Annotated in this window: 55 protein-coding genes, 1 tRNA gene and 1 pseudogene (1 of these 57 cut by a window edge); 33 read left to right on the forward strand and 24 right to left on the reverse strand. The window is 55.2% G+C overall.

Annotated elements, in window-relative coordinates; all coding sequences use genetic code 11:
- Nucleotides 1-263: 263 nt before the first annotated feature.
- The gene (locus ABLV08_RS13295; RefSeq protein WP_015365516.1) at nt 264-2,447 is read left to right on the forward strand and encodes an EAL domain-containing protein; all 2,184 of its coding nucleotides are present in this window, start codon (nt 264-266) and stop codon (nt 2,445-2,447) included.
- Between the two features lie 55 nt (nt 2,448-2,502).
- Here the strand turns inward: ABLV08_RS13295 and nupC are convergent, their stop codons facing one another.
- A complete protein-coding gene (nupC, locus tag ABLV08_RS13300; protein ID WP_013878156.1) occupies nt 2,503-3,705 on the reverse strand; it encodes a nucleoside permease NupC in 1,203 nt (400 codons plus the stop codon).
- A gap of 345 nt (nt 3,706-4,050) precedes the next feature.
- Here nupC and ABLV08_RS13305 point away from each other — a divergent pair, with 345 nt between their 5' ends.
- On the forward strand, nt 4,051-5,286 hold the full coding sequence (locus ABLV08_RS13305) for an Nramp family divalent metal transporter (protein WP_020078211.1): 1,236 nt from the start codon (nt 4,051-4,053) through the stop codon (nt 5,284-5,286).
- A gap of 39 nt (nt 5,287-5,325) precedes the next feature.
- Here the strand turns inward: ABLV08_RS13305 and ABLV08_RS13310 are convergent, their stop codons facing one another.
- A complete protein-coding gene (locus ABLV08_RS13310) occupies nt 5,326-5,682 on the reverse strand; it encodes a DUF2502 domain-containing protein (RefSeq protein WP_013878154.1) in 357 nt (118 codons plus the stop codon).
- A 127-nt stretch (nt 5,683-5,809) separates the two neighbouring features.
- Entirely contained in the window at nt 5,810-6,802 is a 993-nt protein-coding gene (mgrA, locus tag ABLV08_RS13315) for an L-glyceraldehyde 3-phosphate reductase (protein ID WP_047054494.1), read from the reverse strand.
- Nucleotides 6,803-6,978: 176 nt separating this feature from the next.
- Between mgrA and ABLV08_RS13320 the strand changes: the two genes are divergently transcribed.
- On the forward strand, nt 6,979-8,640 hold the full coding sequence (locus ABLV08_RS13320; protein WP_047054492.1) for a thiamine pyrophosphate-binding protein: 1,662 nt from the start codon (nt 6,979-6,981) through the stop codon (nt 8,638-8,640).
- Here ABLV08_RS13320 and ABLV08_RS13325 read toward each other — a convergent pair.
- On the reverse strand, nt 8,637-9,872 hold the full coding sequence (locus ABLV08_RS13325; protein WP_013878151.1) for an ion channel protein: 1,236 nt from the start codon (nt 9,870-9,872) through the stop codon (nt 8,637-8,639). The genes ABLV08_RS13320 and ABLV08_RS13325 overlap by 4 nt on opposite strands.
- A gap of 264 nt (nt 9,873-10,136) precedes the next feature.
- Here ABLV08_RS13325 and glk point away from each other — a divergent pair, with 264 nt between their 5' ends.
- On the forward strand, nt 10,137-11,102 hold the full coding sequence (glk, locus tag ABLV08_RS13330) for a glucokinase (RefSeq protein ID WP_020078214.1): 966 nt from the start codon (nt 10,137-10,139) through the stop codon (nt 11,100-11,102).
- Between the two features lie 43 nt (nt 11,103-11,145).
- Here the strand turns inward: glk and ABLV08_RS13335 are convergent, their stop codons facing one another.
- On the reverse strand, nt 11,146-11,889 hold the full coding sequence (locus ABLV08_RS13335; RefSeq protein ID WP_013878149.1) for a LytTR family DNA-binding domain-containing protein: 744 nt from the start codon (nt 11,887-11,889) through the stop codon (nt 11,146-11,148).
- Nucleotides 11,890-11,900: 11 nt separating this feature from the next.
- Complete coding sequence (locus tag ABLV08_RS13340; protein WP_013878148.1) at nt 11,901-13,598, reverse strand: sensor histidine kinase; 1,698 nt, start codon at nt 13,596-13,598, stop codon at nt 11,901-11,903.
- Between the two features lie 381 nt (nt 13,599-13,979).
- Between ABLV08_RS13340 and alaC the strand changes: the two genes are divergently transcribed.
- A complete protein-coding gene (alaC, locus tag ABLV08_RS13345) occupies nt 13,980-15,218 on the forward strand; it encodes an alanine transaminase (RefSeq protein ID WP_013878147.1) in 1,239 nt (412 codons plus the stop codon).
- 44 nt (nt 15,219-15,262) lie between these two features.
- Here alaC and ypdK read toward each other — a convergent pair whose 3' ends face one another.
- From ypdK to ABLV08_RS13385, 8 genes are all read right to left on the reverse strand, one after another.
- Nucleotides 15,263-15,334 (reverse strand): membrane protein YpdK, encoded by a 72-nt coding sequence (gene ypdK / locus ABLV08_RS13350; RefSeq protein ID WP_077777854.1) that lies wholly within the window; start codon nt 15,332-15,334, stop codon nt 15,263-15,265.
- 366 nt (nt 15,335-15,700) lie between these two features.
- Nucleotides 15,701-16,897: a cyanate transporter gene (locus tag ABLV08_RS13355; protein ID WP_013878146.1), complete on the reverse strand. Its 1,197-nt coding sequence runs from the start codon at nt 16,895-16,897 to the stop codon at nt 15,701-15,703.
- The gene (locus ABLV08_RS13360) at nt 16,897-17,352 is read right to left on the reverse strand and encodes a nucleoside deaminase (RefSeq protein WP_013878145.1); all 456 of its coding nucleotides are present in this window, start codon (nt 17,350-17,352) and stop codon (nt 16,897-16,899) included. Before ABLV08_RS13360 ends, ABLV08_RS13355 begins: the two co-directional genes overlap by 1 nt.
- 158 nt (nt 17,353-17,510) lie before the next feature.
- The gene (locus ABLV08_RS13365) at nt 17,511-18,314 is read right to left on the reverse strand and encodes a MipA/OmpV family protein (RefSeq protein WP_348855943.1); all 804 of its coding nucleotides are present in this window, start codon (nt 18,312-18,314) and stop codon (nt 17,511-17,513) included.
- A gap of 222 nt (nt 18,315-18,536) precedes the next feature.
- Nucleotides 18,537-19,400: a hypothetical protein gene (locus tag ABLV08_RS13370; RefSeq protein ID WP_032708834.1), complete on the reverse strand. Its 864-nt coding sequence runs from the start codon at nt 19,398-19,400 to the stop codon at nt 18,537-18,539.
- Nucleotides 19,401-19,749: 349 nt separating this feature from the next.
- Nucleotides 19,750-20,241, reverse strand: coding sequence for a WbuC family cupin fold metalloprotein (locus tag ABLV08_RS13375; RefSeq protein WP_032712109.1), 492 nt, complete (start codon nt 20,239-20,241; stop codon nt 19,750-19,752).
- Nucleotides 20,242-20,408: 167 nt separating this feature from the next.
- Nucleotides 20,409-20,483: transfer RNA gene (locus ABLV08_RS13380), tRNA-Arg, on the reverse strand.
- Nucleotides 20,484-20,557: 74 nt separating this feature from the next.
- Nucleotides 20,558-21,469 carry a formate/nitrite transporter family protein gene (locus ABLV08_RS13385; protein ID WP_015365532.1) on the reverse strand — a complete coding sequence of 304 codons (912 nt, stop codon included), beginning with the start codon at nt 21,467-21,469 and terminating at the stop codon, nt 20,558-20,560.
- A gap of 247 nt (nt 21,470-21,716) precedes the next feature.
- On the opposite strand from ABLV08_RS13385, the gene mlaA reads away from it, so the two are divergent.
- Nucleotides 21,717-22,478, forward strand: a complete 762-nt coding sequence (mlaA, locus tag ABLV08_RS13390) for a phospholipid-binding lipoprotein MlaA (RefSeq protein ID WP_348855945.1) — start codon at nt 21,717-21,719, stop codon at nt 22,476-22,478.
- A gap of 66 nt (nt 22,479-22,544) precedes the next feature.
- Here the strand turns inward: mlaA and fadL are convergent, their stop codons facing one another.
- Nucleotides 22,545-23,867: a long-chain fatty acid transporter FadL gene (fadL, locus tag ABLV08_RS13395; RefSeq protein WP_047057592.1), complete on the reverse strand. Its 1,323-nt coding sequence runs from the start codon at nt 23,865-23,867 to the stop codon at nt 22,545-22,547.
- 371 nt (nt 23,868-24,238) lie between these two features.
- Here fadL and ABLV08_RS13400 point away from each other — a divergent pair, with 371 nt between their 5' ends.
- The 4 genes from ABLV08_RS13400 to sixA all read left to right on the forward strand — a co-directional run bounded on the left by ABLV08_RS13400 (nt 24,239) and on the right by sixA (nt 28,833).
- Complete coding sequence (locus tag ABLV08_RS13400; protein ID WP_015706185.1) at nt 24,239-24,523, forward strand: YfcZ/YiiS family protein; 285 nt, start codon at nt 24,239-24,241, stop codon at nt 24,521-24,523.
- Between the two features lie 159 nt (nt 24,524-24,682).
- Complete coding sequence (gene fadI / locus ABLV08_RS13405) at nt 24,683-25,993, forward strand: acetyl-CoA C-acyltransferase FadI (protein WP_348855946.1); 1,311 nt, start codon at nt 24,683-24,685, stop codon at nt 25,991-25,993.
- Nucleotides 25,993-28,137, forward strand: a complete 2,145-nt coding sequence (fadJ, locus tag ABLV08_RS13410; RefSeq protein WP_348855947.1) for a fatty acid oxidation complex subunit alpha FadJ — start codon at nt 25,993-25,995, stop codon at nt 28,135-28,137. The genes fadI and fadJ overlap by 1 nt, the downstream gene beginning before the upstream one ends.
- A 210-nt stretch (nt 28,138-28,347) precedes the next feature.
- Entirely contained in the window at nt 28,348-28,833 is a 486-nt protein-coding gene (gene sixA / locus ABLV08_RS13415; protein ID WP_015365538.1) for a phosphohistidine phosphatase SixA, read from the forward strand.
- A gap of 25 nt (nt 28,834-28,858) precedes the next feature.
- On the opposite strand, the gene smrB is transcribed toward sixA, so the two are convergent.
- Nucleotides 28,859-29,410: an endonuclease SmrB gene (gene smrB / locus ABLV08_RS13420; protein WP_015365539.1), complete on the reverse strand. Its 552-nt coding sequence runs from the start codon at nt 29,408-29,410 to the stop codon at nt 28,859-28,861.
- Between the two features lie 166 nt (nt 29,411-29,576).
- Here smrB and prmB point away from each other — a divergent pair, with 166 nt between their 5' ends.
- Genes prmB through ABLV08_RS13450 form a run of 6 tightly spaced genes read left to right on the forward strand, consistent with a single transcriptional unit; the run spans nt 29,577 to nt 34,134 of the window.
- Nucleotides 29,577-30,509 carry a 50S ribosomal protein L3 N(5)-glutamine methyltransferase gene (gene prmB, locus ABLV08_RS13425; protein WP_032706267.1) on the forward strand — a complete coding sequence of 311 codons (933 nt, stop codon included), beginning with the start codon at nt 29,577-29,579 and terminating at the stop codon, nt 30,507-30,509.
- 40 nt (nt 30,510-30,549) lie between these two features.
- Nucleotides 30,550-31,635, forward strand: a complete 1,086-nt coding sequence (aroC, locus tag ABLV08_RS13430) for a chorismate synthase (protein ID WP_015365541.1) — start codon at nt 30,550-30,552, stop codon at nt 31,633-31,635.
- 3 nt (nt 31,636-31,638) lie between these two features.
- Nucleotides 31,639-32,463 carry a penicillin-insensitive murein endopeptidase gene (gene mepA / locus ABLV08_RS13435; RefSeq protein ID WP_047057595.1) on the forward strand — a complete coding sequence of 275 codons (825 nt, stop codon included), beginning with the start codon at nt 31,639-31,641 and terminating at the stop codon, nt 32,461-32,463.
- The gene (locus ABLV08_RS13440; protein WP_015365543.1) at nt 32,463-33,272 is read left to right on the forward strand and encodes a sulfite exporter TauE/SafE family protein; all 810 of its coding nucleotides are present in this window, start codon (nt 32,463-32,465) and stop codon (nt 33,270-33,272) included. Before mepA ends, ABLV08_RS13440 begins: the two co-directional genes overlap by 1 nt.
- Entirely contained in the window at nt 33,272-33,820 is a 549-nt protein-coding gene (locus ABLV08_RS13445; protein WP_042893869.1) for an elongation factor P hydroxylase, read from the forward strand. The genes ABLV08_RS13440 and ABLV08_RS13445 overlap by 1 nt, the downstream gene beginning before the upstream one ends.
- Nucleotides 33,821-33,852: 32 nt before the next feature.
- On the forward strand, nt 33,853-34,134 hold the full coding sequence (locus ABLV08_RS13450) for a YfcL family protein (RefSeq protein WP_015365545.1): 282 nt from the start codon (nt 33,853-33,855) through the stop codon (nt 34,132-34,134).
- Between the two features lie 110 nt (nt 34,135-34,244).
- Here the strand turns inward: ABLV08_RS13450 and mnmC are convergent, their stop codons facing one another.
- On the reverse strand, nt 34,245-36,233 hold the full coding sequence (gene mnmC / locus ABLV08_RS13455; RefSeq protein WP_348855948.1) for a bifunctional tRNA (5-methylaminomethyl-2-thiouridine)(34)-methyltransferase MnmD/FAD-dependent 5-carboxymethylaminomethyl-2-thiouridine(34) oxidoreductase MnmC: 1,989 nt from the start codon (nt 36,231-36,233) through the stop codon (nt 34,245-34,247).
- A 158-nt stretch (nt 36,234-36,391) separates the two neighbouring features.
- On the opposite strand from mnmC, the gene fabB reads away from it, so the two are divergent.
- Together fabB and ABLV08_RS13465 are read left to right on the forward strand one after the other, a co-directional pair.
- On the forward strand, nt 36,392-37,612 hold the full coding sequence (gene fabB / locus ABLV08_RS13460; RefSeq protein WP_015706178.1) for a beta-ketoacyl-ACP synthase I: 1,221 nt from the start codon (nt 36,392-36,394) through the stop codon (nt 37,610-37,612).
- A gap of 138 nt (nt 37,613-37,750) precedes the next feature.
- Nucleotides 37,751-38,926 (forward strand): MFS transporter, encoded by a 1,176-nt coding sequence (locus ABLV08_RS13465; protein ID WP_032715048.1) that lies wholly within the window; start codon nt 37,751-37,753, stop codon nt 38,924-38,926.
- Between the two features lie 42 nt (nt 38,927-38,968).
- Here the strand turns inward: ABLV08_RS13465 and flk are convergent, their stop codons facing one another.
- Nucleotides 38,969-39,952 (reverse strand): flagella biosynthesis regulator Flk, encoded by a 984-nt coding sequence (gene flk, locus ABLV08_RS13470; RefSeq protein WP_063410962.1) that lies wholly within the window; start codon nt 39,950-39,952, stop codon nt 38,969-38,971.
- A 109-nt stretch (nt 39,953-40,061) separates the two neighbouring features.
- Between flk and pdxB the strand changes: the two genes are divergently transcribed.
- The 10 genes from pdxB to ABLV08_RS13520 all read left to right on the forward strand — a co-directional run bounded on the left by pdxB (nt 40,062) and on the right by ABLV08_RS13520 (nt 49,882).
- Nucleotides 40,062-41,198, forward strand: coding sequence for a 4-phosphoerythronate dehydrogenase PdxB (pdxB, locus tag ABLV08_RS13475; protein WP_015365550.1), 1,137 nt, complete (start codon nt 40,062-40,064; stop codon nt 41,196-41,198).
- Nucleotides 41,199-41,260: 62 nt separating this feature from the next.
- Nucleotides 41,261-42,274: an aspartate-semialdehyde dehydrogenase gene (locus tag ABLV08_RS13480; protein WP_015365551.1), complete on the forward strand. Its 1,014-nt coding sequence runs from the start codon at nt 41,261-41,263 to the stop codon at nt 42,272-42,274.
- Nucleotides 42,274-43,086 (forward strand): tRNA pseudouridine(38-40) synthase TruA, encoded by an 813-nt coding sequence (gene truA / locus ABLV08_RS13485; RefSeq protein WP_015706174.1) that lies wholly within the window; start codon nt 42,274-42,276, stop codon nt 43,084-43,086. Before ABLV08_RS13480 ends, truA begins: the two co-directional genes overlap by 1 nt.
- Before the next feature lie 51 nt (nt 43,087-43,137).
- Complete coding sequence (locus ABLV08_RS13490) at nt 43,138-43,797, forward strand: DedA family protein (RefSeq protein ID WP_015365553.1); 660 nt, start codon at nt 43,138-43,140, stop codon at nt 43,795-43,797.
- 199 nt (nt 43,798-43,996) lie between these two features.
- Nucleotides 43,997-44,911: an acetyl-CoA carboxylase, carboxyltransferase subunit beta gene (gene accD / locus ABLV08_RS13495; protein WP_015365554.1), complete on the forward strand. Its 915-nt coding sequence runs from the start codon at nt 43,997-43,999 to the stop codon at nt 44,909-44,911.
- 63 nt (nt 44,912-44,974) lie between these two features.
- On the forward strand, nt 44,975-46,243 hold the full coding sequence (gene folC / locus ABLV08_RS13500) for a bifunctional tetrahydrofolate synthase/dihydrofolate synthase (RefSeq protein ID WP_015365555.1): 1,269 nt from the start codon (nt 44,975-44,977) through the stop codon (nt 46,241-46,243).
- Nucleotides 46,233-46,925, forward strand: a complete 693-nt coding sequence (gene dedD / locus ABLV08_RS13505; RefSeq protein WP_015365556.1) for a cell division protein DedD — start codon at nt 46,233-46,235, stop codon at nt 46,923-46,925. The genes folC and dedD overlap by 11 nt, the downstream gene beginning before the upstream one ends.
- A 218-nt stretch (nt 46,926-47,143) precedes the next feature.
- On the forward strand, nt 47,144-47,632 hold the full coding sequence (gene cvpA, locus ABLV08_RS13510) for a colicin V production protein (protein ID WP_015706172.1): 489 nt from the start codon (nt 47,144-47,146) through the stop codon (nt 47,630-47,632).
- A 33-nt stretch (nt 47,633-47,665) separates the two neighbouring features.
- On the forward strand, nt 47,666-49,183 hold the full coding sequence (gene purF, locus ABLV08_RS13515; RefSeq protein ID WP_015365559.1) for an amidophosphoribosyltransferase: 1,518 nt from the start codon (nt 47,666-47,668) through the stop codon (nt 49,181-49,183).
- A 126-nt stretch (nt 49,184-49,309) separates the two neighbouring features.
- Complete coding sequence (locus tag ABLV08_RS13520; RefSeq protein ID WP_020078233.1) at nt 49,310-49,882, forward strand: UbiX family flavin prenyltransferase; 573 nt, start codon at nt 49,310-49,312, stop codon at nt 49,880-49,882.
- Nucleotides 49,883-49,992: 110 nt separating this feature from the next.
- Here ABLV08_RS13520 and ABLV08_RS13525 read toward each other — a convergent pair whose 3' ends face one another.
- Nucleotides 49,993-50,121, reverse strand: a complete 129-nt coding sequence (locus ABLV08_RS13525) for a hypothetical protein (protein ID WP_161798742.1) — start codon at nt 50,119-50,121, stop codon at nt 49,993-49,995.
- Between the two features lie 49 nt (nt 50,122-50,170).
- On the opposite strand from ABLV08_RS13525, the gene argT reads away from it, so the two are divergent.
- The 5 genes from argT (at nt 50,171) to hisP (ending at nt 54,250) form a co-directional block, all read left to right on the forward strand.
- Entirely contained in the window at nt 50,171-50,953 is a 783-nt protein-coding gene (gene argT / locus ABLV08_RS13530) for a lysine/arginine/ornithine ABC transporter substrate-binding protein ArgT (RefSeq protein ID WP_015365561.1), read from the forward strand.
- A gap of 267 nt (nt 50,954-51,220) precedes the next feature.
- Entirely contained in the window at nt 51,221-52,003 is a 783-nt protein-coding gene (gene hisJ, locus ABLV08_RS13535) for a histidine ABC transporter substrate-binding protein HisJ (RefSeq protein WP_015365563.1), read from the forward strand.
- A 66-nt stretch (nt 52,004-52,069) separates the two neighbouring features.
- Nucleotides 52,070-52,756 (forward strand): histidine ABC transporter permease HisQ, encoded by a 687-nt coding sequence (locus ABLV08_RS13540; RefSeq protein WP_015365564.1) that lies wholly within the window; start codon nt 52,070-52,072, stop codon nt 52,754-52,756.
- Nucleotides 52,753-53,469, forward strand: a complete 717-nt coding sequence (locus ABLV08_RS13545; protein ID WP_015365565.1) for an ABC transporter permease — start codon at nt 52,753-52,755, stop codon at nt 53,467-53,469. The genes ABLV08_RS13540 and ABLV08_RS13545 overlap by 4 nt, the downstream gene beginning before the upstream one ends.
- 7 nt (nt 53,470-53,476) lie before the next feature.
- Nucleotides 53,477-54,250, forward strand: coding sequence for a histidine ABC transporter ATP-binding protein HisP (gene hisP / locus ABLV08_RS13550; RefSeq protein ID WP_015365566.1), 774 nt, complete (start codon nt 53,477-53,479; stop codon nt 54,248-54,250).
- 38 nt (nt 54,251-54,288) lie between these two features.
- Here the strand turns inward: hisP and ABLV08_RS13555 are convergent, their stop codons facing one another.
- The 5 genes and pseudogenes from ABLV08_RS13555 to folX all read right to left on the reverse strand — a co-directional run.
- Entirely contained in the window at nt 54,289-54,786 is a 498-nt protein-coding gene (locus tag ABLV08_RS13555) for a GNAT family N-acetyltransferase (protein ID WP_032715040.1), read from the reverse strand.
- Nucleotides 54,787-54,861: 75 nt separating this feature from the next.
- Nucleotides 54,862-55,416 (reverse strand): hypothetical protein, encoded by a 555-nt coding sequence (locus tag ABLV08_RS13560; protein ID WP_015365568.1) that lies wholly within the window; start codon nt 55,414-55,416, stop codon nt 54,862-54,864.
- A 9-nt stretch (nt 55,417-55,425) separates the two neighbouring features.
- Nucleotides 55,426-55,674 (reverse strand): annotated as a pseudogene (locus ABLV08_RS13565) (DNA-binding protein); the annotation flags it as partial.
- A 213-nt stretch (nt 55,675-55,887) separates the two neighbouring features.
- Nucleotides 55,888-56,781 carry a TIGR01777 family oxidoreductase gene (locus tag ABLV08_RS13570; RefSeq protein WP_048229157.1) on the reverse strand — a complete coding sequence of 298 codons (894 nt, stop codon included), beginning with the start codon at nt 56,779-56,781 and terminating at the stop codon, nt 55,888-55,890.
- A gap of 21 nt (nt 56,782-56,802) precedes the next feature.
- Nucleotides 56,803-56,932 carry the end of a dihydroneopterin triphosphate 2'-epimerase gene (gene folX / locus ABLV08_RS13575; protein ID WP_015365570.1) on the reverse strand. The gene runs 233 nt beyond the window's last position, so the window shows 130 of its 363 coding nt (coding positions 234-363); the start codon falls outside the window, past its right edge; its stop codon occupies nt 56,803-56,805.

The following is a 56,932-nucleotide window of genomic DNA, read 5'->3' on the forward strand; positions in this document are numbered from 1 at the left end:
GCGCTTGCATGGCATGCAAGAGGTCAGCGGTTCGATCCCGCTTAGCTCCACCAAAATTCGAACCCTCGCTACGGCGGGGGTTTTTGCTTTTTGCGCCGTTAATGTAAATGACGTTAAGCTTACGTCAGCGTGTATCGAGCAAATAAAAACCAACGTAATTTAGGAATTTTTCTCGATTTATTTTCTTGCCTGCCATTATTAACCAACATACTATTTTCTGATTGCTTATAATTTTTTAGCCGCAGAGGTGTTGATTAACAATAATGACTGACATATTTAACATCAAAGTTAAAAAAACTCTGCTGGCGTTAATTGTTTGTTTGATTTTTATTCCGCTATCTCGATTAATTTCTCCGCAAACCCTTATCGACGGAAAACAAATTTATCTGGCATGGCTGCCATTAAGCGTAATGTACGCAACCATTTGTATTTTTGGCCGTTACGCCGTTGCCCCCTTGATTGTTGCGTTTGCAATTACTAATACATTTGTAATAGATCTAACTTATACACAGGCCGCTATCCTGTTATTTTGTCAGTTATTTTCCGTCTTTTTCACCTTCGCTATCATGCGCTCGTTGTCGGGGAAAAAATGGCGTAGCGGAAGGCCTGCCAAGCGCCATATCGGTCGCCGTATCTTCTGGGGCGGCTTCTTTGCCCCCATTCTGCTTAAGCTGACGATGTATCTGGCGGGGCGCTTCTTCGCCTTCCCGCTTGCCGTCTCCAGCTACTTCAGTACCGCGTCGATCATCTATTCCGTTATTGATATCCAGGCGTTGATATGCGCCGCCTTAATCTTTACTACCGCTTTCTATTACCCGATGAGAATGATGGTTTGCCCACGTTACCGGCGGGTGTTTTGGTTGCGTCATTGCCAACCGTGGCTGGTGAAAAAAAGAAGAGCCTTTACCATATATTGGTTTATGGCATTAATCACAATCATGCTGGTGCTTTGCGCGCCTTTTGATTCAGATTTAATTGCTGGATATCTGGTGCCGATTATTTTTATTCTCTACTTCATCGGTATCGGCCGGCTGGGGCATGAATTAATTCGCATTACCTGGGCTATTTCGGCATTCTTTTTAGTGGCCTATAACAAAAATTTTCTCCAGGGCGTTCAATCGGGGTACTCCTTGTCATTTGTCCTGTCGGTGTTAATTTCATTCACGATTTGTTTGTTTTACATGACGGATATTTATTCGCGTAGCGAGAGAATTAAACAGCGCTGGCGCGATCGGGCTGAAGAAGATCCGTTAACCGGGTTACCCAATCTGCGGGCGCTGGAAGGGCATTTGCGCCAATCGCCTCGGGTTGTTATTAGCAGCCTGCGTATCGAAAACCTGGACTTCCTTAGCCGTCACTACGGCATGATGATGCGTGTAGAGTGCAAACGGCAAATAGCCCGCCGTCTGCAGCCGCTCCTGGATCACCACGATAAAATTTATCAGCTCCCGGGTAGCGAGTTATTGCTGGTGATAGAGGGGCCGGAACCGGCGGCACGGTTAAACCACATCGTCTCGATGCTTAACCACGCTAAATTTAACTGGCATAACCAGGATCTGGATTTAGAGTTTGGCGCGGCGTGGGGTAGTTACAGCGGCATTGAGACCGAATTACACCCCATGCTTGGCCAGCTTAGCTGGTTATCGGAGCAGGCTGGCGCCGTGCAGCGGGTGCTGGCGTTAGATATCGCGCAGGAAGAGGTTTCCGATCAAACGACCGAACAGGTACGGATGCTGACGAAAATAAAACAAGCGCTGAACGAGCGTAGCCTCCTGCTGTATGCGCAGCCGATTCAGAACGCAGAAGGGGAGGGCTATTACGAAATCCTCACCCGTATGCGTTGCGGCGAGACGATTATCACGCCGGATCGTTTTATTCCGCTTATTGCGCAGTTCAACCTCAGCCAGCGTTTCGATATGCTGGTTCTGGAAACGCTGTTCAGCCAGATCGATCACCATCCTGGCCGACGCTTCTCCGTCAATTTGCTGCCGTATACGCTGATGCAAAAGGATAGCGCCGCTCAGATTATCGCATTGTTTAAGCGTTATCGCGTATCGCCTGCGTATATTACGATTGAGATAACCGAGGAGCAGGCGTTCTCGAATGCGGATACCAGCATGCATAATATTCAGCTGCTGAGTGAGTTCGGTTGCGCTATCGCCATTGATGACTTCGGTACCGGTTACGCGAACTATGAGCGTCTGAAGAGCCTGCAGGCGGATATCGTAAAAATTGACGGCTGCTTCGTGCACGAAATCGAGAGCGACCAGCTTGATGCGATTATCGTCAAATCCATAATCGAAATCGCGCGGGCGAAACAGCTTACGGTAGTCGCAGAGTACGTCGAGACAGAGGCGCAAAAGGCGATGCTGTTGGCGCTGGGCGTCGATTATTTACAGGGTTACCTGATTGGCAAACCGCAGCCGTTAAGCGAATTAAAGGCGTAAAAAAGCCGGGCGATAACGCTGCCCGGCTTGTTATGCTATTAACGTCAGTTTGGGATTACAGCACCAGCGCAGCGATGGAAGCTGACAACACGCTGACCAGCGTGGAACCGTAAACCAGTTTCAGGCCAAAGCGGGAAACCACGTTACCCTGCTCTTCATTCAGGCCTTTAATTGCCCCGGCGATGATACCGATAGAAGAGAAGTTGGCGAAGGAGACCAGGAAGATAGAGATGATACCTTCCGCACGCGGGGAGAGCGTCGCTGCCACTTTCTGCAGATCCATCATCGCCACGAATTCGTTAGACACCAGTTTGGTCGCCATAATACTGCCCACCTGCAGCGCTTCGCTCGCCGGCACGCCCATCACCCACGCAACCGGATAGAAGATGTAGCCGAGGATCCCCTGGAAGGAGATGCTGTAGCCAAACCAGCCGGTGACGGTCGCGAACAGGGCGTTGAGTGCGGAAATCAGCGCGATAAAGCCGATCAGCATCGCCGCGACGATAATCGCTACTTTAAAGCCTGCCAGAATGTATTCGCCCAGCATTTCGAAGAAGCTCTGACCTTCGTGCAGATTGGACATCTGCAGGTTTTCTTCGCTCTGCTCAACGCGGTACGGGTTAATCAGCGACAGGACGATAAAGGTGCTGAACATGTTAAGCACCAGCGCGGCAACCACATACTTCGGTTGCAGCATAGTCATATACGCGCCGACGATAGACATCGAAACGGTAGACATCGCGGTTGCCGCCATGGTGTACATACGGTTGCGCGACATTTTGCCGAGAATATCTTTATAGGCGATGAAGTTTTCCGACTGACCGAGGATCAGCGAGCTGACGGCGTTGAAAGATTCCAGTTTACCCATGCCGTTAACTTTCGACAGCACGGTACCGATAGCGCGGATGACAATCGGCAGAATGCGAATATGCTGTAAAATACCAATCAGCGCAGAAATAAAGACGATTGGGCACAAAACCTTCAGGAAGAAGAAGGCCAGACCTTTATCGTTCATGTTACCGAATACGAAGTTGGTGCCCTCGTTGGCGAAACCGAGAAGTTTCTCGAACATCTCGGAAAAGCCTTTCACAAAACCCAGACCGACATCGGAGTTCAGGAAGAACCAGGCCAGCAAAACTTCAATAACAAGTAATTGAATAACATAACGAATGCGGATCTGCTTACGGTTGTGACTGACCAACAAGGCCAGTATAGCCACCACAACGATCGCGAGGACAAAATGCAAGACGCGGTCCATATTTGCTCCAAATATGAGGCAGGTTAAATTTCCGTGCACATTCTATGCAACAAGCCTAAATAAAACGAGATCGAATCCACACTATTGCAAGGATATGTGACCAATAACAAAAATAGTGATCAATCGTACATTTTTGTTATGTTATGCAAAGGTATTAAAAGTTGCATTAATGTACTAATCTGATGAAAGGCGCGTTGTCCACAGCTTCACGCCCGTTTCGTTATTTGGCCTACTATCGTTCCCTCCTATCAAAGCAATCATTATCACCTTTCTAAATGAACTTGATAATCATTCGCATTTTGATAGCATTAAACATAGCAAAGGCTATATTTCCAGGGGCAGAAAATGACTAGCAGTCGCGTTGAGAATAGCAGCGGTCGCGCAGCGCGCAAGATGAGGCTCGCACTGATGGGGCCCGCGTTCATTGCTGCCATCGGCTACATCGATCCGGGTAACTTCGCCACGAATATCCAGGCAGGCGCCAGCTTTGGCTATCAATTATTATGGGTAGTGGTCTGGGCGAACCTGATGGCGATGCTGATTCAGGTGTTATCGGCCAAGCTCGGTATCGCCACCGGTAAAAACCTCGCGGAACAGATCCGCGATCACTACCCGCGCCCGGTGGTATGGTTTTATTGGGTACAGGCGGAAATTATCGCCATGGCGACCGATCTGGCTGAATTTATCGGTGCGGCCATCGGCTTTAAGCTGCTGCTCGGCATTTCCTTATTGCAGGGGGCAGTGCTGACCGGTGTCGCGACTTTCCTGATCCTGATGTTGCAGCGTCGCGGGCAGAAACCGTTGGAAAAAGTCATTGGCGGGCTACTGCTGTTTGTGGCAGCGGCCTATGTGGTTGAGCTTATCTTCTCGCAGCCGGCGTTAGCGCCGCTGACCAAAGGCATGATCATTCCGAGTCTGCCTAATGGTGAGGCGGTATTCCTTGCCGCCGGGGTACTCGGCGCGACGATTATGCCGCATGTTATTTATCTGCACTCGTCGCTGACGCAGAACCTGCACGATGGGTCGCGCAAAGAACGCTATAACGCCACGCGTTGGGATGTGGCGATTGCGATGACCATCGCTGGTTTCGTTAACCTGGCGATGATGGCGACCGCCGCCGCTGCGTTTCACTTCAACGGCCACACCGGCGTGGCCGATCTCGACCAGGCTTATTTAACTCTCGAACCGCTGCTCAGCCATGCCGCCGCGACGGTTTTTGGTCTCAGTCTGGTTGCCGCCGGTCTCTCGTCGACGGTAGTCGGAACGCTTGCCGGGCAGGTCGTGATGCAGGGGTTTATCCGCTTCCATATTCCGCTGTGGTTTCGCCGGACAATCACCATGCTGCCGTCATTTATCGTGATTATGATGGGGCTGGACCCGACGCGTATCCTGGTGATGAGTCAGGTGTTGCTGAGCTTCGGGATTGCGCTGGCACTGGTGCCGCTGCTAATTTTTACCAGCGATGCGCGGTTAATGGGCGATCTGGTTAATAGTCGGTGGGTAAAACGCATCGGTTGGCTGATTGTGGCGATTGTGGTGGCGCTGAACGGCTGGCTGATTATTGGTTCAGCATTAGATTAATACGGCAACAAAAAAGGGAGCTTTCGCTCCCTTTATCAATTAGTGGTGCCCGTGGCCGTGACCACGTCCGCCGCCCGGGCCTCGGCCCCAGCCGCCACGACGATCGTTCCAGCCTTCGCGATAGCCGCGCTCGTAAGCGCGACCGCGATCCCAGCCGCGTTTATCCCAACCGCGATGCCAGCCGTTATCATGGCGATGCCAGCGGTGATCGCGCCATTCATAATGACGACGCCAGTAATCACGGTCGCGCCAGCCGCCACCGTCCCAGTAGTTACCGTAACCGTCACGATCGCCAATTTGTAATTTTACCGATGGCAGCAGGGTGATTTCACCAGCATTAGCGATAACCGGCGCGCATGCCAGCAGTACCGCAGCCAGAATCAGTGACCTGAACATACTCTTCTCCTCACGATCGGGTCTTAAATGACCTGTTAACCAGATATTACGAGCCGGTAAAGAGACGTAGCATCAGGGAACTCTTAAATCGCAAGAAATAGCACTTTTTGCCAAAGTAAAAATGAGTTTACACCGCAAGGATCGCATCAATGGCGGCGCACTCTTCAGCGCTGAACTGACGATTGCTTAACATACCCACGGCATCGTCCAGTTGCGCCGTTTTACTGGCGCCGATCAGCACTGACGTCACTTTATTTTCACGCAGCACCCAGGCCAGGGCCATCTGTGATAGCTTCTGTCCGCGGCGCCCGGCAATGGCGTCAAGTTGGCGGACTTTTTCCAGCCGCTCGGCGGTGAGCTGTTCCGGCTGTAAAAAACGGCTATTGCTGGCTGCGCGAGAGTCTGGCGGAATACCGTTTAGATAGCGGTTGGTCAATTGCCCGCCGGCCAGCGGTGAAAACGCTATACTTCCCACGCCTTCGGCCTGCAGCATCGCTAATAATCCTTCTTCCACCCAACGTTCAAACATCGAATATTTGGGTTGGTGAATCAGGCAAGGTGTGCCGAGATCGTTGAGGATAGCGATAGCCTGACGCGCCTGCTCAAGCGGGTAGTTTGATAAACCAACGTAGAGCGCTTTCCCCTGGCGAACCAGATGATCCAGCGCCCGCATGGTCTCCTCCAGCGGTGTCTCCGGATCCGGGCGGTGGTGATAAAAGATATCGACGTACTCAAGGCCCATCCGCTTCAGGCTCTGGTTGAGGCTGGCGACCAGATACTTGCGCGATCCCCAGTCGCCATAAGGGCCGTCCCACATGGTATAGCCCGCTTTACTGGAGATGATGAGTTCGTCGCGGTAGGGCAGAAAATCTTCTTTGAGGATCCGCCCGAAGTTGCTCTCTGCCGATCCCGGCGGCGGGCCGTAATTGTTCGCCAGGTCGAAGTGGGTAATACCAAGGTCGAAGGCGTGACGCAGCAACTGGCGGCTGATCTCTACCTGTGTTTCATCGCCAAAGTTATGCCACAGGCCGAGAGATATCGCCGGTAGCTTCAGGCCGCTGCGCCCGCATCGGCGGTACTCCATGGCCTGATAACGCGTGTTACTTGCCTGGTAAACCATACTTCCTCCGCATCAAAACAGGGTGTGTATACGTTTACACTAATCAATGTTGTATGCGGAGTATATGGGGAAAACGCGTAAATTTTGCTTTCCACCCTCTTTGTTGCTCACAATCTGGACAGTTAAAACGCATATCTAATACTCAGATTACCTGCACAACAACAAGGATTATGGATATGCAACCGACTTACACCATTGGCGATTATCTGCTGGATCGTCTCGTAGATTGTGGTATCGATCGCCTGTTCGGCGTACCTGGTGATTACAACTTACAGTTTCTCGATCACGTGATAGCCCATCAAGATTTGGGATGGGTCGGCTGTGCTAACGAACTGAACGCGGCCTACGCCGCAGACGGCTATGCGCGTATAAAAGGCGCTGGCGCGCTGCTAACCACCTATGGCGTAGGGGAGTTAAGCGCGTTGAATGGGGTGGCTGGTAGTTATGCGGAACATATCCCGGTGCTGCATATTGTTGGCGCCCCTTCCACTGGCGCGCAGCAGCGGGGTGAACTCCTGCACCATACGCTCGGCGATGGTGATTTCACCCATTTCTCGCGGATGAGCGAACAAATTACCTGTACTCAGGCGACGCTAACGGCGGGCAACGCCTGTCATGAAATTGACCGGGTATTAAGCGACATGCTGACCCACCACCGCCCTGGGTATCTGATGCTGCCTGCCGACGTGGCGAAAGCCCGCGCGGTGCCGCCGGCCCGCACGCTGGTGATTAAGGGCCCGGCGGCCGATGAAAACCAGCTTGCCGGCTTTCGCGAACACGCGGCCAAACTGTTACGCAGCAGCCGCCGCGTGTCGCTGCTGGCGGATTTTCTCGCCCAGCGTTACGGTCTGCAAAACACACTACAGCAGTGGGTTAAGTCCGCGCCGATAACCCACGCCACCATGCTGATGGGGAAAGGGCTATTTGACGAACAAGGCTCAGGTTTTGCCGGGACCTATAGCGGGATCGCCAGCGCGCCGCAGACTCGCGAGGCGATGGAAAGCGCCGATGCCATCATCTGCGTGGGTACGCGCTTTACCGATACGATTACCGCCGGCTTTACCCATCATTTGCCAACGGAGAAAACCATCGAAATCCAGCCGTTCGCCGCGCGGGTAGGCGATCACTGGTTCAGCCGGATCCCGATGGATCAGGCGCTGGCGGCACTCATTGACGTTTCTGGCAAGCTGTCCGCCGAATGGAGCGCGCCAGATATCATCGCCCCCGACGCTTCCGGCGCGCCGCAGGGTAATCTGACGCAGAAAAACTTCTGGAGTACGGTCGAGAAACAGCTGCGGCCGGGCGATATTATTCTTGCCGATCAGGGGACCTCGGCATTCGGCATCGCTTCATTAAAACTTCCCTCACAGGCGACGCTGCTGGTGCAGCCGCTATGGGGCTCAATCGGCTTTACGCTACCTGCCGCCTACGGCGCACAGACAGCCGCCGCGGACAGAAGGGTGGTATTAATCATTGGCGATGGCGCCGCCCAGCTCACTATCCAGGAGATGAGCTCAATGCTGCGCGATAAGCAAAAGCTGTTAATTTTGCTGTTGAATAACGAGGGTTACACCGTCGAGCGCGCGATTCACGGGCCGGAACAGCGCTACAACGATATCGCGTTGTGGGACTGGAGCCGCTTCCCCGATGCTTTTGCGCCGGATACGCCTTCCCGCTGTTGGCGGGTAACGCAAACCGGCGAATTGGCGGAGGCGATGGCCGATAGCGTTAACTCCGATAAGTTAACGATGGTCGAAGTCATGCTGCCGAAAATGGATATTCCTGATTTCTTACGCGCGGTCACCCAGGCGCTGGAAAATCGCAACAACCGCGGCTAATCGCCGCGGCGTTTGGCAATCATCAACGGCTTCCCGGCCAGCAGTAGCCAGGCCGGGAGCATCACGATACAAAGCAGCGGCAACAGGGTGGTGTCAGGCACCACTACTGACGCCATAAACAGACTCAGCCAGCCGTCGCGGGTAACGACCAGCACCAGGCCGAGGATCGCGCAGGAGATGGTAATGGCGGCCGGTACCGCTTCAACGTGAGCATGCAGCATTAGCCCCAACGAGACGCCGACAAACACCGCCGGGAAAATACGCCCGCCGCGGAAACCGCATGCGGACGCCAGCACCAGCGCCGCCAATTTCACCACGGCAATGAGCAGAAAATCGCCAGCGCCAAGCGTCTGGCTGGAGGCCAGTTGCTGCATTTCGTCCAGACCTTTAAATAGCGTAATATGCCCGCCGATAACGCCCAGGATCCCCAGTAAAAAACCACCGATTCCCAGCATTAACACCGGATTTTTCAGCCGGTGGATGAGCGCGTGCAGACGCGGCAGACACCACACGGCGACCATGCCAACGGCGATGGCGATAAGCGTGACAATCGCGCCGCTGATGATATCGACGATGCGCAGGTGCGGATAGTGCGGGATTGGCAGAGTGAAATTGGGATGGAAAAAAATACCGGTCGTCAATGCGCCTGCCGCCGCCGCCAGCAGCGGGGCGAACAGCCGGTCCCATAACGGAACGTCGCTGCTGCTATTGAGCGTTTGCGAAAAAATAAGCGCCGCGGCAACCGGCGTGCCGAACAGCGCGCCGATGGTTCCCGACGCGGCGAGAATTGTCCAGTCCAGCGAACTTACCCGTGGAAACAGGCGCGAACCGAGGGCGACGGCAAGCGCTATATTGACGACCATGATCGGATGTTCCGGCCCGAGACTGACACCGCCCGCGAGGCCGAGAATCAATGCCGCCAGTAACCCCGGTAGCGCGTTGGTGGCGATGGGCGCGCCGATCAAGGATTCGGTTGCCGGATCCGGCCCCCCATGACCGGGGCTGAAACGGACTACCAGCCCCACGGCAATCCCGGTGAGAGTGAGGATGGCAATTATCCACAGCGGGCTATCGGCGGCAATGCCGACATGTGCCGGCAGGTCGCTCCACAAGATGCTCTGCAGAATCGCGGCGATCTTCATCGCCACAATCAATACCAGGCTGGAAGCGATACCAATAAGAATGGCGGGTATCGATAACAACAGCATCGTTCTGGCGCGCGGGTGCAACATGAAGGGTTCCTTTTAAATGTCCTGAAGCGCTACTTTGCCTGTCTCTGTAAAGAGCTTCGGCGCAAATGGTGCTGAAACGATAAACTTAAGGCCAAACCTGACGTTGCGTGTAGGTCATAAGATGCCGTGTTACATAGATTACAGGCTAAATGTGACCAATGTCGCTAAACTACCGGCGGCTGTACGTTGGGCGTTGTTGTTATGTCGCCATGAATTTACAGTGTGCGAAAAGAATTATTTTGACTTTAGCGGAGCCGTAACGGAATGACAAAATTTGCTTTAGTAGGAGACGTCGGCGGAACTAACGCCCGTCTGGCGTTATGTGATATCGCAAGCGGGGAGATTTCCCGCGCTAAAACTTATTCCGGGCTCGATTATCCAAGCCTTGAGGCCGTTGTACGCGTCTATCTCGACGAACAAGCCGTGAAGGTCGATGATGGCTGCATCGCCATTGCTTGCCCCATCACCGGCGACTGGGTAGCGATGACCAACCATACCTGGGCTTTTTCTATTGCCGAGATGAAAAAGAACCTCGGATTCGCGCATCTGGAAATCATTAATGATTTTACCGCGGTGTCGATGGCGATCCCAATGCTCAAAGACGAGCATCTGATCCAGTTCGGCGGCGCGCAACCGGCGGAAGGTAAACCGATCGCAGTCTACGGCGCAGGTACCGGTCTTGGCGTAGCGCACCTGGTACACGTTGATAAACGCTGGGTGAGCCTGCCTGGCGAGGGCGGCCACGTTGATTTCGCGCCGAACAGCGAAGAAGAGGGCATTATTCTCGAGGAGCTACGCAACGAGTTAGGCCACGTGTCCGCCGAACGCGTTCTGTCCGGCCCGGGATTAGTTAATCTGTATCGGGCGATTGTTAAATCCGATGGCCGTTTGCCGGAGAACCTGCAACCGAAGGACGTTACCGAGCGCGCGCTGGCGGATACCTGCATTGATTGTCGCCGCGCGCTGTCGTTGTTCTGCGTCATTATGGGGCGCTTTGGCGGTAACCTGGCGCTGACCCTCGGCACTTTCGGCGGCGTGTACATCGCGGGCGGTATTGTCCCGCGTTTCCTTGAGTTCTTTAAGGCGTCGGGTTTCCGCGGCGGGTTTGAAGATAAAGGGCGCTTTAAAGCCTACGTGCAGGATATTCCGGTTTATCTCATTGTCCATGATAACCCAGGCCTACTGGGCTCCGGCGCGCATCTGCGCCAGACGCTGGGGCATATCCTCTAAACCACTCTCAGCCGGGCGGCGGTGTCTGCCGTCGCCTATCTCATTACAGATTCATCAACTGGCGAAACTCTTTCACCTTACTGCGGCTGACCGGCACCTGAAACTCAAGGTCGCGTAGCCGTAGGACGTAGGTGTTGTTGAACCATGGCTCTATTTCGCGAATTTTATTCAGATTGACGCAGTATGAGCGGTGGCAGCGAAAGAAGTGCGCAGCCGGCAGTTTGCTGCAGAATTCAGTGATGTTCATCGGCATGACGAATGATTCACGGCGCGTATAAACGAAGGTCATTTTTTCATGCGCTTCCGCGTAATAAATATCGTGAATGCTGGTGACGATGATCCGCTCGTCTTTAATCAGATTAATGGTGTCGTTTTCGCGGGTCGGGTTGTGCGCGGGCGCGCCGCTCACCGCCACCTGCTGCTGTTGCTGCCAGGCGCTGGACAGCTTCTGTAGCATGTTAATAATCCGCGATTCCTGATAAGGCTTAAGGATGTAGTCAAACGCTTCCAGTTCAAAGGCTTCCACCGCATGTTCTTTCCACGCGGTGATAAAAACGATAAACGGCTTATGCGCGAACTGGCTAATATTTTGCGCCAGCAGTACACCGTCCAGAGAGGGAATATTGATGTCGAGAAAGATGGCATCGACTTTATTGTGCTGCAGGAATTTCAGCACATCGAGACCGTCGTCAAAGGTGCCGACGATCTCCATCTGGCTGTGAGTATTAATCAACCAGGTGAGTTCCTGCTGCGCCGGGAACTCATCTTCCACAATAATAACTTTCATATTTTCTCCGCTCATGGCAACAGCGACACCGGTTCACTCGCCGGGGCGTGCTGGTTGGGGACGTAGAACGCAATCTCCGTTCCCGGCGTCAAGCGGCGGATATGCAGCCCTTCGCCGTAGAGCAGTTTCACCCGATGATGAACATTCAGCAGGCCAATTTTATTGCCCGGCATCTCGTCGGCTTCGACGCGGGCTACCACCGCCGGGTCAATACCGTTACCGGTATCCCGTACGCTAATGCGCACCCGGTTTCCGCATTCGTTGATGGCGATGGTCACCACGCCCTTACCCCGACAGGGTTGAATACCGTGGACGATGGCGTTTTCAACCAGCGGCTGAATGAGCAGGCTGGGGATGACGCAGCTGACGTCCTCGTCAATATCATAAATCACCGTCAGCTTGTCGCCGAAACGCGCCTGCTCAATCGCAATATAATCCTTAATTTGGTACAGCTCGCGCTTGATGTCGATCTGCTCGTCATCTTTTAACTCAATGTTATAGCGTAAATAGCGCGACAAATTGAAAATCAACTGTCGTGCGGTATCCGGATTCATGCGGATGGAAGAGGAGATGGCGTTAAGCGCATTAAACAGAAAATGGGGATTAATTTTACTCTGCAGGGCGCGTAGTTCCGCTTTATTGGCCATTTCTCGTAGTTGTTCGGCCCGCGAGACTTCAAGCTGAGTGGAGATAATTTGCGACAGGCCGATCGCCATCTCCTGCAGCGAGGAGGTAATACGATGCGCATGGCAGTAGTAAATTTTCAACGTGCCGGTCACCACGCCTTTCTCACGTAGCGGAATGACCAGCATGGAGTGGATCTCCGGCGTTCTGTAGGCTTCGTCGTTGTTTTTAATGATGATGGTGTCGCTTTCAATGGCTTGACGAGTGGTTGGGCTGATATCGTTGTTGCGATCGTTATAGTTATTTTCCCCGTAGCCAACATAAGCCAGCACCCGGTCAGTGGTGGTAATCGCGACCGCATCGGCATTGATGTCCCGGCGAATAATATCGCAAACCTGACGCAGCGATTCGCTGTTAACGTGGCGGAAGAGCGGCAGCGTTTTGTTGGCGATATCTAACGCCAGTTTTGCCTGGCGCGCCGCGCTGGCCTCTTTCTCGCCTTCCACGCTCTGGACCAGCAGCACAATAAAACCGATGCAGATGCTGCCAAGGATCATCGGAATACCGATTTTGGAGACAATATCGATCCCCAGCGCCAGCGTCGGCGCCCACAGCACCACGAGGATCATGGTTAGCGTTTCGCACAGCATCCCGGCCAGAATCCCCACCTTCCAGCGCTGGGCTTTCGGAATTTTGCGATTAATAAGCCCGGAAAGTAGCCCGGCGACAATGCTGGTGATAAAGCAGGGGATGGCTGTTACACCATCAATATCAATGAGATAGCGGTGTACCCCGGCAATCACGCCGACAATCGCGCCGACCCACGGCCCAAACAGGATCCCGCCGGACATCACCGCGATAATCCGTACGTTGACCAGCGAACCCTCTACCGGAACGCCGGACCAGGTGCTAAACAGCGCAAACATGGAGAAAATGGCGGTGACCGCCAGCAGCTCGCGAGGCGTATGCGCCGATTTATGCAGCAGTTCGCGGAACAGGCGTAAGCGGATAAGAAAAAAGAGGCAAATGAGCATTAATGCCGCGCGGTCAAAAACCGCCAGCAGCATATTAAATATATCGTGCATGGATGCGCCCAGGATTCGCGGGAAAGCAATATGATAGAAAACCTCACGCCAGAAGGCTAGCAGCAGAGATAAATGGGGAACAGGCTTAAAAATTAAAGGGGATAAGTCGCTCACTCCAGCTATCAGGCCGTTTATGAGTAACGATGATACATTTGAGTATTATAAATGATATCAATATGTTGATTGTTTATTTACGTTACATTCGTTTCGGGAACACGTTCTACCGCATACTGAGGCGTGATGACCCGTTTTACGCGTGGGCGATTATTTTTTATCAACCCTCTCGACAGCGTGTTTTTTTTCAGGTTATTTTCTAAACGTGCCACATCGGTGGCCGCGTCGCTCGGACGGTCCGGGCGCTAACGTTAATCTGAGGAATCTATGGCTGAATTCAGTCCTGAACGCCGTTTTACGCGTATCGATCGTCTCCCTCCGTATGTTTTTAACATCACTGCCGAACTGAAAATGGCTGCGCGTCGGCGCGGCGAAGATATTATCGATTTCAGTATGGGCAACCCGGATGGCGCCACGCCGCCGCATATTGTTGAAAAACTGTGTACCGTCGCCCAGCGTCCGGATACCCACGGTTACTCTACTTCCCGCGGTATTCCTCGTCTGCGCCGCGCGATTTCACGTTGGTATCAGGAACGTTATGACGTCGATATCGACCCGGAATCAGAAGCCATCGTGACGATTGGTTCGAAAGAGGGGCTGGCGCATCTGATGCTGGCGACGCTCGATCATGGCGATACGGTGCTGGTGCCAAACCCCAGCTATCCGATTCATATTTACGGCGCGGTTATCGCCGGGGCGCAGGTCCGTTCAGTCCCGCTGGTGGAAGGTGTAGATTTCTTCAATGAACTGGAACGCGCGATCCGCGAGAGTTATCCGAAGCCGAAAATGATGATTCTGGGCTTCCCCTCGAACCCTACCGCGCAGTGCGTCGAGCTCGATTTCTTTGAGAAGGTGGTGGCGCTGGCGAAACGCTATGACGTGCTGGTGGTACACGATCTGGCCTACGCTGATATCGTCTATGATGGCTGGAAAGCGCCGTCGATTATGCAGGTGCCCGGCGCGCGCGATGTGGCGGTCGAATTCTTCACCCTGTCAAAAAGCTACAACATGGCCGGCTGGCGTATCGGCTTTATGGTGGGGAATAAAACGCTGGTTAACGCGTTGGCCCGCATCAAAAGTTATCATGACTACGGGACCTTTACACCGCTGCAGGTGGCGGCGATTGCCGCGCTGGAAGGCGATCAGCAATGCGTGCGTGATATTGCGGAACAATATAAACGTCGTCGTGATGTGCTGGTGAAAGGGCTGCATGAGGCAGGCTGGATGGTTGAGTGCCCGAAAGCGTCGATGTACGTGTGGGCCAAAATTCCGCAGCCATATGCGGCAATGGGATCGCTGGAATTCGCCAAAAAGCTGCTGCAGGAGGCTAAAGTGTGCGTCTCGCCGGGAATCGGCTTTGGCGACTACGGCGATACTCACGTGCGTTTCGCGTTGATTGAAAACCGCGATCGTATCCGTCAGGCTATTCGCGGCATCAAATCCATGTTCCGCGCCGATGGACTGCTACCGGCAGCCAGTAAAACGGTGACTGAACACCACGAATAAAAAATGGGAGCCGCCCGGCTCCCATTTCTTTGCTGCATAGCAGGTTAAATCATCAGGGCGAAAGTACCGGCCCAAACGATGACCATAAAAGAAATTCCCATCAAAAAGTATTTCACGACATGTCACTCCGCATTTCGGCGAAACGCCTAAATGAATTTAACTTTAACCGTTGTGGGACTGTCGCAGATAAAACCAGACTATTCTGGCGGCTGCGGCAGTCCGAAATTCTGTGCGCTATTTGCTCCAGATGGCGCTAATGTACGCTTAAAAAATGGTGGAAACAAGATCCATTTTTTTATTAATTTTTAGTTACTTACGACTGTCGTGAATAGGCGACACATTAATTTCATTCGGTAATAAATTTAATTACGGCGACGGTGATTTAAAGCAATACCCTGACATTTCGTAGTTATTTGATTTTGGGATTTTTTCTATTGGCGGGGAGGTGCAGAAATCATCTTCTGCACCCTGGAGCGATGAGGTTAGCGGGCGGTTGTCGTCGGCGCGCGCCACTGATGCGGATAACGTGCGGGCACAAAGCGTAAGGTAAGCGCCATTAAGATGAACACGCAGATGGCGTGGAATTCCCAGTCCAGCTGGTAGTTTCCGCTCAGGCTGCGCAGCAGCCCCGAAAGCCATGGCGATAACCCGGCGATAATAAAACCGATGCCCTGCATAAACGCCACCAGCCGAGCGGCGACGGCTGGCTGCGGAGAATGGTCCAGCGCCAGCACCAGACAAAGCGGAAATGCGCCGCCTAGTCCTACGCCGCAACTCACTGCCCACAGCAGAGGCCACTGTTGTGGCCACCAGATGAAACCGCAGAACCCGAACAACTGCAGCGCCAATGCCAGCATCAGCAGCTTACGACGATCTTCGTGGCGAGCGAGCATCGGTAGCACCAGCGCGCCGGCGGTTTGGCCGACGGTCATCAACGCCAGAAGCGTGCCGCTAAACTGGGCGCTGTGGCCAAGCTGCATATAATAGGGCGGTAACCAGGCAATCAGGCTGGCGTAGCCGCCATTGATCAGCCCGAAATAAAGGCCAAGCGTCCAGGCGCGGTGGTGGCGAAAGACCGCCGGCGCGACTTGCGCCGATGCGGCAACCGGCGCGGCGGGTAACATTTTGCAGAGCGGCAACCAGCCAATGATCGCAGCCAGAGCCGGTAGCGTCCACCACGCCAGCGCGTGGTGCCAGAGCGCGCTATGCTGCGCAAGCCAGGGGGTGATTGCGGCGCCCAGGCCGCCTCCGCCCATCAGCGCCGCTGACCACAATCCCATCACCTGTGGCGTACGGCGATGAAAAAGACGTTTAATAACGCTGGGTATAATCGCTTGAATCACGCCGATGCCAATCCCGCCGAGCAGCGCGCTGCTAAGCAGCAGACCGCTTTGCGGCGCCAGCTCACGCAGCATCGCGCCAATGCTAATCGCCAGCAGACTTAGCGCGATACTGCGGTTTTCACTAACGTGGCGGTTAACCCAGCCTCCGGCAAGCGCCAGCACCCCCATCGCGATGACCGGAAGGGCGGTCAGTAGTGAAACCAGGGTAAAGCTCATGCCAGTTGCGTGCCGCAGTTGCGGCAGTAATGGACCTATCGAGGTCAGTAGCGGGCGCATATTAATGCCGATCAGTACCAGCACAAATAGCGTCAGCGTTTTGCGTTGTGTCTGGCTCATTACGCTTTATCCGCCCAGCGCTGATACAAGGCCAGCCCTTCGGGTTGTGGGCAGTGGTGAATGGGGAGTGATTGGTTGTCCAACGGCTGCTGCAATTGTTGGTAGATAGCGGCGGTTGAGAGATTGAAGCGCTCGCCATCCTGATTGCTGTTGGCGAAATAGACTTCGCGCACGCCGGTTAAATACATCGCGCTCAGACACATCGGGCAGGGTTGCCCGCTGGCGTAAACCACGCATTCACGCAATACCTGATTGCCCAGACGTAGAGAAACGTCGCGGATGGCGTTGAGTTCAGCGTGTGCGGTAGGATCGCCGCTCTGGTGCAAGGTATTCACCGCTTCGGCAATGACTTCGCCGTGGCGTACTATGACGGCGCCGAACGGGCGGCCGCCGTTTTCAACATTAGCGGCGGCAAGCGTAATGGCGCGCTGAAGATGGTTATCATGAGTAGGCATGAGCGGCTCCTGTAAAAGTCGGGTAGAAGAACTTAATCGGCGGCAGGCTGGAGATTGAATCCTGCAACAGGGTAGCGAGCTTACGCCATAAGCTAAAAGACTTATTTATAATTGAGTTAATCAGATTAACTTATGGATTGAGGAAATGCCCTGATGTTCTACCAGGTATATCCGACGCCGAGGATGCCATACAGTTCGCCGCTGTGCTGGACAATGGGACTATTGGCAATATCATCATCATAGCGTTCGTAGTTTGCCGCTATCATTCCGACCCAGTGGGGGCTGAAGCGGTAGCTGGTAATGATGGCGACCATTGGTGATACCGTCGTGCCGGTATCCCATTGGGGACGCTCGGGCGTCGCCTCGCTTGCTGATATGCCGCCAAAATAGTAGTTCGCCATATTATGACTACGTACCATCAGGCCCATCCCCGGCATCACCAGCAGATTATCTTTGATGATTGGAAAATCAGCCCATAGCAGCAGCTCCTGGCCGTTGCTGCGGCCGCTGATATCTGAACTGATGCGCGCGCTTATCAGCGCGTATGGTGTGATCCATGTGGCGCCAATTCCGCCTTCCAGTTCGCCTTTACGTTCGTTCATCCCCCTAAAAGCCGTATCGTCGTCGGGATCTAAATTACCGAAACGCCAGCGTCCGTAGCCGTATAGCGCGATAGTGTCATCAAGATGAAAATAGTAGCGGGCGCGATCCCCCAGATACATTAACTGGTCGCCAAAATATAATCCGCCGGGAATAAAGTGGGTTTCGTTGTCCTGCTTTTGGTAGCGCGCGGTACCGCTAATCGCGGTGCCGCCGAGAACCCAACCTTTCGGCACCGGGCTGTTCGGGTTATCAGCAGAAAAAATGTCGATCGAGCCGAGGTCGACCTCAGCGCGAGTGGAACCACAATACAAAGCAAGGGTACCGAGAACGACTACAGGGCATCGGGATAGTTTCAGCATGAGCTCATAGTTGGCGTGAAATGATGAAGTGAATGTGAATCGTCTGTGATAAACACCAGAAGATATATAGACGATAGAGCACGTGTTGGGGAATTTTTTTTGTTTTTTATCGTACTTTTTTTGCTTTGCTTTTGATCGAGAAAGTAAAGTGTGGCGGTATCGGTACTATCACTATGGACAATGGCGGATTATTCGTGTGAATAATCCGCACAAAAGTGAGTATTATGAATTGAGGATCAGTTCAGAGAGTGAAGCCATCGAATGATTTTCGTTGGTGACGATGCCTTCTTTTTTTAACTTTTCCATAATGGATTTAAAGGCGAGCTGTTTACTGCTTTCTGTCGCATTCAGTAAATCGCGGTTAAAGGCGGGGTTGGATTGAATGATATAGTTAATGAACTCGAGCAGCAGCTTATTTTGTGGCGGTGTTGATGGCTCATTAATGGTTTTTTCATTATATGAATTCATCGCGGCTTCAGAATACTCTAGCGGACGACTGCTGATGGTGTGCTCGTAAATTTTCTCAATTTCTTTGCTGGTAATATACAGCTTGCTGAGCTCAATCGTCGGCTTATCATCATTATCAGGAATGAAATTGCAGTAGATGACGTTTTTAGCCGGGGAGATAATGCTCAGCGTATCTTCTTGCTGAATGTTATCCGGATTCTCCAGCACATCCATTAAATTTCTTGAATGAGTGTGCCATAAACCCGAAACAGAAACGTTGAGTTTAATTTTGGCGATGGCGCTGTCGTGATCGGCATCAATGACCGACACATTTTCATTCAGGGTGATGATGTTGTTTATTTTAGAGTGCTGAGACCAGGGCTTGTTGGCTTTGGTAATGTCATCAAAACCGCCGTAGCCGTATGATGAGTCGCCAACCCCCTGATTCCGGGTCAGGGCGCTATTGAGCGTGCCGCGATTCTTTTTCAGTTTCAGGCACAGGCTGATAGCGCCGATATCGTGCCAGTGAAGTAAATCTTCCAGTTCGCACTGTAGGAGTTTTTGCGCACGAGCGATAGAGCAATACTCCAGTGGTGGGAGATTGTTCAACTTCCAAATGTTTCTTTCTATCTTATTCATGGCGATAATTATATGTAAATGTTTTTAATAATCTGCGTTCCTGATGAACAGAGCGCCAGCGTTGTTGTTCGACTACACTATCCTTTCCATAAAAAATTATTCAGCAGTGAAATATAAATCCACAATGAAGAATTTTTATGTGACAGATGGCGGCAGTTAAAACACCTACCATAATCGATTATAATATCTTTTTCTTAATAAGGTATAGAATATTGCTTAATTAACGATAAAAATGGGGTAAACCATGGTGCTTTATTCTGGTGATGGATATACTCTATATTAATTATAGATGATATAAATAAAAAAGACGCCGCAGCGCCTTTTTTGCAGTAATCATCGCAGGCTCAAATTAGCGAGCACTCTTCTGAAGAGTAAAACCGCCATCCCCCACCTGGGCCGTGGCATACCACGCCATTAATTCCTCGGTGCCTGGCGCGCCTTCGGCTGGCGCCCATGGCGCGGAATCCTGTTCGGCTACCGGCTGATAGCCTCCGTGCTTGACTTCAAAGATGATACCGCCGCAATCGAGCGACAGTACCGCATGCCAGGTGCCCGCCGCCATTTCCAGCGCCGCGCATTCTTCGCCTAGTACTACACGCTGGGTCACGGTCCCTTGCTCATCGAAGTTCAGCACCACAAAACGGCCGCTTAACGGCAGCAGCAGCTCAAAAGTATGAGGATGACGGTGAGGGCGAATGTAGGTTCCCGGCTCCATGGCAATGGCCAGACGCTGTACCGGATCGCTTAATTCCGGATGAAAATTACGATGTGCCCGTAGACGGGGAGCGGCCGCCGCGGCTGCGCTCTGCTGCTGCATATCACTGATGGTGATTTGTTTCATCTAAACCGCCTGCTTGAAAAACTGATAAACGAAGGCTTTCGCCGCTATCTACGACTAACGATCGGGCCTTTTACTGGAATACTTACAGATAAAGCTTAGCTAAAGTAGATGGTTTATTGCTGATTATAAAGGGGTTATTGAATCCGGTAGACGTCAGGAGAGGCGCATGGTGTCCCCTGCAGGAATCGAACCTGCAACTAGCCCTTAGGAGGGGCTCGTTATATCCATTTAACTAAGGGGACAAGGCGGCGGGATTATAGCGTTTTTTCCGCCGCCCGTTAAGCGCATTGCGATTAATTGCTTAATTTGCAGCCGTTTAGCCCTTTTTATCTGCTTCGGCCTTCGCTTTGGCTTTCTGTTCCTGGGTCATGTCGTTGCGAATCTGGGCGTGGCTTAGCAGGGCGAAGATAAAGGTGCCGCCGCAGATGTTGCCGGCGAGCGTCGGCAGCGCGAAGGGCCAGATGAACTCCTGCCAGGGCAGGGCGCCGCTGAAAATCAGATAGAAAATTTCCACACTGCCGACGACGATATGCGTGGTGTCCGCCAGCGCAATCAGCCAGGTCATCAGGATGATGACGATGACTTTCGCCGAGCCGGCGGCCGGGAACATCCAGACCATTGTCGCCACCAGCCAGCCGGAAATAATCGCGTTGGCAAACATTTCGGTCGGCGTGTTTTCCATGACTTTCTGGCTGATGCTTTGAAACGCCTCACGAGTGGCGTCATCGAAAATCGGCATGATATTAAACGCCCAGGCGGCGATAGCCCCACCCAATAAATTACCTAATAACACCACACCCCACAGGCGCAGCAATAATGCAATATTACCGGCGCTGGGTTTATGCATAATCGGCAGCACGGCGGTGACGGTATTTTCCGTAAACAGCTGCTGGCGGGCGAGAATGACAATAATAAAGCCGAAGGTGTATCCCAAATTCTCCAGCAGATAACCGCCGGGCAGGGCGCCAAGGTGAACATGAAAAATCCCCTTGGCTACCAGCGAGGCGCTAATCGACAAACCGGCGGCAATTGCTGACCATAGTAGCGCCATGGCATCGCGCTCGAGCTCCTTTTCACCCTCCTGGCGAATCACCTCATGGGTAGCCATTGCCTGCGAAGGCAGACGCTCTTCATCTACTTCTATTTTCTCGCCATGCTGTTTCTCTTCGCTTTCAACTTCTCGTTCATCGCTATCATGCATACTGGTGGGGGTATTTTGTCGGGTCATGGCTGCTCTCCCTTTGTATTTGTTACTAAGCGTAGAGAGAAATCAGCGCGGCGGCACAGGATATGCTCCTAAATTCAGCGCAATGGCAAGAATAGCAATACGAATATTGCAAAATATGTATAGAATCGGGGAGCAACAATTATGCCAAAGAAGGCTATGCTGAAAGCAGCTACCCAACGATAAAATGCTAATGGGGGCGCCGTCCCGGATGCCTCCAGCGATAGTCAGAATTAACAGGGAGACACCTATGAATTATCGCCTGTCGGCGCTTGCGCTTGGCGCCACATTGCTGGTGGGATGTGCCAGTTCCAGCACTGACGATCAGCCGCAGGGGCGTTCAGATCCGCTTGAAGGGTTTAACCGTACCATGTTCAACTTCAACTTTAATGTGGTTGATCCTTATGTACTGCGTCCCGTCGCCGTCGCCTGGCGTGATTATGTGCCGCAACCGGCGCGTAATGGTTTAAGCAACTTCACCAGCAACCTTGAAGAGCCGGCGGTAATGGTCAACTCCTTCCTGCAGGGCGATCCCTATAAAGGCATGGTGCATTTCACACGCTTCTTCCTTAACACTATTCTCGGGATGGGCGGCTTAATCGACGTCGCAGGTATGGCGAACCCGCAGCTGCAGCGCGTTGAACCGCATCGCTTTGGTAGCACGCTGGGCCACTACGGCGTGGGCTACGGCCCGTACGTACAGCTGCCGTTCTATGGTAGTTTCACCCTGCGTGATGAGGGCGGCGACATGGCCGATGGCCTGTATCCGGTACTCTCCTGGCTGACCTGGCCGATGTCCATCGGTAAATGGGCGGTCGAAGGGATTGAAACGCGCGCTCAGCTGCTGGATTCCGACGGCCTGCTGCGCCAGTCTTCCGATCCATACATCCTGATGCGTGAAGCCTACTTCCAGCGGCACGACTTTATCGCCAACGGCGGTAAGCTGACGCCGGCCGATAATCCGAACGCGCAGGCGATTCAGGATGAGCTGAAAGATATCGATTCGCAGTAATCCACGCGGGTCAGAAAAGAAAAAGGGTGAACATGATGTTCACCCTTTTTTTATACCGTTGGTTTATCAGAAGCGGTAGTTGAAGTTCGCGCCGTACAGCCAGGCGGTACCTTCAGAACGGAAGGTGTAAGGGCCTTCTTTAATTTCCACGTGCTGACCGTGCATGTAAGAGACACCAACATCCACTGAAGCATCTTTATTGAACGCGTAGGTGGTACCGGCGCTCAGCCACAGGCGATCCTGATCCGGGATAGAGATGGAGCGGGTGCCAGCCGGAATCGGGCTATCATCGAAGGCGATACCGGTACGGAAGGTCCAGTTATCGTCATAGTAATAGGTGGTACCCAGCGCGATGCGGTAAGCATCTTTAAAGCCTTCATCTTTATAGAACAGCGTCTGGCCATTGCTGCCAGTGGCCTTCAGCTCCTGGAACTGGCTCCAACTGGTGTAGGTCAGGCTATAGTGAACTGCCCACTGCGGCGCAACGCGGTTATAACCCGACAGTTCCCACATCTCTGGCAAGTTGAGGGTCAGCGAGCCGTTAGTGGTACGGCCATCGGTACCGGCCGGTAAACCGAAGTTGCCGAGGATTTGGTTATACGCGGACGGCAGATCGCTCTTATAGTTGCCATCAAAGTCGATTTTAACTTCCGAGCGGTAGGTGAAACCATAGCGGTTGTTCTTATCCAGCTCATACAGGATACCGGCGTTCCAGCCGAAACCCCATTCGTTGCCGTTCAAATGCGCAATCTGAGTGTCGGCAGGGATCTGGCTGACCCTGCCCGCCAGCGCTGGCGGCAGTTTACCGGAACCGGCAACGATTTGTCCTAAATCACCTGCGTAGCGTTCGATTTTCGCTTTCGCGTACACCGCGTCAAAACCTAAACCAAAGCTCCAATTGCTGTTCAGGCGATAGGCGCCGCTTAAATTGAAGTTAACGGTGGTGAGATCGGTTGTGCCGCCCATACTGCCGGCCGCATAGTCATCAGCGAATTCCGTCGCGAGACCATAGTTAGAGGTGATAGATGCGCCCCAACCAAACTGATCGTTAATTGGCGAAACAAAGTGGAAGTTTGGTACCCATGCCGTTGGGGCAATATTGTCCGCATTCAGACTTTTACCGGTAGGCGAAGTACCAGAAACATTAACGTCCGGGTCGACGAAGACGGCGCCTGCCGACATCATCGGCCGGTCAAACATCATGATTAACGCGGGGTTACGGCTGGCGTTGCCCGCATCGTCAGCGATTGCCCCTTCACCGGAATAGGCACGACCAAGGCCGGAAGCGGAGAATTCATTTAACTGGAATCCTGCGGACCAGGCTTGGGTTGAAACAAGTGCTACAGCCACTGCAAGGGCAGATTGGGTAAAGCGGGTTTTCTGGCTCATGCCCATAACCTCATTGAGTTATTTTTATTTAAACTATGTTACATGCCGTAACAGAAGCGCGAAGTGTAGGGTCTGCTTTACAACAGAGAAATCAGACCAGTGGCCTGAGTATAGGTCTGACCAGATGAGTTGTTGCAAGTTTGTTTATAAGATTTTTCAAGTGTGATAACAGAAACGCGATCCAGCTGGCAAAATTGCCCTGCTTCGTCATACCCAATTTGGGGCATTTTTGTTTTGGATCATTTTTAAGTGTGATTTCTGTCACTTAAGCGTTTTCCTGCCATTAACAACTGGAGGGGGGACGAGGGCGGGCGTAAAATAGGCGCATTATTTGTCTGGCACCGAAGGTGCATATACAGAGGAAATCTACGATGAGTAAATGTAGCGCTGATGAAACCCCGGTTTGCTGCTGTATGGATGTTGGCACCATTGTGGACAACACCGACTGCACCGCCTCCTACAGCCGCGTGTTTGCAAACCGCGCTGAAGCGGAAGCAACCCTCGCCGCGCTGAGCGAAAAAGCCCGCAATGTGGAATCTGAACCGTGCAAAATTAACTCGACGTTCACCGACGTTGATGGCGGCGTGCAGTTGAATATCGATTTTGTTTTTAGCTGCGAAGCGGAATCGCTGATCTTCCAGCTGGGGTTACGTTAATCCTCTCTCTTAACGCCTCTTTCTTGAGGCGTTATCTTTTCTATTCAATGTGTTTTGGCTCCCACTTTTTCTCTTCCCCGATTGGCTTAATGTAAAAAATTAGTTAAGACTAGTTATCAGGTCAGACCACTTGGTTTTATCGGTTAACAGGGGAGAGTTATGAGTCAGGCATTACCGCTTATCACCCGTCAGGGCGATCGCATTGCCATTGTCAGCGGTTTACGTACCCCATTTGCCCGTCAGGCGACGGCGTATCACGGCGTTCCGGCCGTAGATCTGGGTAAAATGGTCGTCGGCGAAATGCTGGCGCGCAGTGAAGTTCCCCCGGAAGTGATTGAACAACTGGTCTTCGGCCAGGTTGTACAGATGCCGGAAGCGCCGAATATTGCTCGTGAAATCGTGCTCGGTACCGGCATGAATGTGCATACCGACGCCTATAGCGTCAGCCGCGCCTGCGCCACAAGTTTCCAGGCGGTAGCCAATATTGCCGAAAGCCTGATGGCCGGCACGATCCGCGCGGGCATCGCCGGCGGCGCTGATTCCTCCTCCGTTCTCCCCATCGGCGTGAGTAAAAAACTGGCCCGCACCCTGGTGGATGCCAATAAAGCGCGCACCCTTGGCCAACGGCTAAAACTCTTTTCCCGCCTGCGCCTGCGCGATCTTTTACCGGTGCCGCCTGCTGTCGCGGAATACTCAACCGGCCTGCGGATGGGCGACACCGCTGAGCAGATGGCGAAAACCTGGGGCATTAGCCGTGAAGAACAGGACGCGCTGGCGCTGCGTTCACACCAGCTTGCCGCCCGCGCCTGGGAAGAGGGCAAACTGGCCAGTGAAGTGATGACGGCCTATGTACCGCCTTATCGCGAGCCGCTGGAGCAGGACAACAATATTCGTAAAAATTCAACCCTGGCGGATTACCAAAAGTTACGTCCGGCGTTCGATCGTAATCACGGTAGCGTCACGGCGGCAAACAGTACGCCGCTCACCGACGGCGCCGCCGCGGTGATCATGATGACCGAATCCCGGGCCAAAGAGTTGGGGTTAACGCCGCTGGGCTACCTGCGTAGCTATGCTTTCACCGCTATTGATGTCTGGCAGGATATGTTGCTGGGGCCGGCGTGGGCGACGCCGCTGGCGTTGGATAGGGCGGGAATTACCCTTGCAGACCTCACGTTGATTGATATGCATGAAGCTTTCGCCGCGCAGACGCTGGCGAATCTACAATGTTTAGCCAGTAATCGTTTCGCCCGGGAAGTGCTGGGCCGTTCACAGGCAACCGGGGAAGTCGATGCCAGCAAGTTCAACGTGCTGGGCGGCTCTATCGCCTACGGACACCCCTTTGCGGCGACCGGCGCGCGCATGATTACCCAGACGTTGCATGAACTCCGGCGCCGCGGCGGCGGATTTGGTCTGGTTACCGCCTGCGCGGCGGGGGGTTTAGGTTCCGCTATGGTTCTGGAGGTCGAATAATGGAAGCGGCAACAGCTTTTACGCTTGAAATTCGCCCGGATAACATCGCCGTTATTACCATCGACGCGCCCGGCGAAAAGATGAATACCCTGAAAGCCGAGTTCGGCGGCGAGGTGCGGACGATTATCCGCCAGCTCCGCGAAAATAAGGCGCTGCGCGGCGCCGTATTTATCTCCGCTAAACCCGACAACTTTATCGCCGGCGCGGATATCAACATGATTGCTCGTTGTACCAGCGCCGCAGAAGCCGAAGCGCTGGCGCGCCAGGGCCAGCAGATCATGTCCGAGATCCACGCGCTTTCTATCCCGGTGATTGCCGCCATTCACGGCGCCTGCCTTGGCGGGGGCCTGGAGCTGGCGCTGGCCTGTCATGGGCGAGTCTGTAGCGATGATGATAAAACGCGGTTGGGATTGCCGGAAGTGCAACTGGGGTTGCTACCGGGCTCCGGCGGCACTCAACGTCTGCCGCGGCTGATTGGCGTCAGTACGGCGCTTGAAATGATCCTCACCGGTACACAATTGCGTCCGCGTCAGGCGTTGAAAGCCGGGCTGGTGGACGATGTTGTCCCGCAATCGATATTGCTGCGGACCGCGGTTGAGCTGGCGTTACAGGGGCGGCCGGCGAGCCGAACTGTACCGGTGCGCGAACGGGTACTTGCCGGGCCTCTGGGGCGTCAGCTGCTGTTCCGCATGGTGGCGAAAAAGACCCGGCAAAAAACGCAGGGTAATTACCCGGCGGCAGAACGTATTTTACAGGTGATAGAAAACGGACTGGCGCACGGCTGCAGCAGCGGTTACGCCGAAGAGGCACGAGCGTTTGGCGAACTGGCGATGACGCCGCAATCGCAAGCGTTACGTTCTATTTTCTTTGCCAGCACCGATCTGAAAAAAGATCGTGGCGCCGAAGCTGACCCCGCTCCGCTGAATAGCATTGCTGTACTCGGCGGCGGCTTAATGGGAGGCGGAATTGCTTACGTCACCGCCTGTAAAGGCGGCCTGCCGGTACGCATAAAAGACATTCAGGCGAAAGGCATCAATCATGCGCTCAAGTACAGTTGGGATCTGCTGGATAAGCAGGTGCGTCGCCGCTATCTGCGCGCCAGTGAACGCGATCGTCAGCTGGCGCTGATTTCCGGCGCTACGGATTATCATGGCTTTGCCCATCGTGATGTGGTCATCGAAGCGGTGTTTGAGGATCTGGCGCTGAAGCAGCGGATGGTTGGCGAGATCGAACAATGTTGCGGGCCGCAGACGATCTTTGCTTCTAATACCTCATCGCTACCGATCGGCGAGATCGCCGCTCAGGCCGCGCGGCCAGAGAAGGTAATTGGTCTGCACTTTTTCAGCCCGGTCGAAAAAATGCCGCTGGTTGAGGTTATCCCGCATGCAACGACCGATGAGCAAACCATCGCCACGGTGGTGAAGCTGGCGAAGCTGCAGGGCAAAACGCCGATCGTGGTTGCCGACCGTGCCGGTTTTTATGTTAACCGTATTCTGGCGCCCTATATCAATGAAGCCATGCGCCTGCTGCTGGAGGGCGAGCCGGTTGAACATATTGATAATGCGTTGGTTAAATTTGGTTTCCCGGTTGGACCTATTCAGTTGCTGGATGAAGTCGGCATTGATACCGGCACTAAGATTATCCCGGTACTGGAGACCGCTTTTGGTGAACGTTTTAGCCCGCCTGCAAACATCATTGACGCGATTTTGAAGGACGATCGCAAAGGCAGAAAAAATAATCGCGGTTTCTATCTTTATGAGACAAAAAGGCGTAAAAGCAAAAAACGGGCTGACCCGGCTATTTACCCATTATTGGCAGTAGCAAGTCCGCAGGCGCGTTTGTCTGCTCAGCAGGTCGCTGAACGCTGCGTGATGATGATGCTCAACGAGGCGGCGCGCTGTTTTGATGAACAGATCGTACGTAGCGCGCGTGATGGCGATATTGGCGCCGTCTTTGGTATAGGTTTTCCGCCGTTTCTCGGCGGCCCGTTCCGCTATATGGATAGCCTCGGCGCGGGTGAAGTCGCCGCAATCTTGCAGCGTCTGGCCGCACAGTACGGCCCCCGTTTTTCTCCGTGCGACACCTTATTGCGCATGGCCGAGCAGGGGGCGACCTTTTGGCCCACTGGTGAACGGACGACCTAAGTTATGGTCAAAAGAAGGTAAATCCAACGTTGGCTGGCGCTGTTGATTGGCGGTTTTGTAAACAAATATTGACTATACTTACGCCATTGAGGTAAAAAACAGCGTTTCATTCGTTGGATGGATCAGGCACAATGCCCGGCCACCGGGTCGCCTGCGTATTGTTTACGCAGAGCGAGTTGCGGTGATTCTGGTTAACAAAAGCGGTGCAATATGCAAGTTTTTATCATGCGTCACGGCGACGCTGCCCTCGATGCAGCCAGTGACTCCGTTCGTCCATTAACCGTTTGCGGTTGTGACGAATCTCGTCAGATGGCAACCTGGCTGAAAGGTCAAAAAGTGGATATTGAGCGGGTGCTTGTCAGCCCTTACCTGCGTGCAGAGCAAACTCTTGACGTGGTAGGGGAGTGCATGAACCTGCCGAAAGATGTCGACGTGATGCCGGAACTCACGCCGTGCGGCGATGTAGGGATGGTTAGCGCTTATCTTCAGGCGCTGGCGAATGAGGGCGTGAAAACGGCGCTGGTCGTTTCACACCTGCCGTTGGTGGGGTACCTCGTCTCAGAGCTGTGCCCGGGGGAAACGCCCCCGATGTTTACTACCTCAGCGATTGCCTGCGTCACCCTCGACGCCGACGGCAAGGGCGAATTCAACTGGCAGATGAGCCCCTGCAATTTGAGAATGGCGAAAGCCATCTAAGGCTTTCCACCCTCGGAGCTTCCGCTTACGGAAGCTCCGGCGGCAACCACTCTTCAACTTCAATCAGTACCAATAGCGCGGCATCGCCGCCGTACTCTTTTGGTGCCTGATGGAACGCCATAATATGCGGATGTTGCGCCAGCCACAGCGGCGTTTGCTGCTTGAGGATATGTTTGCCGTGTCCGTGCATAACGCAGGCGCAGAAGATATGTTCGCGGCGGCAGGCGGCAATCAGCGCGCCCAATTCTTGTTTTGCCTGCATCTGGGTCAGGCCATGCAGATCGAGAAACAGCTCCGGCGAATAGTCGCCGCGGCGCAGTTTTTTCAGCTCAAAATGGCTGACATCCGCGCGCACGTACTTCATCGCGCCTTCCGTATTGAGCAACGGCTGAAATTCGTCGGAAAAATAGTGGCTGTTATCCACCTGTTCCTGCAGCAATCGCTTAGGCGGAACCTCGCTGAGCTTCTTGCGCTGCGGGCGGTGTACGATAGTGTCCTGTTTAATTTGCCGGGTGCCGGTCATTAGCTGGCGGAACAGCGCCTGATCCTCCGCGCTTAGCGGTGTTTTCTTTTTCATTGCCCAATCTCACTATTTCTTTTCGCTAGTTTACCCGACTCGCCCGCGCTTCAGGCAAGGAAAACCTATTTTTCCCCACTCCGACTGCGCAAGAATGCTGATTTATCGCCGCCGTCGTGGCAAACTAGCCGCCGAATTTATAGCAGAGCGTGCCCTGGAGGATTGCGTGGATAAAATTTTTGTTGATGAAGCGGTCAATGAGCTGCAGACCATTCAGGACATGCTGCGTTGGGCGGTAAGTCGTTTTAGCGCCGCCAACATCTGGTACGGTCATGGCACCGATAACCCGTGGGATGAGGCCGTACAGCTGGTATTACCCTCGCTGTACCTACCGTTAGATATACCGGAAGATATGCGCACCGCGCGCCTGACCTCCAGCGAAAAACATCGTATCGTCGAGCGCGTGATTCGCCGCGTCAACGAACGCATTCCCGTCGCTTACCTGACCAACAAAGCATGGTTCTGCGGCCATGAATTCTATGTCGATGAACGCGTGCTGGTACCGCGCTCGCCGATTGGCGAACTGATCAATAACCAATTCTCCGGGCTGATAAACCACAAACCGCAGCATATTCTCGATATGTGTACCGGTAGCGCCTGTATTGCCATCGCCTGCGCCTATGCCTTCCCGGAAGCGGAAGTCGACGCTGTCGATATCTCCCCGGACGCGCTGGCCGTTGCCGAACATAACGTTGAAGAACATGGTCTGATTAACCAGGTTACCCCGATCCGCTCCGATCTGTTCCGCGATCTGCCGAAGCTGCAGTACGATCTGATCGTGACCAATCCGCCGTACGTTGATGAAGAAGATATGGCCGATCTGCCCGATGAATATGAGCATGAGCCGGTTCTGGGTCTGGCTTCCGGTAGCGATGGCCTGAAGCTAACGCGCCGCATTCTTGGCTGCGCGCCGGATTACCTCAACGACGACGGTATTCTGATTTGTGAAGTCGGTAACAGCATGGTACATCTGATGGAGCAGTACCCGGACGTGCCGTTCACCTGGCTTGAGTTTGATAACGGCGGTGATGGCGTCTTTATGCTGACTAAACAGCAACTCATTGACGCGCGTGCGCATTTCGGCATTTATAAAGACTAAAAAAACAACACGCAAACATAACGAAAAGAATGGAGCCGTGATGGCAGGAAATACAATTGGACAACTCTTTCGCGTCACCACCTTCGGCGAATCGCACGGCCTGGCGCTGGGTTGCATCGTCGACGGGGTGCCGCCAGGCATTCCGCTGACCGAAGCTGACCTGCAGCACGATCTGGATCGCCGTCGCCCTGGGACATCGCGTTACACCACCCAGCGCCGCGAACCGGACCAGGTGAAAATCCTTTCCGGCGTCTTCGAAGGCGTGACCACCGGCACCAGTATTGGCCTGTTGATTGAAAACACCGATCAGCGTTCCCAGGACTACGGCGCGATTAAAGATCTGTTCCGCCCGGGTCATGCGGATTACACCTACGAGCAGAAATACGGCCTGCGCGACTATCGCGGCGGCGGCCGTTCGTCTGCGCGTGAAACCGCGATGCGCGTGGCGGCCGGGGCGATTGCCAAAAAATTCCTCGCGGCTAAATTTGGTATTGTGATCCGCGGCTGCCTGACGCAGATGGGCGATATTCCGTTGGCCATCAAAGACTGGGATCAGGTTGAGCAGAACCCATTCTTCTGCCCGGATCCGGATAAAATCGACGCGCTGGATGAACTGATGCGCGGCCTGAAAAAAGAGGGCGACTCTATTGGCGCGAAAGTGACCGTCGTGGCTGACGGCGTTCCTCCGGGCCTCGGCGAGCCGGTGTTCGACCGCCTGGATGCCGATATCGCCCACGCGCTGATGAGCATCAACGCGGTGAAAGGGGTAGAAATCGGTGATGGTTTTGAGGTGGTCAAACTGCGCGGCAGCGAAAACCGCGACGAAATCACCAAAGCCGGCTTCCAGAGTAACCACGCCGGCGGCATTCTTGGCGGTATCAGCAGCGGCCAGCAAATTGTTGCTAACATCGCGCTGAAGCCAACCTCCAGTATTACCGTTCCCGGTCATACGATTAACCGCTTCGGCGAAGAAGTCGAAATGATCACCAAAGGGCGTCACGATCCGTGCGTCGGCATTCGCGCGGTTCCGATCGCCGAGGCCATGCTGGCTATCGTGTTAATGGATCACTTTATGCGTCAACGCGCGCAGAATGGCGACGTGACAACATCAATTCCACGCTGGTAACCGATGAAAAATACCGTTATCACACTGCTGGCGCTTTTGGCCAGCACCGCCAGCCTGGCGGCGACGCCGTGGCAGAAAATATCCCAGCCGATTAGCGGCAGCGCCCAGTCTATTGGCGCGTTTGCCAATGGCTGCATCGTCGGCGCCCAGCCGCTACCGTTGAACTCCCCTGATTACCAGGTGATGCGTACCGATCAGCGTCGCTACTTCGGCCATCCGGATCTCGTGCAGTTTATTCAGCGGCTGAGTTTGCAGGCGCACAATAAAGGTATGGGGACGGTGCTGATTGGCGATATGGGCATGCCTGCCGGCGGGCGCTTTAACGGCGGCCACGCTAGCCATCAGTCGGGTCTGGATGTTGATATTTTCCTGCAATTGCCGCAGACCCGCTGGACCTCCGCGCAACTGCTGAAACCACAGGCGCTGGACTTAGTCGCCCGTGATGGCAAGCGGGTGGTGCCGTCACTGTGGAGCCCGCAAATCAGCAACCTGATTAAAATGGCGGCGGAAGATAACGATGTAACGCGTATTTTCGTCAACCCGGCTATCAAACAGCAATTGTGCCTCGATGCTGGTAACGATCGCCAATGGCTACGCAAAGTTCGCCCGTGGTTCCAGCATCGCGCCCACATGCATGTGCGCCTGCGCTGCCCGGCGGGCAGCCTTGAGTGCGAAGATCAAGCGCCGCCGCCGGCTGGCGATGGCTGCGGAGCCGAGCTGCAAAGCTGGTTTGAACCGCCTAAACCTGGGTCAACCCCACCTGTGAAGAAGACGCCGCCTCCGCTGCCGCCTTCCTGCCAGGCGCTACTGGATGAGCATCTTCTCTAATGGATAGTTTTGTCGAACTGTTTATGGTGTCGCCAATGGTTTTGGTGGCGCTCTTTTTCGTCGCGATTCTGGCCGGATTTATTGATTCCTTAGCTGGCGGCGGCGGGTTGTTAACCGTCCCGGCGTTGATGGCGGCAGGTATGCCGCCCGCTCAGGCATTGGCGACCAATAAGCTACAGGCGTGCGGCGGTTCCATTTCCGCGACGCTCTACTTTATCCGTCGCAAGGTGGTAAATCTTGCCGATCAGAAACTCAATATTCTGATGACTTTTATCGGCTCGACGGCGGGGGCGCTGCTGGTGCAGCACGTGCAGTCCGATATTTTGAAGCAAATCCTGCCGCTGCTGGTGATCGGCATTGGGCTGTACTTTTTGCTGATGCCTAAGCTTGGCGAATCCGATCGTCAGCGTCGCCTGTATGGTTTGCCGTTCGCGCTGGTCGCTGGCGGCAGCGTGGGTTTCTACGACGGTTTTTTTGGCCCCGGCGCCGGTTCTTTTTATGCGCTGGCCTTTGTGACGCTCGCCGGGTTCAATCTCGCGAAATCCACCGCTCACGCCAAACTGCTAAACGCTACCTCCAATATTGGCGGCCTGTTGCTGTTTATCATTGGCGGCAAAGTGATTTGGGCTACCGGTTTTGTGATGATGGCCGGACAGTTTATCGGCGCTCGCGCCGGTTCGCGGCTGGTGCTGAGTAAAGGGCAGTCGCTGATTCGGCCGATGATCGTCATCGTCTCCGCGGTGATGAGCGCTAAACTTCTTTACGACAGCCACGGGGCTGAGATTTTGCAGTGGTTGGGAATTCACTAATGCAACAGCAACACCATTATCAGCAGTTAGTCGAGATCTTCGACAAGTGCTTCGCCGATGATTTTAATACCCGTCTGATTAAAGGCGACGACGAACCGATCTATCTTCCTGCAGATAGCGAAGTGCCATACAACCGGATCGTGTTTGCTCACGGCTTTTACGCCAGCGCGCTGCACGAAATTTCCCACTGGTGTATCGCCGGCAAGGCGCGGCGAGAGCAGGTAGATTTTGGTTACTGGTACTGCCCGGACGGCCGCGATGCGATGACGCAAAGCAAGTTCGAAGACGTCGAGGTCAAGCCACAGGCTTTTGACTGGTTGTTCTGCACGGCGGCGGGATTTCCGTTTAACGTCAGCTGCGACAACCTTGAAGGCGACTTTGAGCCTGACCGCATCGCCTTTCAACGGCGCGTACATGCCCAGGTGATGACCTATCTGCAAGAGGGGATCCCCGAGCGTCCGGCACGCTTTATTCGCGCGCTGCAACAGTATTATCAAACGCCGCCGCTGACGGCAGAACAATTTCCGTGGCCGGAAGACCTGCACTAAAGCCACGTTCTACAAATGAAAGAGGAAAGACGATGATCGCGGAGTTTGAATCACGCATTCTGGCGTTAATTGACGATATGGTAGACCACGCCAGTGATGACGAACTGTTTGCTGGCGGTTATCTGCGCGGCCACCTGACGCTGGCGGTGGCTGAGCTGGAAGGGGAAGGGGAACATACGGCGCAGGCGATTAATGATAAAGTCGCCAGCAGCCTGGAAAAGGCCATCAGCGCGGGCGAACTATCGCCGCCGGATCAGATTCTGGTGCAAGGGATGTGGAATAACCTGTACCAGCAGGCGAAAAATCAGGCCTGATAAATGATGTCATCCGGATGAGGCGGTAGCCCACATCCGGAGACTCTCCCCGGTCGCGCTGCGCCTACCGGGGCGACTAAACCCAGGTCGGTATAAGGCGCAAGCCGGCGTTATTTTACCGCTTTTCCCTTCAGCAGTTTTCTCACCCACAGCCGATTCGGATTCAGCGCCGCGAGGGTTTCGCTATCCAGCGGTAACGGTTCTTCACTCATCTGCGCGGCCAGCAGTTCGGCGCTCAATGGCGCGGTGCACAACCCACGAGATCCCAATGCCGCGAGCATAAACAGATTGTGATAGACCGGCGCGCTGCCGACATTTTCCTGCTGTTGGTGAAGCGTGGCGTACTGCGTCAACGTTTTCTCATAATCCGGAACGTTGCCCACCATCGGCAGGTGGTCGCGGGTGGCGCAGCGTACGCCGCAGCGGGCTTCGTTGCCGCTAACATCCACCTCTTTTGCCCATGCCGCCTGCGGGAAACAATCAATCAGGCGCTGGCGATTCTGCCACTGATCTTCGGCGCTGAAATCGGTATCCGTCTTGCCGCGATGATAGCTGGCGCCGATACAGTGTTGCTGATTCTTGGGGTTTTGCGGTGTCAGATAGCCGTCATAACATAACACCTGGCGCAGGGCGGAAAGCCCCGGCGTGGTGGGGATATGGCTGACCTGGCCGCCGACCGGATAAGCCGGTAACTGCCTGGTCTGGGCAAAATCAGTCAGGCGATGTCCGTTCGCCAGTACTACCGCCTGATGACGATGCTGCTGATTGAGCAACCAGCCGTCGCCCTCCGCGCTGAGCGTTTCGACGGGATAACCGTAGTGGCTGCGTAATCCCTGTGTCGCCGCCAGCGCCAGCAATTCTGCCGTCAACTGCTGCGGGCACAGCCAGCCGCCGGCCGGATAGGAGATACCGCCGCAGCCAGTATCAACGCCGGTCAGTTCAGCAACCTGCTCCGCCGTCACCGCGCAGGCGATCTCCGCCGGTAAATCTGAAGCCAGCATTTGGGCGATTTTCTGCGTGCTTTTTTCATCCCAGGCGAGTTGGGTTACGCCGCACCATTGATGATCAAATTCCACTGGCAGGGCGTCGTAGAGGCGGCGCGCGAAAGTAAACGCCGCCGGGAAAAAGCGCGCCAGCGAAGGGTCGTGCTGGCTTAATAGCGGATACAGCGCGCCCTGACGATTGCCGGATGCGCCGCTGGCGGGCGCATCGTCAGCGCAGTACAACGTCACCTGCCAGCCGCGACGCAGCAGCGCCAGCGAGAGCAGGGCGCTGGCGATACCGCCGCCGATCACCGCCGCTTCGCGCGATTGACTACCGCTGCGGGCAAACCATGGCGTCCGTGCGAATGTCGGAACGTCGGCGGTCAATTCACCGATTAGCATTTCGCGCTTGCGACCAAAGCCTTTGCGTTTTTGCATGCTAAAGCCGGCCTCCTGCAGCCCGCGGCGCACGAAGCCAGCGGAGGTGAAAGTCGCCAGCGTACCGCCAGGGCGGGCCAGACGCGCCATGGCGGAAAACAGCCCCGGCGTCCACATATCCGGGTTTTTCGCCGGCGCGAAGCCGTCGAGGAACCAGGCGTCGACCTGGTGGTTGAGCGAATCATCAAGCTGGTCGGTGAGCGTGTTGATATCGCCAAACCATAAGTCCAGCGTAACGCGGCCATCGTCGAGCAGTAGGCGGTGGCAGCCCGCGACTGGCAGCGGCCACTGCGCCTGTAGCTGTTCAGCCCATGGCGCCAGTTCCGGCCAGTGCTGGTGCGCCAGGCGCAGGTCGTCGGCCTTCAGGGGAAATTTTTCAAAACTGATGAAATGTAATCTTTGCAGCGTAGCCTGCGGATTATCGCGACGAAAAACAGCAAACGCCTGCCACAGCGTCAGGAAATTGAGCCCGGTGCCGAAGCCGCTCTCCGCGACGATAAACAGCGGGCGCGGGTGGGTTGGAAAACGGCTATCAAGCCGGTTGCCGTTGAGAAAAACGTAGCGCGTCTCTTCCAGACCGTTGTCATTAGAAAAATAAACGTCGTCAAAATCTCGGGAAACAGGTGTACCCTCAGCGTTGAATTCCAGGTTGGCGGGTTGTATGGCGTTTTGTTTCACGTAAGTTACTCGAATCACAAGGCGTAGCGCGATCTTAACGATGTGTGCCAGAAGGCGCAAATTTATACACAAAATGGCTGATCGGACTTGTTCGGCGTACAAGTGTACGCTATTGTGCGACTCGAAACTTAAAATAGTGCGACTTACAGAGGTATTGAATGAAACGTGCAGTGATTACTGGCTTGGGCATCGTTTCCAGCATCGGTAATAACCAGCAGGAAGTCCTGGCATCTCTGCGTGAAGGACGTTCAGGGATCACTTTCTCTCAGGAGCTGAAGGATTCAGGAATGCGTAGCCACGTGTGGGGCAACGTCAAACTGGATACCACGGGCCTCATTGACCGCAAAGTAGTTCGCTTTATGAGCGATGCATCTATCTATGCTTATCTGTCCATGGAGCAGGCGGTAGCCGACGCAGGTCTGGCGCCGGAAGCATACCAGAACAACCCGCGTGTCGGCCTGATTGCAGGTTCCGGCGGCGGCTCCCCGAAATTCCAGGTCTTCGGCGCCGATGCCATGCGTAGCCCGCGTGGTCTGAAAGCCGTGGGCCCATACGTTGTGACTAAAGCGATGGCTTCCGGCGTATCTGCCTGCCTCGCCACGCCGTTTAAAATCCACGGCGTCAACTACTCTATTAGCTCCGCTTGCGCCACTTCCGCACACTGCATCGGTAACGCGGTAGAACAGATTCAGCTGGGCAAACAGGACATCGTCTTTGCCGGCGGCGGCGAAGAGCTGTGCTGGGAAATGGCTTGTGAATTCGATGCCATGGGCGCGCTGTCCACTAAATACAACGATTCTCCGGACAAAGCGTCCCGTACCTATGATGCGAACCGCGACGGTTTCGTTATCGCGGGCGGCGGCGGCATGGTCGTGGTTGAAGAGCTGGAACACGCGCTGGCGCGCGGCGCGCATATTTATGCGGAAATCGTCGGTTACGGCGCGACTTCCGATGGCGCGGACATGGTTGCTCCATCTGGCGAAGGCGCAGTGCGCTGCATGCAGATGGCGATGCACGGCGTTGATACCCCGATCGACTACCTGAACTCCCACGGTACTTCTACTCCGGTAGGCGACGTGAAAGAGCTGGGTGCTATCCGCGAAGTCTTCGGCGACAATAGCCCTGCTATCTCCGCCACCAAAGCGATGACCGGCCACTCTCTGGGCGCCGCAGGCGTACAAGAAGCCATCTACTCTCTGCTGATGCTGGAGCACGGATTTATCGCGCCAAGCATTAACATCGAAGAGATGGACGAGCAGGCTGCCGGCCTTAACATCGTCACCAAACCGACCGATGCTCAGCTGACCACCGTGATGTCCAACAGCTTCGGCTTCGGCGGCACCAACGCTACTCTGGTTATGCGTAAATACAACGCCTAATTGGTACGAAACAGAACCAGGGGAGCCTCAGGCTCCCCTTTTTTTGACGTCTTGACAGCGCCCGGCGAGTGAAGGCAAATTGCTCGCCATTATTCTCATTCCATCTTCTCGCCTTGCTCTGCAAAACTGGGGTAACGCATGTCCGCAGCGACAAAAACGATAAACAACGCTTCAGAGAATCTCTCGCTATTTCGCATTACCTTTGCGGTTTTTCTGACCTATATGACCGTGGGGTTGCCGCTACCGGTTATCCCACTATTTGTGCATCACGATCTTGGCTTTGGCAACACTCTCGTCGGCGTGGCCGTTGGCATCCAGTTTCTCGCCACGGTCTTAACCCGCGGCTATGCCGGGAGACTTGCCGATCAGTACGGCGCGAAACGCTCGGTACTGCAAGGAATGCTGGCCTGTGCTCTGGCCGGCGGCGCCTGGCTGGCGGCGGCGCTGTTGCCGGTGCCGGTGATGGCCAAATTTGGCCTGCTGGTGCTGGGCCGTTTGATTCTCGGCTTTGGTGAAAGCCAGCTGCTGACCGGTAACTTAAGCTGGGGATTAGGGCTGGTTGGCCCGCGTCGTTCCGGTAAAGTGATGTCGTGGAATGGCATGGCGATGTATGGGGCGCTGGCGGTGGGCGCGCCGCTGGGGCTGCTGATTTACAGCCGTTTCGGCGTGGCGACGCTGGCCTGCGTCACGATGGCGCTGCCGTTGCTGGCGTGGGCGATTAACGGCACGGTCCGTAAAGTTCCCGCTCACGGCGGCGAGCGTCCTTCGCTATGGAGCGTCATCGGCATGATCTGGCGGCCGGGGATTGGTCTCGGCCTGCAGGGCGTCGGCTTTGCGGTAATCGGCACCTTTGTTTCGCTCTATTTCGCCAGCCACGGCTGGGCGATGGCCGGCTTCACGTTGACCGCGTTTGGCGGCGCTTTTGTCCTGATGCGTATTCTGTTCGGCTGGATGCCGGATCGCTTTGGCGGCATTAAGGTGGCGATGGTATCACTGCTGATTGAAGCGATTGGTCTGACGCTGCTATGGCAAGCGCCGGGCGCCTGGGTGGCGCTGGCGGGCGCCGCTTTGACCGGCTGCGGCTGCTCGCTCATCTTCCCGGCGCTGGGCGTTGAGGTAGTCAAACGGGTTCCGGCCCAGGTTCGCGGCACCGCGCTTGGCGGCTATGCCGCGTTTCAGGATATCTCTTACGGCGTCACTGGCCCGCTGGCTGGCCTGCTTGCCACCTCGCTTGGCTATGCTTCCGTGTTCCTTGCCGGGGCGATTTGCGCGGTATTGGGCATTGGTGTCACTTTACTGACGCTGCGTAAGTAATCGCATCATGGCGGCGTTCTGGCCGCCATGATTGTTTTTAGCTTACAGCACCAGCCACAGCAGAATAATCACCACCAGCAGGGCAATCGCCACCGTCCACGCTTTTTTGCTATACACCGGATGGGGGGCGGGCAGGGGCTCGACCGGGGTAATTGCCATTGTCGCCTGGGCGCGGGCTACGCGTAGCGCAAATACCTTATTTAATAGCGTTAGCACCTGCGGGCTGGTTAAGGTCGTCGTGGGCGTCACCTGCCAGCTGCTTTGCGCGAAATCGGCGATTTTCTGCCACTCCTGCGCTTCCAGCGGTTGCTTGAGCGCTGCCTGCAGCGAATTCATCGTCGGCGCGGTTTGCGCGCTCAGCGTTTGTCGCGCCTGCAGCCAGTACGAGAGCGGGGTGAAGTGGGTGGCGGGGATCAGCTCGCCGGATTTCACGCCGCACAGCTCAAGCATTGATTGCCAGATAAGCTTGCTCGATTCGCCGGTTGCGGCGGCCAGTTTGGTCACTAGCTGATTCAGGGTGTTATGTTCCGCCGGCAGCAAAGGGCGCAGCGTCGGCGTACGCTGCTGCGGCTGCGGGATCGCCAACTGGCCGTTTTGCAGCAGATGCAGCACGTTCTCCAGCTGCGCCTGGGTTAGCGCATGCAGCACGGTTTGACCGTAATTCTGGCGGATATAATCGCTCACCGCCTGACGGTTATTTCCCTGAGTCAGCAGTTCGCTGAGCTGGGCGAGAATTTGCCGATGGTGGTGGTTTTGCTGAGCGATACTTAAGCGCTGATTCAGGTTGCTCTCAGCCGCGCTGAAATGGCTCGCCAGCAGCGGCGTGTCGCCTTTCAGACCCAGATCGTGCTTCACGCAGGCCCACACTTCGGCGTTTTGCTGCGATGTCAGCGTCACCAGACGCGTTATCAGCCGCTCCAGAACGGTGCGTTGCTGCATGGTGAGCGCGTTTGGGCCCACGGCGGATGCGCCGGATGGGCCAGTCCCCGGAGGGCGATCGGACATACCTGAAACGGGTGGTGTCATGATGAATCCTTACCGTAGTGCTGTACTTAAGCCGGGTGATGATGTTCCTGGCGGCCAGATTATGGCACACTTCCCCGGTTTACTCTCGTTCTCAGACAGGTACTGAACCGTGAAAATCCTCGTTGATGAAAATATGCCCTATGCGCGTGAGCTTTTTAGCCGTTTGGGAGACGTGCAGGCCGTTCCCGGTCGTCCCATTCCGCAGGAAGCGTTAACCGACGCCGACGCGCTGATGGTGCGTTCCGTCACTAAGGTGAATGAAGCGCTGCTCTCCGGTAAGGCAATTAAGTTTGTCGGCACCGCCACCGCAGGCACCGATCATGTCGATCAAGCGTGGTTACAGCAGGCGGGGATTGGCTTTTCCGCCGCGCCGGGCTGTAATGCGATCGCGGTGGTGGAGTATGTTTTCTCGGCGCTGCTGATGCTCGCCGAGCGCGACGGATTCGCGCTGGCTGATCGTACCGTCGGTATCGTCGGCGTCGGCAACGTTGGCGGGCGTTTGCAAAAACGTCTGGAAGCGCTGGGAATTAAAACATTACTCTGCGATCCGCCGCGCGCCGATCGTGGCGATGAAGGCGACTTCCGCAGCCTGGACGAGCTGGTGCAGCAGGCGGATGTCCTGACTTTCCACACGCCGTTGTTTAAAGACGGGCCGTATAAAACGCTGCATCTGGCCGATGAAGCACTGATTAGCCGCCTGCAGCCGGGGGCGATCCTGATTAACGCCTGCCGCGGGCCGGTGGTGGATAACGCGGCGCTGCTCAAGCGCTTGCAGGCCGGGCAGCAGCTGAGCGTGGTGCTCGACGTCTGGGAACCCGAACCGGATCTGAATACCGAGTTGCTGGCGCGTGTCGATATCGGTACCTCGCATATCGCCGGTTATACCCTTGAAGGCAAAGCGCGCGGCACCACCCAGGTTTTTGAAGCCTATAGCGCGTTTATTGGCCATTCGCAGCAGGTGGCGCTGGATACGCTACTGCCGGCGCCGGAATTTGGCCGCATCACTCTGCACGGCCCACTCGATCAGGCGACGCTGAAAAGGCTGGTCCATTTGGTGTATGATGTGCGCCGCGATGATGCGCCGCTGCGTAAAGTGGCAGGCATTGCCGGCGAATTCGACAAGCTGCGCAAAAATTATCAGGAACGCCGCGAATGGTCTTCCCTGTACGTACAGTGCAGCGATGAAAAAGCAGCGACGCTGCTGCGTCAGCTCGGTTTTAATGCCGTACATCATCCTGTTCGTTAATATCTTCTTAATGCCCCTGTCGGATAATCCGGCAGGGTCGCTATTTTCTGGAGTACACCACCATGTCTGAAGGCTGGAATATTGCCGTACTGGGCGCAACCGGCGCCGTAGGCGAAGCCCTGCTTGAAACCCTTGCTGAACGCCAGTTTCCGGTAGGCGAAATTTATGCGCTGGCGCGCAATGAAAGCGCGGGCGAACATCTGCGTTATGGTGGCAAATCGGTCATCGTGCAGGACGCCGCCGACTTTGACTGGACCCAGGCCCAGTTGGCTTTCTTCGCCGCGGGCGTCGAAGCCAGCGCGGCGTATGTCGAAGAAGCCACCAACGCCGGTTGTCTGGTTATCGATCTTAGCGGCCTGTTTGCGCTGGAGCCGGACGTGCCGCTGGTGGTGCCGGACGTCAACCCGTTCGTGCTCGGCGACTACCGCAACCGTAACGTGATTGCGGTACCAAACAGCCTGACCAGCCAGCTGCTGACGGCGCTGAAGCCGCTGATCGATGATGGCGGCCTGTCGCGTATTACCGTTACCAACCTGTTGTCTGCCTCGGCGCAGGGGAAAAAAGCGGTCGATGCGCTGGCGGGGCAGAGCGCGAAGCTGCTGAACGGTATTCCGATTGATGAAGACGATTTCTTTGGGCGCCAGCTGGCTTTCAACATGCTGCCGATTCTCCCGGATCGCGAAGGTAGCGTGCGCGAAGAACGTCGTATCGTCGATGAAGCGCGCAAAATTCTGCAGGATGACGGCCTGATGATTTCCGCAAGCGTCGTGCAATCGCCGGTCTTCTATGGCCATGCGCAGATGGTGAATTTTGAAGCGTTGCGTCCGCTGGCGGCGGAGGAGGCGCGCGACGCCTTTACCCGCGGCGAGGATATCGAGCTTTCTGAAGAGGGCGAGTTCCCGACGCAGGTCGGCGATGCTTCCGGTAACGCGCGTCTGTCCATCGGTTGCGTGCATAACGATTACGGCATGCCCGAGCAAATTCAGTTCTGGTCGGTTGCCGATAACGTGCGCTTTGGCGGCGCGCTGATGGCGGTGAAAATCGCCGAGAAGCTGGTTCAGGAGTATTTGTACTGATGTCTGAACCACAGCAGCAGCCGGTGTATAAAATCGCGCTGGGCATCGAGTACGACGGCAGCAAATACTACGGCTGGCAGCGGCAAAACGAAGTGCGCAGCGTGCAGGAAAAGCTGGAAAAGGCGCTGTCGCAGGTGGCGGCCGAACAGGTACACGTATTCTGCGCCGGGCGTACCGACGCCGGCGTACACGGTACCGGCCAGGTGGTGCACTTTGAAACCCGCGCTCAGCGTAAAGACGCCGCGTGGACGCTGGGCGTAAATGCGAATTTACCTGGTGACATCGCCGTGCGTTGGGTGAAGCATGTTGCGGACGATTTTCACGCCCGCTTCAGCGCGACGGCCCGTCGTTACCGCTACGTCATCTATAATCACCGCCTGCGCCCGGCGGTGTTAAGTCAGGGGGTGACGCATTATTACCACCCTCTGGATGCCGGGCGGATGCATCGCGCCGCGCAGTGTTTAATTGGCGAGAATGACTTCACCTCGTTTCGCGCGGTGCAATGTCAGTCGCGTACGCCGTGGCGTAACGTGATGCATATCAACGTGACCCGTCACGGAGCTTATGTGGTGGTGGATATCAAAGCGAACGCTTTTGTTCATCATATGGTTAGGAATATCGTCGGCAGCCTGATGGAAGTAGGCGCCGGAAACCAGCCAGAGAGCTGGATTGCAGAACTGCTGGCGGCGAAGGACCGGACTCTGGCTGCCGCGACGGCGAAAGCGGAAGGATTGTATCTGGTGTCGGTGGATTATCCGGCCCATTTCGACCTGCCGGTGATGCCGATGGGCCCGCTGTTTTTGGCGGACTAATATCAGCGCCCCCGTAACAGGGGGCGGTTGTCACTAAAGGCTAAGACAAATATGGACCTGATTCATTTTTTGATTGATTTCATCCTGCATATTGATGTGCACCTTGCGGAGCTGGTCGCACAGTATGGCGTCTGGGTTTACGCCATACTGTTCTTGATTCTGTTCTGCGAAACCGGCCTGGTGGTGACGCCGTTCCTGCCCGGAGATTCTCTGCTGTTCGTCGCCGGCGCGCTCTCCGCGCTGCCAACTAACGATCTCAACGTACACCTGATGGTCGCGCTGATGGTCATTGCCGCCGTTGTTGGCGATGCCCTGAACTACACCATCGGTAGATTGTTCGGCGAAAAGCTGTTCAGCAATCCGAACTCGAAGATTTTCCGTCGTAGCTATCTCGACAAAACCCATACCTTCTATGAACGCCACGGCGGCAAAACCATCATCCTCGCGCGTTTTGTGCCGATCGTCAGAACCTTTGCGCCGTTTGTGGCGGGAATGGGTCACATGTCCTATCGTCATTTTGCGGCGTACAACGTGGTTGGCGCGCTGCTGTGGGTACTGCTGTTCACCTACGCCGGGTATCTGTTCGGTGATTTACCGATCGTACAGGAAAACCTGAAGCTGCTGATCGTGGCGATTATCGTCCTGTCGGTACTGCCTGGCGTTATCGAAGTGATTCGCCACCGCCGGGCGGCGGCAAAGCAGGCTAAATAAGCCCTTAGCGGCATTCTCGCCGGGCGTTGCTATGACGTCCGGCGCGCAAAGTGTGAGCGGTTCGACCACTTTTTTATCCCATGTTACGGGATGTTATGATTTAATGTGCAACATTCATGGTCTGTGAGGGGCAAAAGTGGCATTATGCGCCCCTTGCGACAAAACTGGCATCGACCAGGTTCAGGTAGAAAGGTTATCAATGAGCTGGATTGAACGAATTAAAAGCAATATAACCCCCACCCGTAAGGCAAGTATTCCTGAAGGTGTATGGACCAAGTGCGACAGCTGCGGTCAGGTACTGTACCGCGCAGAGCTGGAGCGCAACCTGGAGGTTTGCCCTAAGTGCGATCACCACATGCGTATGTCGGCGCGCAACCGCCTGCATAGCCTGCTGGACGAAGGTTCTCTCGTGGAACTGGGTAGCGAGCTCGAGCCAAAGGATGTGCTGAAGTTCCGCGATTCGAAAAAGTATAAAGACCGTCTGGCCTCTGCACAGAAAGAGACCGGCGAGAAAGACGCGCTGGTGGTGATGAAAGGCACCCTGCACGGGATGCCTGTCGTGGCGGCGGCATTTGAATTCGCCTTTATGGGCGGTTCGATGGGTTCCGTTGTTGGCGCGCGTTTCGTCCGCGCGGTTGAGCAGGCGCTGGAAGACAACTGCCCGCTGATCTGCTTCTCCGCCTCCGGCGGCGCCCGTATGCAGGAAGCGCTGATGTCGCTGATGCAGATGGCGAAGACCTCCGCGGCGCTGGCGAAAATGCAGGAGCGCGGTTTACCGTACATCTCCGTGCTGACCGACCCGACTATGGGCGGTGTCTCCGCGAGCTTCGCAATGCTGGGCGATCTGAATATCGCCGAGCCAAAAGCGCTGATCGGCTTCGCCGGTCCTCGCGTTATCGAGCAGACCGTGCGTGAGAAGCTGCCGCCGGGATTCCAGCGCAGTGAGTTCCTGATTGAAAAAGGGGCGATCGACATGATTATCCGTCGTCCTGAAATGCGTCTGAAATTAGCCAGCATTCTGGCGAAACTGATGAACCTTCCTTCGCCGCAGGCCGATGCGCCTCACGAGGGCGAGGTGGTACCACCGGTACCGGATCAGGAACCAGAGGCCTGATAATGCAGAGGGCAGGGCCGACAGGCGCTGCCCTTTTTTTTACCGTTAACTCTCGCGGACATCATGGAAAAAGATCCTATTCCTCAGGCCACGTCGCCCCTGGCTACGTGGCTTTCTTATCTGGAGCATCTGCACAGTAAAGCCATCGATCTGGGACTGGCGCGGGTGAGCGAAGTCGCCGGACGGATGGCGATATTAAAACCGGCGCCGTTTGTCTTTACAGTAGCGGGTACCAACGGCAAAGGCACCACCTGCCGAACGCTGGAATCGGTGCTGATGGCGGCGGGCTATAAAGTTGGCGTATATAGTTCGCCGCATCTGGTGCGCTATACCGAACGCGTGCGTATCCAGGGTGCCGAGCTGCCGGAAGCGGCGCATACCGCCTCATTTGCCGAAATCGAAGCGGCGCGCGGCGATATCTCGCTGAGCTATTTTGAATTTGGCACGCTGTCCGCGCTATGGCTGTTTAAGCAGGCGCAGCTGGATGTGGTTATCCTGGAGGTGGGCCTCGGTGGACGCCTGGACGCCACGAATATCGTCGATGCCGACGTCGCGGTGGTCACCAGCATCGCGCTGGATCATACCGACTGGCTGGGGCCGGATCGTGAAAGCATTGGCCGTGAAAAAGCGGGTATCTTCCGCGCTGGTAAACCGGCGGTGGTGGGCGAGCCCGATATGCCGCAGACGATTGCCGACGTGGCGAATGAAAAGGGCGCGATGCTGCTGCGCCGCGACCATGACTGGCGTTATAGCGTGACAGACCAGTCATGGAACTTTACCGATGGTCAGGGCGAGTTGGCAGGGCTGCCGCTGCCGCAGGTTCCATTGCCCAACGCCGCGACGGCGCTGGCGGCGCTGCGCGCCAGCGGGCTTAACGTCGCTGAACAGGCGCTGCGCGACGGCATTCATCACGCCATGCTCCCGGGCCGCTTTCAGATTATCAGCGACGCGCCGCGGGTGATCCTCGATGTCGCGCATAACCCGCACGCGGCGGCTTATCTCGCCGGGCGTCTCAAAAGCTTAGCGAAAACGGGGCGCGTACTGGCGGTTATTGGTATGCTGCATGATAAAGATATCGCCGGAACCCTGGCGAATCTGGCGCCTGAAGTAGACGCGTGGTACTGCGCGCCGCTGGAAGGGCCGCGCGGCGCCACGGCGGACCAGCTGATTGCGCATCTGCGCGCGGGCCAACGTTATGACAGCGTAGCGCAGGCGTGGCATGCCGCTATGGCGGATGCCAAAGCCGAAGATACGGTGCTGGTGTGTGGTTCCTTCCACACGGTGGCGCATGTAATGGAAGAGATAGACGCGGGGAGAATCGGTGGCGAGTAAGTTTCAGAACCGTTTAGTCGGGACGATTGTACTGGTAGCGCTGGGGGTAATTATTCTCCCGGGTCTGCTCGATGGCCAGAAAAAACATTATCAGGATGAGTTTGCGGCGATCCCGTTGGTGCCGAAGCCGGGCGATCGCGATGAGCCGGATATGCTGCCGGCGGCTACTCAGGCGCTGCCTTCGCAGCCGCCGGAAGGTGCCGCGGAAGAGGTGAGAGCGGGAGACGCCGCGGCGCCATCGCTGGATCCGTCGCGCGTCCCGGTAAACAACAATAGCTTCGATGAAGTCCAGGAGCCGGTGGTGGCCGCCAAGCCGCAGCCGAAACCACAGCCGAAGCCGGTTGAGAAACCGCAGCCTCAGCAGGTCGCGCAGACGCCGCCTCCGGCCAAAACGCAACCGCAGCCGCAACAGCAGCAGGCCGCGATTCCGGCGCCGACCGGGAAAGCCTATGTAGTGCAGTTGGGGGCGTTGAAGAATGCCGATAAGGTTAACGAAATCGTCGGTAAGCTGCGTTCCTCGGGCTTTAAAGCCTGGACATCGCCATCCACGCCGGTTCAGGGTAAAATTACCCGTATTCTGGTGGGGCCGGATGCGTCGAAAGACAAGCTGAAGGGGCAACTCGGCGAGCTGCAGCAGATTTCTGGTCTGAGCGGCGTGGTTATGGGATATAGCCCGAATTAAAATCCCACCCGCTCTGATTGGGCGAGCTGGCAGGCGGGTTAACCTGCTGAAACCCTTGCCGGATACGCCCTGAAGAGGCGTCAGGCAGTATGGCGTTGAATGTTTTTTCAGCGCCATTTTTATTTCTGTAGGGCACGGAAATCCCTACGCAAACGTTTTCTTTTTCTGTTAGAATGCGCCCCGAACCGGACGACAGGGCGTAAAATCGTGGGATGTATATGGTCTGGATTGATTACGCCATTATTGCGGTAATTGGTTTTTCCTGTTTGGTTAGCCTTATCCGCGGCTTTGTTCGTGAAGCGTTATCGCTGGTGACATGGGGATGTGCCTTCTTTGTCGCCAGTCATTACTACACTTACCTGGCTGTCTGGTTCACGGGCTTTGAAGACGAACTGGTCCGAAATGGGATTGCTATCGCGATATTGTTTATCGCAACGCTTATCGTCGGCGCTATCGTTAACTATGTGATAGGCGCTCTGGTAGAGAAAACCGGTCTGTCAGGAACAGACAGGGTGTTGGGGATCTGTTTTGGCGCCCTGCGCGGCGTGCTGATCGTCTCCGCTATTCTGTTCTTTCTCGATAGCTTCACCGGTATGGCAAAAAGTGAAGACTGGCAAAAGTCTGAGCTTATCCCGCAGTTCAGTTTCGTTATCAGATGGTTCTTTGACTATCTGCAGAGCTCGTCAAGTTTCTTGCCCAAAGCATAAGCGTTGGGATGTAGCTTAACGAGGAAAAGACGTATGTGCGGTATTGTCGGTATCGCCGGTGTTATGCCGGTAAACCAGTCGATTTATGACGCGTTAACGGTGCTTCAGCATCGTGGGCAGGATGCCGCGGGCATCATCACCATTGATGCAAATAACTGCTTCCGTTTGCGTAAGGCTAACGGGCTGGTGAGCGATGTGTTCGAAGCGCGCCACATGCAGCGTATGCAGGGAAATATGGGGATTGGCCACGTCCGTTACCCAACGGCAGGCAGTTCCAGCGCTTCTGAAGCGCAGCCTTTTTACGTTAACTCGCCCTACGGCATTACGTTGGCCCATAATGGCAACCTGACCAATGCCCACGAGCTGCGTCAAAAGCTGTTTGAAGAAAAACGCCGCCACATCAACACCACCTCCGATTCCGAAATTCTGCTCAATATCTTCGCCAGCGAGCTGGATAATTTCCGTCATTACCCGCTGGAAGCCGATAACATCTTCGCCGCGATTGCCGCGACGAACCGCCAGATCCGCGGCGCATACGCCTGCGTGGCGATGATTATCGGCCACGGCATGGTCGCCTTCCGCGACCCGAACGGTATTCGTCCGCTGGTGCTCGGCAAGCGCGATATCGGCGATGGCCGCACCGAGTATATGGTCGCCTCCGAAAGCGTGGCGCTGGATACATTGGGCTTTGAGTTTCTGCGCGACGTCGCGCCGGGCGAAGCGGTCTACATCACCGAGAAAGGCCAGCTGTTTACCCGTCAATGTGCGGAAAACCCGGTCAGCAACCCGTGCCTGTTCGAATACGTCTATTTCGCGCGTCCGGACTCCTTTATCGACAAGATTTCCGTCTATAGCGCCCGTGTGAACATGGGCACGAAGCTTGGCGAGAAAATTGCCCGCGAGTGGGAAGATCTGGATATCGATGTCGTTATTCCGATCCCGGAAACCTCCTGCGATATCGCCCTGGAGATTGCCCGTATCCTCGATAAACCCTATCGTCAGGGTTTCGTCAAAAACCGCTATGTTGGACGTACCTTTATCATGCCGGGCCAGCAACTGCGCCGTAAGTCCGTGCGCCGTAAGCTGAACGCCAACCGTGCCGAATTCCGTGATAAGAACGTGCTGCTGGTGGACGACTCTATCGTTCGCGGCACCACCTCTGAACAGATTATCGAAATGGCGCGCGAAGCCGGTGCGAAGAAAGTGTATCTGGCCTCCGCGGCGCCGGAAATTCGCTTCCCTAACGTTTACGGTATCGATATGCCGACCGCCAACGAGCTTATCGCCCACGGTCGCGAAGTTGACGAGATCCGTCAGATCATCGGCGCTGACGGCCTGATTTTCCAGGATCTGAACGATCTGATCGAAGCGGTGCGCGCAGAAAACCCGGACATTCAGCAGTTCGAGTGTTCGGTCTTTAACGGCGTGTACGTCACCAAAGACGTAGACCAACAGTATCTCGATTATCTTGATTCCCTGCGCAACGACGATGCGAAAGCGGTCCAACTGCAAACCGAAGTTGAAAACTTAGAGATGCATAACGAAGGCTAATTCGTCCCTTGTCGCTGGCCCGCCGTCTTTCGAGGACCGCGGGCCTTTTTATTTTTACCCGCCAGGTTGCGTCGGGGACTATAATCCGGCAAAGTCTGCGGCACTATGCGCAAGGGGTATAACATCGTGAAACGACTCATTATCGGCATTTCCGGCGCCAGCGGCGCGATTTACGGCGTACGCCTGCTACAGGTATTGCGTGACGTCGCGGAGGTCGAGACCCATCTGATAATGAGCCAGGCGGCGCGTCAGACGCTGTCGCTGGAAACCGACTACTCGCTGCGGGAAGTGCAGGCACTGGCCGATGTGGTACATGACGCGCGCGATATCGCCGCCAGCATCTCCTCCGGCTCGTTTAAAACCAGCGGGATGGTCATTCTACCGTGCTCTATGAAAACGCTCTCTGGCATCGTCAATAGCTATACCGATGGTCTACTGACCCGCGCGGCGGACGTGGTGTTAAAAGAGCGTCGCCCGCTGGTGCTTTGCGTACGCGAGACGCCGTTCCATCTGGGGCATCTGCGTTTAATGGTGCAGGCGGCGGAAATGGGCGCGGTGATCATGCCGCCGGTGCCGGCATTCTATCATCGTCCCCAGTCGCTGGATGATGTGATTAATCAGACGGTTAACCGGGTGATCGATCAGTTTGATATTGACCTGCCGCAGGACCTGTTTACCCGCTGGCAAGGCGGAGTATGATGCACCTGTTTGGTGCATTTTATTTACCTTTGCCTTCCGCTGGTGCATTTTTGTTGTCCTGATCAAATCCTCGACATTTAATTTGTTTTTTTGCGTTTTGCCGCTGCGGTTTATCCGCCAATGCTGGTATCTTCCCTCTTAAGACAATCTTGCAACTTTATATTAACAAATTTAACGCTGTTACCGGCACGCACCGGGAAAATGGCATAAAACCTGCAAGAACCGTCGGCAACATACATAACCAGACAGCGCACAACATAACAACATCACGACACTTAAGGGCTTTCTATGAAGAAGACGATCCTGGCTCTCTCGTTAATCATGGGAATCAGCAGCGCCGCCAGCGTATCTGCGGCGCTGCCGCAAAGTATCCGCATCGGCACCGATACCACCTATGCGCCTTTCTCGTCGAAGGATTCGAAGGGCAACTTTATTGGCTTTGACATCGATCTGGGCAATGAACTGTGCTCGCGTATCAAGGTGAAGTGCACCTGGGTGGGCAGCGATTTTGACGCGCTGATCCCCTCGCTGAAAGCGAAGAAAATCGACGCTATTATCTCGTCGCTATCGATTACCGAAAAACGGCAGCAGGAGATTGCGTTCTCTGACAAACTGTATGCGGCAGACTCTCGACTGATTGCCGCAAAAGGCTCGCCGATTCAGCCGACGCTGGAGTCGCTGAAAGGCAAGCATGTTGGCGTACTGCAGGGCTCCACCCAGGAGGCCTACGCCAACGAACGCTGGCGCAGCCAGGGCGTGGATGTCGTCGCCTATGCTAACCAGGATCTCATCTATTCCGACCTCGCCGCAGGGCGCCTTGATGCGGCGCTGCAGGATGAAGTCGCGGCCAGTGAAGGTTTCCTCAAACAACCTGCCGGTAAAGACTACGCGTTTGCCGGTCCTTCCGTTAAAGACAAAAAATACTTCGGCGATGGTACCGGCATCGGCCTGCGCAAAGAAGATGGCGAGCTGAAAGCCGCTTTCGACAAAGCGCTGGGTGAAATGCGTAAAGACGGCACCTACGACAAAATGGCGAAGAAATACTTCAACTTTAACGTCTACGGCGATTAAGACTGTAGCGGTCTGGTTATGCCAGGCCGCTCCATTGCGACGCGGTTATTGTTGCCCTTGATAGGTGCAAGTGGTTGATAGCTTGCACCAGAATAGGGCGACAGCAGTTTTTCTTTGTTCATAAAATGCATAGTTAAGCGTTTCTGATGCAAAAAAATCTGCTTTCATGCGCATTTTGCTTTGCCTTGGCAGGGCGAATAATGGCACGATAACTGGCGTAAGTGCTTCTAATAAACCCGTTAGAATGACAGTCTGTTGAGGATAATTATGAAAAAACTGGCGTTGTCTCTTTCTTTGGCGCTGGCCCTTTCCAGCGTTTCCACGGTATTCGCAGCTATTCCACAGAAAATCCGTATCGGTACCGATCCTACTTATGCGCCGTTCGAATCGAAGAATGCGCAGGGGCAATTGATCGGTTTTGACATCGATCTGGCAAAAGAGCTGTGTAAGCGTATTAATACCCAATGTACCTTCGTTGAAAACCCGCTGGATGCGCTGATCCCCTCGTTAAAAGCGAAGAAAATCGATGCGATTATGTCCTCGCTGTCGATTACCGAAAAGCGCCAGCAGGAGATTGCCTTCACCGACAAACTTTATGCCGCTGACTCCCGTCTGGTGGTGAAAAAGGGCAGCGATATTACGCCAGACCTGAGCAAGCTGAAAGGCAAGCGCATTGGTGTTCTGCAGGGCACCACTCAGGAAACCTACGGCAACGAGCACTGGGCGCCGAAAGGCATTGAAATTGTCTCCTATCAGGGCCAGGACAATATCTATTCCGACCTGACCGCGGGCCGTATTGACGCTGCGTTCCAGGATGAGGTCGCCGCCAGCGAAGGTTTCCTCAAACAGCCGATTGGCAAAGATTATCAGTTTGGCGGCCCGTCCATTAAGGATGAGAAGTTGTTTGGCGTCGGTACCGGCATGGGCCTGCGTAAAGACGACACCGAGCTGCGTGAAGCGCTAAATAAAGCTTTCGCCGAGATGCGTAAAGACGGCACTTACGACAAGCTGGCGAAGAAATATTTCGACTTTAACGTGTACGGCGACTAATCATCGTTAGTACCTCGCCGCACGCGTTTTCACGTGCGGCGATCGATGACAGACAGGGCAGACAGCATGCTGTACGGGTTCTCACAGGTTATTTTTCAGGGCGCGCTGGTCACCCTTGAGCTGGCGCTTAGCTCGGTAGTGCTCGCGGTCCTTATTGGGCTGGTGGGCGCGGGGGCGAAATTATCCGCAAACCGGCCTATGGCGCTGGTGTTTGAAGGCTATACCACGCTGATCCGCGGGGTGCCGGATCTGGTGCTGATGCTGCTGATTTTCTATGGGCTACAGATCGCCCTTAACAGCATCACCGATGCATTAGGCATGGCGCAATTTGATATTGATCCGATGATCGCCGGTATTATCACCCTCGGCTTTATCTATGGCGCGTACTTCACTGAAACCTTCCGCGGCGCGTTTCTGGCGGTGCCGAAAGGCCATATTGAAGCGGCGACGGCATTTGGCTTCAGCGGTTGGCAGACGTTCCGCCGTATCCTGTTTCCGGCGATGATGCGCTATGCGCTGCCCGGTATCGGCAACAACTGGCAGGTGATTCTCAAAGCCACCGCGCTGGTGTCGCTGCTCGGTCTGGAAGACGTGGTGAAGGCAACGCAGCTGGCGGGCAAAAGCACCTGGCAGCCGTTCTATTTCGCTATCGTCTGCGGGGCGATCTATCTGGTGTTTACCACGATTTCCAATGGTGTGCTGCTGCTGCTTGAACGCCGCTACTCCGTGGGTGTGAAGAGGGCTGACCTGTGATTGAAATTATTCAGGAGTACTGGAAATCCCTGCTGTGGACCGACGGTTACCGTTTTACCGGCGTGGCGATCACCCTGTGGCTGTTGATTGCTTCAGTGGTGATGGGCGGTATCCTTGCGGTGTTTCTCGCCATCGGGCGGGTATCGAGCAATAAATACATTCAGTTTCCGATCTGGCTGTTTACCTATATTTTCCGCGGCACGCCGCTGTATGTGCAGCTGCTGGTGTTTTACTCCGGGATGTATACGCTGGAAATCGTCAAAGGCAGCGATCTGTTGAATGCGTTTTTCCGCAGCGGCCTGAACTGTACGGTGTTGGCATTGACCTTAAATACCTGCGCCTACACCACCGAGATTTTTGCGGGGGCGATTCGTTCGGTGGCGCCGGGCGAGATTGAGGCTGCGCGGGCTTACGGCTTTTCGTCAGTTAAGCTGTACCGCTGCATTATTTTGCCGTCAGCACTGCGTATTGCGTTACCGGCGTACAGCAACGAAGTCATTCTGATGCTGCACTCGACGGCGCTGGCGTTTACCGCCACGGTGCCGGATTTGCTGAAAATTGCGCGTGATATTAACTCGGCGACCTATCAGCCGTTTACCGCTTTCGGCATCGCCGCGGTACTGTACTTAATTATTTCGTATGTGCTGATTAGCTTGTTCCGCAAGGCGGAAAAGCGCTGGTTGCAGCATATCAAACCCTCTTCGACGCACTGAGAAAGCCATGACCGACAATAAATTAAGCGTTATCGATCTGCATAAACGTTACGGCGAGCACGAGGTGCTGAAAGGCGTCTCGCTGAAAGCGAAGGCCGGAGACGTGATTAGTATTATCGGCTCATCGGGTTCCGGTAAAAGTACCTTTCTGCGCTGCATCAACTTTCTGGAGAAGCCAAGCGAAGGAACGATTATCGTCAACGGACAGAATATTGGCCTGGTGCGCGATAAAGACGGCCAGTTGAAGGTAGCGGATAAAAACCAGCTGCGTCTGCTGCGCACGCGCCTGACGATGGTGTTCCAGCACTTCAACCTGTGGAGCCACATGACGGTACTGGAAAACGTTATGGAGGCGCCGATTCAGGTGCTCGGCCTCAACAAACAGGAAGCGCGCGAGCGGGCGGTGAAGTATCTGGCGAAAGTCGGTATCGATGAACGCCAGCAGATCAAATATCCGGTACATCTTTCCGGCGGTCAGCAGCAGCGCGTGTCCATCGCGCGGGCGCTGGCGATGGAGCCGGACGTACTGTTGTTTGATGAGCCGACATCGGCACTGGATCCGGAGCTGGTGGGCGAAGTGTTGCGTATTATGCAAAAACTGGCGGAAGAGGGGAAAACCATGGTGGTCGTCACCCACGAAATGGGCTTTGCCCGCCACGTCTCTTCACACGTGATTTTCCTCCATCAGGGAAGAATCGAAGAAGAGGGACATCCCGACGAGCTATTCGGCAACCCGAAAAGCCAGCGCCTGCAGCAGTTCCTTAAAGGTTCACTGAAGTAATCGCCTCTATCCCGGCGGGTTCGCTCGCCGGGAATGACTTAACGCTCCAGCCGGTAGATCCAATCATCGTAATCCACGCCGTTGAGGTGGTAAGCATTTTCCAGCACCTGAATGCGTACAAAACCGTGCTTTTCCAGCAGCCGGGACGATCCCAAATTATTGCCCAGCACCCAAGCATTAATGGCGTGGATGCCAAGGGTGGTAAAGCCGTAATCACAAATCGCGCGCAGCGCTTCGCTGGCGTAGCCCTGACCCTGCGCTTGCGGCAGTAGCGCGTAGCCGACGTCGGCCTCGTGCGGGTTTTTCGCGCTGATGCGCAGACCAATATCCCCCAGCGGCGTGCCGGCAGAATCGCGCAATACAAAGACGCCGGGATCTTCGCAGCGGCATTCAAACACGCTGCGTAGCGCCGTTTCGCTTAACACCTCACCCATGTAACGCATGACGTCAGGGTCCTGACGCAGACGCAGAAAAAAGGGCCAATCGGCCGGAGTGAAGCGGGAAAGCAACAGGCGGGGCGTTGTTATCGTAGTCATAAAGCAATTAATCAGCTAAAACGAAAGCCTACTTTACCACCATGCTGTGCCGGGTAACATGCTCGCCCTCGCGAATCAGCCCGTGGGTGACGTGGCGCTCAGACTTTGCAGGTAGCGCTGCACGCGGTGATTTTCCGGTGAACGGCGAAGCTGTAGCGCCAGGTTGAGGCTATCAAGCAGTAGGGCGTTAGCCACCATCGGCGAATCGGCGGCGATGCGCTTTTCCGCGACTAACCATTCAACGACGGATTTCCAGCGCCAGAGAGGGGAATTGCCCTTCACGCGCTGTACGGGGCCGGGAAACCGCCCGCTGCCGCGAGCGCCCTCTTTTAATAGCGCGATCGCCTGGCGGGAGACGCCGATAAGTTCGGCGATATCGCTCAGCCCGACTAGTGTCGAATCGATGGACTCCACGCGGATATCTGGCAGGGCGGCGGTTTCTACATCGCGGATGGCGGACAGAGCCGCCTGCTCCAGCGATTGGCCCTCGCGATCGAACTCGAGGTAGACCGCAGTACCGTAAAAGCAGACCAGAGCGTCGCTACAGCCTGCGGCAAAGAGCGCATCTTCCAGTCCTGGCGTTTGACTGGTGACGCCGGACAGCGTCAGCGTAAAATTAAATATCGGCATCGTTTTGCGTTCCTTATGCATGATGCGCGCGGTAGCCGGGATGGGACACCGTTCGACCATTCTGATTATTTGCCGGGCGTGGTTTTCAGGGACGGCGGGCGTCGACCAAATGCTCATCATATGTTCCCGGTGTTCAGTCACGCCGCAGACGAGGCGGCCAAAGCAATGAGCGCTTTTACCTGCAGGCAGCAATATCCACCCCCGCTCCAGCGCCGTGGCAATCGCCTTCCTGATATGTTTGTCCGGATGTTCCTTCATCGTCAAATCCTGCTCAGAATAAAAAGAGTGTTGACGGTTGTCAACGCTTTTTGAGGGTATATTCCTCGTCAGGACGTTATGGCAGGAGAATAATTTTGCGGTTGGAATGGGCTTCACAAGAAGCGTAGCAAGGAGAGCGAGGAATTAACGATTTGCGAGGCGGCTTCCGCCCCAGGGAAGAGAACGGGGAGCCGTTGCTCCCCGTTTATCGACTTAGCTCAACACATCCTTCAGAGCCTCTTCCAGATCGTACCAGCGGAAGCTAAAGCCGGCGGCTTCCAGGCGCTTCGGCAGCGCGCGCTGGCCGCCGAGCACCAGTACCGAGGATTCTCCCATCAGCAGGCGTATGGCAGCGGCGGGAACGCGGAAAATCGCCGGGCGATTGAGCGCGTGGCCGAGCGCGTGGGCAAACTGTTCGTTACGTACGGGATAGGGTGAGACCATATTGAACGGGCCGCGCAGATCGTTATCCAGCAGCCACAAGATCCCGTTCACCATATCATCGATATGGATCCACGCCAGATACTGACGACCGTCGCCGATAGGGCCGCCCAGGCCGAGCTTAAACGCTGGCGTCATTTTGGCCAGGATCCCGCCGCGCGGCGCTAATACGACGCCGGTGCGCAACAGGCACACGCGCGTGCGATCGCTTTGCGCCTCACAGGCGATTTGCTCCCAGCGGGCGCAAAGTTTATGGGTAAATTCGTTGTGCGGCGGCTCTTCCTCGGTCACCACGACTTCACCGAGATCGCCGTAATAGCCGGTAGCGGAACCGCTAATCAGCACGGAGGGGGGTGTTTCGCTGGCTTTAAATAACGCGACCAGTTGGCGGGTGATGTCCCAGCGGCTGTGACACAGGCGCTCTTTTTGCTCTGCCGTCCAGCGCTTATCGGCGATCGGTTCACCGGCAAGGTTAATGACGGCGTCAAAGCCATCGAGGTTGTTTTGCCCTTCGAAACCGCGCCACAGCGTGACGCGGGGATCGAGACGGGCTTTCGCGCGTTCAGGGTTGCGGGTGGAAACCGTGAGCTGGTGCCCAAGTTCCAGCAGCCTGGGAATAAGATGCCGACCAATGAGCCCGGTACCGCCAGTGAGCAGGATTTTCATACCGCCTCCCTTACAAACGTTTTAGCGCCGCCAGCTCATGGTCATCGATACTGAGTCGGCATAGCGCAGCGCGTGAAGTTTATCGATCTCTACTTCAGCATAAGTGACCCAGTGATGTTCGCATGCGATATTGAGCACATCCTGGGTTAAT

It is taken from the genome of Klebsiella sp. CN_Kp088 (genome assembly GCF_040064335.1).
Taxonomy (GTDB): domain Bacteria; phylum Pseudomonadota; class Gammaproteobacteria; order Enterobacterales; family Enterobacteriaceae; genus Klebsiella; species Klebsiella aerogenes.

Bases quoted from the DNA above. Each gene is read 5' to 3' on its own strand.
- ABLV08_RS13295 (WP_015365516.1), top strand. From the start codon at position 264: ATGACTGACATATTTAACATCAAAGTTAAAAAAACTCTGCTGGCGTTA.
- nupC (WP_013878156.1), bottom strand. From the start codon at position 3,705: ATGGACCGCGTCTTGCATTTTGTCCTCGCGATCGTTGTGGTGGCTATA.
- ABLV08_RS13305 (WP_020078211.1), top strand. From the start codon at position 4,051: ATGACTAGCAGTCGCGTTGAGAATAGCAGCGGTCGCGCAGCGCGCAAG.
- ABLV08_RS13310 (WP_013878154.1), bottom strand. From the start codon at position 5,682: ATGTTCAGGTCACTGATTCTGGCTGCGGTACTGCTGGCATGCGCGCCG.
- mgrA (WP_047054494.1), bottom strand. From the start codon at position 6,802: ATGGTTTACCAGGCAAGTAACACGCGTTATCAGGCCATGGAGTACCGC.
- ABLV08_RS13320 (WP_047054492.1), top strand. From the start codon at position 6,979: ATGCAACCGACTTACACCATTGGCGATTATCTGCTGGATCGTCTCGTA.
- ABLV08_RS13325 (WP_013878151.1), bottom strand. From the start codon at position 9,872: ATGTTGCACCCGCGCGCCAGAACGATGCTGTTGTTATCGATACCCGCC.
- glk (WP_020078214.1), top strand. From the start codon at position 10,137: ATGACAAAATTTGCTTTAGTAGGAGACGTCGGCGGAACTAACGCCCGT.
- ABLV08_RS13335 (WP_013878149.1), bottom strand. From the start codon at position 11,889: ATGAAAGTTATTATTGTGGAAGATGAGTTCCCGGCGCAGCAGGAACTC.
- ABLV08_RS13340 (WP_013878148.1), bottom strand. From the start codon at position 13,598: ATGCACGATATATTTAATATGCTGCTGGCGGTTTTTGACCGCGCGGCA.
- alaC (WP_013878147.1), top strand. From the start codon at position 13,980: ATGGCTGAATTCAGTCCTGAACGCCGTTTTACGCGTATCGATCGTCTC.
- ABLV08_RS13355 (WP_013878146.1), bottom strand. From the start codon at position 16,897: ATGAGCCAGACACAACGCAAAACGCTGACGCTATTTGTGCTGGTACTG.
- ABLV08_RS13360 (WP_013878145.1), bottom strand. From the start codon at position 17,352: ATGCCTACTCATGATAACCATCTTCAGCGCGCCATTACGCTTGCCGCC.
- ABLV08_RS13365 (WP_348855943.1), bottom strand. From the start codon at position 18,314: ATGCTGAAACTATCCCGATGCCCTGTAGTCGTTCTCGGTACCCTTGCT.
- ABLV08_RS13370 (WP_032708834.1), bottom strand. From the start codon at position 19,400: ATGAATAAGATAGAAAGAAACATTTGGAAGTTGAACAATCTCCCACCA.
- ABLV08_RS13375 (WP_032712109.1), bottom strand. From the start codon at position 20,241: ATGAAACAAATCACCATCAGTGATATGCAGCAGCAGAGCGCAGCCGCG.
- ABLV08_RS13385 (WP_015365532.1), bottom strand. From the start codon at position 21,469: ATGACCCGACAAAATACCCCCACCAGTATGCATGATAGCGATGAACGA.
- mlaA (WP_348855945.1), top strand. From the start codon at position 21,717: ATGAATTATCGCCTGTCGGCGCTTGCGCTTGGCGCCACATTGCTGGTG.
- fadL (WP_047057592.1), bottom strand. From the start codon at position 23,867: ATGAGCCAGAAAACCCGCTTTACCCAATCTGCCCTTGCAGTGGCTGTA.
- ABLV08_RS13400 (WP_015706185.1), top strand. From the start codon at position 24,239: ATGAGTAAATGTAGCGCTGATGAAACCCCGGTTTGCTGCTGTATGGAT.
- fadI (WP_348855946.1), top strand. From the start codon at position 24,683: ATGAGTCAGGCATTACCGCTTATCACCCGTCAGGGCGATCGCATTGCC.
- fadJ (WP_348855947.1), top strand. From the start codon at position 25,993: ATGGAAGCGGCAACAGCTTTTACGCTTGAAATTCGCCCGGATAACATC.
- sixA (WP_015365538.1), top strand. From the start codon at position 28,348: ATGCAAGTTTTTATCATGCGTCACGGCGACGCTGCCCTCGATGCAGCC.
- smrB (WP_015365539.1), bottom strand. From the start codon at position 29,410: ATGAAAAAGAAAACACCGCTAAGCGCGGAGGATCAGGCGCTGTTCCGC.
- aroC (WP_015365541.1), top strand. From the start codon at position 30,550: ATGGCAGGAAATACAATTGGACAACTCTTTCGCGTCACCACCTTCGGC.
- mepA (WP_047057595.1), top strand. From the start codon at position 31,639: ATGAAAAATACCGTTATCACACTGCTGGCGCTTTTGGCCAGCACCGCC.
- ABLV08_RS13440 (WP_015365543.1), top strand. From the start codon at position 32,463: ATGGATAGTTTTGTCGAACTGTTTATGGTGTCGCCAATGGTTTTGGTG.
- ABLV08_RS13445 (WP_042893869.1), top strand. From the start codon at position 33,272: ATGCAACAGCAACACCATTATCAGCAGTTAGTCGAGATCTTCGACAAG.
- ABLV08_RS13450 (WP_015365545.1), top strand. From the start codon at position 33,853: ATGATCGCGGAGTTTGAATCACGCATTCTGGCGTTAATTGACGATATG.
- fabB (WP_015706178.1), top strand. From the start codon at position 36,392: ATGAAACGTGCAGTGATTACTGGCTTGGGCATCGTTTCCAGCATCGGT.
- ABLV08_RS13465 (WP_032715048.1), top strand. From the start codon at position 37,751: ATGTCCGCAGCGACAAAAACGATAAACAACGCTTCAGAGAATCTCTCG.
- flk (WP_063410962.1), bottom strand. From the start codon at position 39,952: ATGACACCACCCGTTTCAGGTATGTCCGATCGCCCTCCGGGGACTGGC.
- ABLV08_RS13480 (WP_015365551.1), top strand. From the start codon at position 41,261: ATGTCTGAAGGCTGGAATATTGCCGTACTGGGCGCAACCGGCGCCGTA.
- truA (WP_015706174.1), top strand. From the start codon at position 42,274: ATGTCTGAACCACAGCAGCAGCCGGTGTATAAAATCGCGCTGGGCATC.
- ABLV08_RS13490 (WP_015365553.1), top strand. From the start codon at position 43,138: ATGGACCTGATTCATTTTTTGATTGATTTCATCCTGCATATTGATGTG.
- accD (WP_015365554.1), top strand. From the start codon at position 43,997: ATGAGCTGGATTGAACGAATTAAAAGCAATATAACCCCCACCCGTAAG.
- folC (WP_015365555.1), top strand. From the start codon at position 44,975: ATGGAAAAAGATCCTATTCCTCAGGCCACGTCGCCCCTGGCTACGTGG.
- cvpA (WP_015706172.1), top strand. From the start codon at position 47,144: ATGGTCTGGATTGATTACGCCATTATTGCGGTAATTGGTTTTTCCTGT.
- purF (WP_015365559.1), top strand. From the start codon at position 47,666: ATGTGCGGTATTGTCGGTATCGCCGGTGTTATGCCGGTAAACCAGTCG.
- ABLV08_RS13525 (WP_161798742.1), bottom strand. From the start codon at position 50,121: ATGTATGTTGCCGACGGTTCTTGCAGGTTTTATGCCATTTTCCCGGTG.
- argT (WP_015365561.1), top strand. From the start codon at position 50,171: ATGAAGAAGACGATCCTGGCTCTCTCGTTAATCATGGGAATCAGCAGC.
- hisJ (WP_015365563.1), top strand. From the start codon at position 51,221: ATGAAAAAACTGGCGTTGTCTCTTTCTTTGGCGCTGGCCCTTTCCAGC.
- ABLV08_RS13540 (WP_015365564.1), top strand. From the start codon at position 52,070: ATGCTGTACGGGTTCTCACAGGTTATTTTTCAGGGCGCGCTGGTCACC.
- hisP (WP_015365566.1), top strand. From the start codon at position 53,477: ATGACCGACAATAAATTAAGCGTTATCGATCTGCATAAACGTTACGGC.
- ABLV08_RS13555 (WP_032715040.1), bottom strand. From the start codon at position 54,786: ATGACTACGATAACAACGCCCCGCCTGTTGCTTTCCCGCTTCACTCCG.
- ABLV08_RS13560 (WP_015365568.1), bottom strand. From the start codon at position 55,416: ATGCCGATATTTAATTTTACGCTGACGCTGTCCGGCGTCACCAGTCAA.
- ABLV08_RS13570 (WP_048229157.1), bottom strand. From the start codon at position 56,781: ATGAAAATCCTGCTCACTGGCGGTACCGGGCTCATTGGTCGGCATCTT.